Annotated in this window: 49 protein-coding genes and 2 tRNA genes (1 of these 51 cut by a window edge); 25 read left to right on the top strand and 26 right to left on the bottom strand. The window is 45.8% G+C overall.

Annotated features, from left to right (window positions below; all coding sequences use genetic code 11):
* The 11 genes from G395_RS0115780 to G395_RS0115830 form a co-directional block, all read right to left on the bottom strand.
* Positions 1-583, bottom strand: the 5' portion of a protein-coding gene (locus G395_RS0115780; RefSeq protein WP_026630941.1) for a glycosyltransferase family 2 protein. Its footprint begins 161 nt before the window's first position; the window shows 583 of its 744 coding nt (coding positions 1-583); it begins with the start codon at positions 581-583; the stop codon falls past the left edge of the window.
* Positions 584-659: 76 nt separating this feature from the next.
* Positions 660-1,778, bottom strand: a complete 1,119-nt coding sequence (locus G395_RS0115785) for an acyltransferase family protein (RefSeq protein ID WP_035361458.1) — start codon at positions 1,776-1,778, stop codon at positions 660-662.
* Positions 1,779-1,780: 2 nt separating this feature from the next.
* Complete coding sequence (locus G395_RS0115790; protein ID WP_026630943.1) at positions 1,781-3,475, bottom strand: hypothetical protein; 1,695 nt, start codon at positions 3,473-3,475, stop codon at positions 1,781-1,783.
* Positions 3,472-4,392, bottom strand: coding sequence for a transketolase family protein (locus G395_RS0115795; protein ID WP_026630944.1), 921 nt, complete (start codon positions 4,390-4,392; stop codon positions 3,472-3,474). Before G395_RS0115795 ends, G395_RS0115790 begins: the two co-directional genes overlap by 4 nt.
* Positions 4,393-4,425: 33 nt before the next feature.
* Complete coding sequence (locus G395_RS0115800) at positions 4,426-6,420, bottom strand: NAD-dependent epimerase/dehydratase family protein (RefSeq protein ID WP_026630945.1); 1,995 nt, start codon at positions 6,418-6,420, stop codon at positions 4,426-4,428.
* Positions 6,413-7,240 (bottom strand): transketolase, encoded by an 828-nt coding sequence (locus G395_RS0115805; protein WP_026630946.1) that lies wholly within the window; start codon positions 7,238-7,240, stop codon positions 6,413-6,415. Before G395_RS0115805 ends, G395_RS0115800 begins: the two co-directional genes overlap by 8 nt.
* 115 nt (positions 7,241-7,355) lie before the next feature.
* Positions 7,356-9,224: a glycosyltransferase family 39 protein gene (locus G395_RS0115810; RefSeq protein ID WP_026630947.1), complete on the bottom strand. Its 1,869-nt coding sequence runs from the start codon at positions 9,222-9,224 to the stop codon at positions 7,356-7,358.
* Between the two features lie 111 nt (positions 9,225-9,335).
* Positions 9,336-11,390, bottom strand: coding sequence for an OmpA family protein (locus G395_RS0115815; protein ID WP_035361460.1), 2,055 nt, complete (start codon positions 11,388-11,390; stop codon positions 9,336-9,338).
* Positions 11,387-12,670: an apiosidase-like domain-containing protein gene (locus G395_RS29530; protein WP_084439654.1), complete on the bottom strand. Its 1,284-nt coding sequence runs from the start codon at positions 12,668-12,670 to the stop codon at positions 11,387-11,389. Before G395_RS29530 ends, G395_RS0115815 begins: the two co-directional genes overlap by 4 nt.
* Before the next feature lie 55 nt (positions 12,671-12,725).
* The gene (gene rpe, locus G395_RS0115825) at positions 12,726-13,373 is read right to left on the bottom strand and encodes a ribulose-phosphate 3-epimerase (protein WP_026630949.1); all 648 of its coding nucleotides are present in this window, start codon (positions 13,371-13,373) and stop codon (positions 12,726-12,728) included.
* A gap of 28 nt (positions 13,374-13,401) precedes the next feature.
* Complete coding sequence (locus tag G395_RS0115830; RefSeq protein WP_026630950.1) at positions 13,402-13,923, bottom strand: Uma2 family endonuclease; 522 nt, start codon at positions 13,921-13,923, stop codon at positions 13,402-13,404.
* Between the two features lie 196 nt (positions 13,924-14,119).
* On the opposite strand from G395_RS0115830, the gene ligA reads away from it, so the two are divergent.
* The 12 genes from ligA (at position 14,120) to G395_RS0115890 (ending at position 26,213) form a co-directional block, all read left to right on the top strand.
* Positions 14,120-16,210, top strand: coding sequence for an NAD-dependent DNA ligase LigA (ligA, locus tag G395_RS0115835; RefSeq protein WP_026630951.1), 2,091 nt, complete (start codon positions 14,120-14,122; stop codon positions 16,208-16,210).
* A 62-nt stretch (positions 16,211-16,272) separates the two neighbouring features.
* Positions 16,273-17,163 (top strand): 4-hydroxy-tetrahydrodipicolinate synthase, encoded by an 891-nt coding sequence (gene dapA, locus G395_RS0115840; protein WP_026630952.1) that lies wholly within the window; start codon positions 16,273-16,275, stop codon positions 17,161-17,163.
* 7 nt (positions 17,164-17,170) lie between these two features.
* Positions 17,171-18,229, top strand: coding sequence for an aminotransferase class V-fold PLP-dependent enzyme (locus tag G395_RS0115845; protein ID WP_026630953.1), 1,059 nt, complete (start codon positions 17,171-17,173; stop codon positions 18,227-18,229).
* A gap of 72 nt (positions 18,230-18,301) precedes the next feature.
* The gene (locus G395_RS0115850; RefSeq protein ID WP_026630954.1) at positions 18,302-19,015 is read left to right on the top strand and encodes an NUDIX hydrolase; all 714 of its coding nucleotides are present in this window, start codon (positions 18,302-18,304) and stop codon (positions 19,013-19,015) included.
* An 88-nt stretch (positions 19,016-19,103) separates the two neighbouring features.
* Positions 19,104-19,673 (top strand): MarC family protein, encoded by a 570-nt coding sequence (locus G395_RS0115855; RefSeq protein ID WP_026630955.1) that lies wholly within the window; start codon positions 19,104-19,106, stop codon positions 19,671-19,673.
* Between the two features lie 41 nt (positions 19,674-19,714).
* Positions 19,715-20,179 (top strand): pyrophosphohydrolase domain-containing protein, encoded by a 465-nt coding sequence (locus G395_RS0115860; protein WP_026630956.1) that lies wholly within the window; start codon positions 19,715-19,717, stop codon positions 20,177-20,179.
* A gap of 36 nt (positions 20,180-20,215) precedes the next feature.
* Positions 20,216-21,451 (top strand): peptidase T, encoded by a 1,236-nt coding sequence (gene pepT, locus G395_RS0115865; protein WP_026630957.1) that lies wholly within the window; start codon positions 20,216-20,218, stop codon positions 21,449-21,451.
* A complete protein-coding gene (locus G395_RS0115870; RefSeq protein ID WP_026630958.1) occupies positions 21,451-22,086 on the top strand; it encodes a ribonuclease H1 domain-containing protein in 636 nt (211 codons plus the stop codon). The genes pepT and G395_RS0115870 overlap by 1 nt, the downstream gene beginning before the upstream one ends.
* A gap of 7 nt (positions 22,087-22,093) precedes the next feature.
* Positions 22,094-22,816, top strand: a complete 723-nt coding sequence (locus G395_RS0115875) for a tRNA1(Val) (adenine(37)-N6)-methyltransferase (protein WP_026630959.1) — start codon at positions 22,094-22,096, stop codon at positions 22,814-22,816.
* A gap of 60 nt (positions 22,817-22,876) precedes the next feature.
* Positions 22,877-23,845, top strand: a complete 969-nt coding sequence (locus G395_RS0115880; protein WP_026630960.1) for a glycosyltransferase family 2 protein — start codon at positions 22,877-22,879, stop codon at positions 23,843-23,845.
* 60 nt (positions 23,846-23,905) lie between these two features.
* Positions 23,906-24,517, top strand: a complete 612-nt coding sequence (locus tag G395_RS0115885) for an inorganic pyrophosphatase (RefSeq protein ID WP_255699004.1) — start codon at positions 23,906-23,908, stop codon at positions 24,515-24,517.
* 100 nt (positions 24,518-24,617) lie between these two features.
* Positions 24,618-26,213 carry a peptide chain release factor 3 gene (locus G395_RS0115890; protein WP_026630962.1) on the top strand — a complete coding sequence of 532 codons (1,596 nt, stop codon included), beginning with the start codon at positions 24,618-24,620 and terminating at the stop codon, positions 26,211-26,213.
* A gap of 72 nt (positions 26,214-26,285) precedes the next feature.
* On the opposite strand, the gene G395_RS0115895 is transcribed toward G395_RS0115890, so the two are convergent.
* From G395_RS0115895 to G395_RS0115910, 4 genes are all read right to left on the bottom strand, one after another.
* A complete protein-coding gene (locus G395_RS0115895) occupies positions 26,286-26,666 on the bottom strand; it encodes a DUF4890 domain-containing protein (protein ID WP_026630963.1) in 381 nt (126 codons plus the stop codon).
* A gap of 66 nt (positions 26,667-26,732) precedes the next feature.
* Positions 26,733-27,476, bottom strand: a complete 744-nt coding sequence (locus G395_RS0115900) for a DUF3307 domain-containing protein (protein ID WP_026630964.1) — start codon at positions 27,474-27,476, stop codon at positions 26,733-26,735.
* Entirely contained in the window at positions 27,473-28,111 is a 639-nt protein-coding gene (locus tag G395_RS0115905; RefSeq protein WP_026630965.1) for a SatD family protein, read from the bottom strand. Before G395_RS0115905 ends, G395_RS0115900 begins: the two co-directional genes overlap by 4 nt.
* Positions 28,112-28,224: 113 nt before the next feature.
* Positions 28,225-28,512, bottom strand: coding sequence for a hypothetical protein (locus G395_RS0115910; RefSeq protein WP_026630966.1), 288 nt, complete (start codon positions 28,510-28,512; stop codon positions 28,225-28,227).
* Positions 28,513-28,683: 171 nt separating this feature from the next.
* Here G395_RS0115910 and G395_RS0115915 point away from each other — a divergent pair, with 171 nt between their 5' ends.
* A complete protein-coding gene (locus G395_RS0115915) occupies positions 28,684-31,710 on the top strand; it encodes an amidohydrolase family protein (protein ID WP_026630967.1) in 3,027 nt (1,008 codons plus the stop codon).
* 33 nt (positions 31,711-31,743) lie between these two features.
* A complete protein-coding gene (locus tag G395_RS0115920) occupies positions 31,744-33,066 on the top strand; it encodes an amidohydrolase family protein (protein ID WP_026630968.1) in 1,323 nt (440 codons plus the stop codon).
* Positions 33,067-33,102: 36 nt separating this feature from the next.
* On the opposite strand, the gene G395_RS0115925 is transcribed toward G395_RS0115920, so the two are convergent.
* The 7 genes from G395_RS0115925 to G395_RS0115955 all read right to left on the bottom strand — a co-directional run bounded on the left by G395_RS0115925 (position 33,103) and on the right by G395_RS0115955 (position 44,042).
* Positions 33,103-33,942: a CvfB family protein gene (locus G395_RS0115925; RefSeq protein WP_026630969.1), complete on the bottom strand. Its 840-nt coding sequence runs from the start codon at positions 33,940-33,942 to the stop codon at positions 33,103-33,105.
* 49 nt (positions 33,943-33,991) lie between these two features.
* Positions 33,992-36,397 (bottom strand): TonB-dependent receptor domain-containing protein, encoded by a 2,406-nt coding sequence (locus tag G395_RS0115930; RefSeq protein ID WP_026630970.1) that lies wholly within the window; start codon positions 36,395-36,397, stop codon positions 33,992-33,994.
* Positions 36,398-36,575: 178 nt separating this feature from the next.
* Positions 36,576-37,904 carry a TolC family protein gene (locus G395_RS0115935; protein WP_026630971.1) on the bottom strand — a complete coding sequence of 443 codons (1,329 nt, stop codon included), beginning with the start codon at positions 37,902-37,904 and terminating at the stop codon, positions 36,576-36,578.
* Positions 37,905-37,949: 45 nt separating this feature from the next.
* Complete coding sequence (locus G395_RS0115940; protein ID WP_026630972.1) at positions 37,950-41,045, bottom strand: efflux RND transporter permease subunit; 3,096 nt, start codon at positions 41,043-41,045, stop codon at positions 37,950-37,952.
* A 38-nt stretch (positions 41,046-41,083) separates the two neighbouring features.
* Entirely contained in the window at positions 41,084-42,181 is a 1,098-nt protein-coding gene (locus G395_RS0115945) for an efflux RND transporter periplasmic adaptor subunit (protein ID WP_026630973.1), read from the bottom strand.
* A gap of 142 nt (positions 42,182-42,323) precedes the next feature.
* On the bottom strand, positions 42,324-43,571 hold the full coding sequence (locus tag G395_RS29535; RefSeq protein WP_035361465.1) for a chorismate-binding protein: 1,248 nt from the start codon (positions 43,569-43,571) through the stop codon (positions 42,324-42,326).
* Positions 43,572-43,616: 45 nt separating this feature from the next.
* Positions 43,617-44,042, bottom strand: coding sequence for a hotdog fold thioesterase (locus tag G395_RS0115955; RefSeq protein ID WP_026630974.1), 426 nt, complete (start codon positions 44,040-44,042; stop codon positions 43,617-43,619).
* A gap of 85 nt (positions 44,043-44,127) precedes the next feature.
* On the opposite strand from G395_RS0115955, the gene G395_RS0115960 reads away from it, so the two are divergent.
* The 4 genes from G395_RS0115960 to G395_RS0115975 all read left to right on the top strand — a co-directional run bounded on the left by G395_RS0115960 (position 44,128) and on the right by G395_RS0115975 (position 47,569).
* Positions 44,128-44,772, top strand: a complete 645-nt coding sequence (locus tag G395_RS0115960) for a histidine phosphatase family protein (protein WP_026630975.1) — start codon at positions 44,128-44,130, stop codon at positions 44,770-44,772.
* 104 nt (positions 44,773-44,876) lie between these two features.
* Positions 44,877-45,944, top strand: coding sequence for a sensor histidine kinase (locus G395_RS0115965; RefSeq protein WP_026630976.1), 1,068 nt, complete (start codon positions 44,877-44,879; stop codon positions 45,942-45,944).
* A 47-nt stretch (positions 45,945-45,991) separates the two neighbouring features.
* Positions 45,992-46,726, top strand: a complete 735-nt coding sequence (locus G395_RS0115970) for a LytR/AlgR family response regulator transcription factor (protein WP_026630977.1) — start codon at positions 45,992-45,994, stop codon at positions 46,724-46,726.
* A 27-nt stretch (positions 46,727-46,753) separates the two neighbouring features.
* Positions 46,754-47,569: a PdaC/RsiV family protein gene (locus tag G395_RS0115975; protein ID WP_051350195.1), complete on the top strand. Its 816-nt coding sequence runs from the start codon at positions 46,754-46,756 to the stop codon at positions 47,567-47,569.
* Here the strand turns inward: G395_RS0115975 and radC are convergent, their stop codons facing one another.
* From radC to G395_RS0115995, 4 genes are all read right to left on the bottom strand, one after another.
* Positions 47,570-48,274: a RadC family protein gene (gene radC / locus G395_RS0115980; RefSeq protein WP_026630979.1), complete on the bottom strand. Its 705-nt coding sequence runs from the start codon at positions 48,272-48,274 to the stop codon at positions 47,570-47,572.
* A gap of 58 nt (positions 48,275-48,332) precedes the next feature.
* Positions 48,333-49,868: a tetratricopeptide repeat protein gene (locus tag G395_RS0115985; RefSeq protein ID WP_084439656.1), complete on the bottom strand. Its 1,536-nt coding sequence runs from the start codon at positions 49,866-49,868 to the stop codon at positions 48,333-48,335.
* Between the two features lie 63 nt (positions 49,869-49,931).
* Positions 49,932-50,678, bottom strand: coding sequence for a zinc ribbon domain-containing protein (locus G395_RS0115990; protein WP_026630981.1), 747 nt, complete (start codon positions 50,676-50,678; stop codon positions 49,932-49,934).
* A 102-nt stretch (positions 50,679-50,780) separates the two neighbouring features.
* The gene (locus G395_RS0115995) at positions 50,781-51,881 is read right to left on the bottom strand and encodes a Nif3-like dinuclear metal center hexameric protein (RefSeq protein ID WP_026630982.1); all 1,101 of its coding nucleotides are present in this window, start codon (positions 51,879-51,881) and stop codon (positions 50,781-50,783) included.
* Positions 51,882-52,185: 304 nt separating this feature from the next.
* Here G395_RS0115995 and G395_RS0116000 point away from each other — a divergent pair.
* From G395_RS0116000 to G395_RS0116030, 7 genes are all read left to right on the top strand, one after another.
* Positions 52,186-52,262 (top strand) — tRNA-Asp (locus tag G395_RS0116000).
* A 55-nt stretch (positions 52,263-52,317) separates the two neighbouring features.
* Positions 52,318-52,391: transfer RNA gene (locus G395_RS0116005), tRNA-Asp, on the top strand.
* Between the two features lie 175 nt (positions 52,392-52,566).
* Positions 52,567-52,890, top strand: a complete 324-nt coding sequence (locus G395_RS0116010; protein WP_026630983.1) for a type II toxin-antitoxin system RelE/ParE family toxin — start codon at positions 52,567-52,569, stop codon at positions 52,888-52,890.
* A gap of 8 nt (positions 52,891-52,898) precedes the next feature.
* Positions 52,899-53,198 carry a helix-turn-helix domain-containing protein gene (locus G395_RS0116015; protein WP_026630984.1) on the top strand — a complete coding sequence of 100 codons (300 nt, stop codon included), beginning with the start codon at positions 52,899-52,901 and terminating at the stop codon, positions 53,196-53,198.
* A gap of 45 nt (positions 53,199-53,243) precedes the next feature.
* Positions 53,244-53,606 carry an iron chaperone gene (locus G395_RS0116020; RefSeq protein WP_026630985.1) on the top strand — a complete coding sequence of 121 codons (363 nt, stop codon included), beginning with the start codon at positions 53,244-53,246 and terminating at the stop codon, positions 53,604-53,606.
* Positions 53,607-53,869: 263 nt separating this feature from the next.
* The gene (locus tag G395_RS0116025; protein WP_051350212.1) at positions 53,870-56,689 is read left to right on the top strand and encodes a PVC-type heme-binding CxxCH protein; all 2,820 of its coding nucleotides are present in this window, start codon (positions 53,870-53,872) and stop codon (positions 56,687-56,689) included.
* A gap of 452 nt (positions 56,690-57,141) precedes the next feature.
* Complete coding sequence (locus G395_RS0116030; RefSeq protein ID WP_026630987.1) at positions 57,142-57,612, top strand: Lrp/AsnC ligand binding domain-containing protein; 471 nt, start codon at positions 57,142-57,144, stop codon at positions 57,610-57,612.
* The last annotated feature ends 59 nt before the right edge of the window (positions 57,613-57,671 follow it).

The raw sequence follows: 57,671 nt of genomic DNA on the forward strand, positions 1-57,671 counted from the left end.
CTGATTTTTTGGCCATCACCGACAAGAAAATATTAGGTGCGAAAGGCTCAGGATCAGGCAATTGGTTCATTAGTTTTTGCAGGAACGTTCCTTTGATCAAACGGAAAGGAATGTTGCTGTCCATGATGAATGTGCCATAAACCGTCGAGATCGTTCCACGAAGGAATTTTGTGATGAACAAACGGACGCCGGCATCGTGCCTTACTTGTCTGTAACCCAGGATAAACTGAGACTGGCTGCGCTTGTTCCAAAGCTTATCGAAGTCATCGGAAACAAACTGATCGTCACTGTCTGTCTGAAAAACATATTCCGAATTCAGTTCAAGTGCTTTGCGATAGCCGTTTACGACTGCATTGCCATGACCACCGTTTTTCTGATTGATAACTGTCAGATTGGTAACCTCTTGCTGTAATTTGTCCAAAAGCACTTTCGTATTGTCTTTCGAACCGTCATTGATTACAATCAGTGTTGTATTGTCGTTGGGAAATTTATTTTTTAAGAAATTAGTCCAATTATATACTACCTTTTCGATACAATCCTGTTCATTGTATGCGGGCATTACTATACTAAGAAGGTACGACATGCAGAAACTTATTTGGTATGGTTGCGCGAAATTAATAAATAAAGCCTGTAACCGGGCTATGGGTAATGATAAATTACTAAGCGTACCTGTCTTTCAAGGCATTAATGGGCTTCTCAAAAAAGTGCCAGGAGACAGCAGCGACAGCAATCGTTAATAAGATCACGACCAGCGCTTCAAAGGCAACCGAGCCTTTCAGCTCCGGAACATATTGATAGATTTTCCGGAAAATGCGAACGGTAGGATGCATAGGACCACTATGGAAGTGGTTATAGACGAAATTGTGATAGAGATACAAGCCGTAACTGATTTTTCCTAAGTAAATGCTCACTGGATTTTCCAGGAAAGCGGCCATGATTCCCGTATAGCCCATAACGCCCCGCCCGATCAGGAAAAAGCCGAAAATGGACGACACAGTTCTGTCCAGCACAACAAATGATACATTGAAACGGTTATCAAATGTTTTAGACCAGAATTGAAGCAAAACCCATACAGCGAATGCAAGCACTACAGGCCATGTTTTACTGAAAAGCTTCTCAAAAAAATCGTTCCTGTAAAGCTGCAACCACGCAAGTAAGCCACCTAATGCAAACGAGTCCAGGCATGCTGGCGTACTCACATATGTCACGATCCAGTCGTCCAGGGCAAAATCCGGATTTGTGTAGAAATAGTAAAAACGAAATGCGAGGCTTAGCAAGCCCATAACGCCCAAAACCGGAACCAGCTTGCCTTTTGGTATAAAAAATATAAGGAAAGGAAAGAACAAATAAACCTGCTCTTCAACGGCCAGCGACCACAAATGGTCCATAGAACCCATCCAGGTTTTATTCCAGGCCATGTAAATATTTGTCCCGTACAATGCCAGCCAGCCCAGTTTTTCTCTTACGGGAGGCACATTGAAGATATAGAGCAGGAAAATGGTCAGATAATAGACCGGAAAGATCCTTATCGTTCTGCGGATCAGGAATTTGCTCAGGTATTTCTTGAACCCGCCTTCCAGTTCATAGTTTTTCTCTTTACTTTTCAGGAGAATCCGGGAAATCAAAAAGCCGCTTAGTACAAAAAAGATGGTCACTCCCGTAGCGCCGACGGGCACCGTGTTGATTTCTACAAACAGATGTTCGATCAGCACCAGCGCGATGGCAATGAAGCGGATTCCATCAAGTTGAATAATGTGTCCCTGTGATGTGCTGCGCATAATTACCAGTTTACCTTCACCGTCTTTTTCTTAGTTTCCTTTACCCGGACTTTCTGATTTTGAAACAGAATGCCCGTTTGATCTCCCTGCTGCCTGATTAATGCAACATCATAAAGCCCTTTGTCCATTTCAGAAAAAGGAATGTTCGCTCTGAATCCCGGTGCAAAGTAATATTGTTTCAAAAAAAGCTCTTTCCGGCTTGTATTACGCGTTCTCAATGCTGGAAACAGATAATACCGCTCTTTGGAACTGAGCAAAATGTAAATGCCGCTGTCCTGCAATCTCTGGCTGGTAAAAGTATTATTTTCAATAGTCAGATTTTCTTCGCCAGCATTAAAAGTAGTGCGATCGTACAATTCCGTCAGGCCGCGTGAATTTCCGGCATAAGTCTGGCGGTCCGCCAAGGAAATGAGCGGGAGAAGCTTATTATAGAAGACAGGCGTTTTCTCGACTATATTGGCCGCAAACGAAGTGTCAGCCGGGTATTTCAGTTCTTTGTCTGTATAAGTCCAGTTAAACTGGGAAGTCGTTAACTCCTTACGCAAGTTATAAGCGTCAACCAAATGATAATGATAGCTGAAAATGTTGAATATCACGCCAAGGAAAACAATCGATGTCACATAGGGTGAGAGAAAACTTCCGCGAATCGGAATAACCACATACAAATACGCGACAATCAGCAAAAGAACCGAGTAAATCTTATAACGGCTGGTTACCAATGTATCAAACCCAAATCCTGCACGACTGTAAACCACAATTAATGCAGTGGCCAGAATGAAAAGGATAGTTCCGAGGCAAAAAAGGTCTGTTATGCGCTCAAATTTCTGGCTGTATTTATTCCGGACGATGCGGAACAGCGTAGTAGAAACAATGGAAATAGCAACCAGGAACAAAACGATCCCCATAAAAAAGCAAACCTTAATGTGGTCGGCAACCGGAAATGATTCTGCAAATGATCCCAGAAACGCCATATAACCCTTAATAAACTGGAAAATGGTCGCTTTGGATTCGGGATTGGATTCCGGTTTGGTATACCAATTGAAATAGCAGAAGATCTCAACAGCACTGACAATGAGCCACAAGGCAAAGCGTTTTCTATTGCCCGTCAGAAATAATAGCAGCGCGCCCAGCGGAAGAACCAGCAAACCGTTCCCGCTCGTCAGGATCGTGACGCCAGCAAAAATAAGGGAAATTACGAAGGGCAGTGTTTTAAAATTGATACACAAATACAACGTCCAGACTGCCAGAGTAACGACACCAAAATTCTGGATCGCAGCCATTCCCCAATACATATTTTCCCAAAATGCAAGTGTAAGCCAGAGAAAAGGAACGGGTAATATGGCAGATAAAGGCTTTTTGTTCTTTTTTAGCAATTCATACCAAAGCGGGATAACAGCCAAAAGCAACAGATTCCCGGCTGTCATCAGGTGCCGGTAATTCAATGATCCAAACAACGAATAGTCCCACCAGGAAATGAGCCTTGTTAAGGAAATCCGGTGCTCATTATGCTGTTTAAAGAGCAGCCAGATCTTCTCTTTCCAGGACGACGCCTGGGAATAATACAGGATAAATTCTTTTAAAGCGTGGTCGTCGAATTTTGGAATATTAATAGCATAATAATTCCAGACCATAAAATAAATCAGGACCGGTAGCAGCAGGATCAGGCTCAGAAAGATAGTTAAAGCCTTTTTCGTCATGCCGGAATCATTAACTGACCAATATGGGAAACGATGGAATCAGGATCCAGCCCGGATAACTTCTGGTGATATGTCTGACTTCCGTAACGGGAATTCGGATAACCTTCTGCTCTCAGGCTTTTGAAAGCACGTGGGAAGATGCCCTTCTCCAAAAGCTGGATAGAAAGCTGTTGTGCCAACCCGCCAATGCTGATGTGTTCTTCCGCCACAAGAATTGCAGGCGCTTTCCGAATGAGCGTTTCCACTTCGTCGGTAATTTGCAAAGGGAAATGCATTGCTGTAATCACATTCACTTTCGCTGTAAGGTCTTCGGAAAGTGAAAGGGCGGTCATGACATTATTAGCGATTGGTCCTAATGCAAAAACCGTAATTTCGGCCGTTTCCGGCGCATGGATTACTTTGAACGAGCCGGAAATGTAACTGTTGTCGGGAGTTGTTTTCCCTGCTCCCAAACGCAGGTAAGCGGGGCGCGCGTCAGCGACAATCTGTTGGATCATAGGTTCCACTTCATCAGCAAAAGCCGGAACCCACACATTTGCGTTCTGCTGACCGCTCAGGCAAGCCAGGTCTTCAATTGTATGATGGCTGCTTCCCATGATTCCGTAACCATAACCACCGCCGTTCCCAACCAGGAATACAGGTAAGTTGTTGAAACACACATCATTCCGAAACTGCTCCAAGCAGCGGTAAACGATAAAAGGGGCAATGCTGTAACAGAAAACTTTATAGCCTTTATGTGCAAATCCTGCTGCTACGCCGACCATATTCTGCTCAGCCACACCAGCATTTATAAATCTTTTACCCATTTTGGCCTGCAAGTTTTCCAATGCATTATAGCCAAGATCGCCAGTAATGAAGACAACGGAGTCATCCTCCACTGCCAACTGCTCCATAGCGTTTGAAAATTCTTTTCTCATTCGGTTTGTATGATGATGCTTTGACTATTGCAATTACTTCCTCAATTGCTTCACTAACGTCCGGATCTCGTCTGCGGTTTTGTATGATTTGGAGCCGCGGCGGATTCTGGTCCGGATGTATTTTGGTCGCTTTTTGGTTTCTTCAAAGATCTTGGCAATGTATTCTCCTAAGAATGAAATGCCGAGAATAGTTAATCCTCCAAAGAATACGACCAACACAATAACGGTGCTGATACCCTGCGGGGTGTCCCTGAAAAACACGAATTTCGCTAAGATTTGCCAGATAATCCCTAAAATCGAAAATCCGGTTAAGGCAAAACCCGCGTAACTCATCAATTCCAATGGTGCAAAGCTGAACGAGAAAATCGCTTTTTTCGCCCACCAGATGTTTTTTGTCCAGTTATTGGTTGAAACGCCAAACATTCTCTCTGGCCTTACATAAGGAACGCCCGTTTGCTTGAAACCAACCCAGGCGCGCAATCCACGCAAAAACTGCTCTGTTTCAGGCAAATCCACCAATTCCTTAACAACCTTGCGATCAATCATAGAAAAATCACCGGCATCGCGGGGAATGGCAATGTAGCTGAGTCCTTGAAATACTTTATAGAACGATTTATAGAAAAAGTGAATGTGTGGTTTCATTTCACGCTGAACCCGAACGCCATAAACGACGTCAAATCCTTCCATCCATTTCTCGTAAAAAGCAGGGATAATTTCCGGCGGATCTTGCAAATCACCATCCATTAAAACCACGCAATCGCCCGTTGCGATCTCCATACCGCTTAAAAATGCAGATTGAGATCCGAAATTGCGGGAGTGACTGATCCCGACAACATTAGGATCTTTATCACAAATCTGGCTAATCACTTCTTCCTGATTATCAGGCGAGTTGTCATTGACAAATATGATTTCATAGCGCACTTTCAGATCATTGAAAGTCTTCACAAGCCGCTCGTACATGAACGGAATAGCCTGCGCATCCTTATAACAAGCGATGATCGCCGTAATAATCGGGTTCAGTTTCGGGTTTTCGAAAGCAGGAATTACGCGGTCTTCGTATTTTATCTGCGCCTGCCAGTCACTGTATTTTGTTAGGCCGGTTTCCAGTGAAGTGCGGGCTTTCCAGCCAAAGTCTGTTTCAAATGCACTTGGATCGCCGAACCATTCAGCAAGGTCCCACTTTCTGTTGGACATGCTGCCCCACTGCGGCTCCTGCGTAATGTTGAATGTTCGTCTGGATGTATCAACGAGGTCGCCCATCGTTGTCTTACGTCCCGTTGCAATGTTGTAGGACTTCCCGGAAGTTTCCTTGTTAATCTTTAATGCCGCGTCCAAAAACGCTTCCACGCAGTCTTCTATGAAAACAAAATCACGGCTTATATCCGGAGATACCAGCGAAGGAAGCTGTTTTTTTCTTGCGTTCTCGATTAATTTCGGGATCAGCCGGTCCGGCTCTTCCCAATATCCGTAGATGGAGTAAAGCCTGAGATTAAGCGTTTTTAGATTAAAAACTTTGGCATAATATTCTAATAAATATGCCGCTGAAACCTTGGAGACCGCATAATGACTGTTTGGCTCAACGCGATCGGTCTCTTTTGGAGACGTGCAGTTGAACCCATATTCCGAACTGCTTCCTGCATGGATATAAACCATTTCGGTCGTACAGTTTTGCAAAATGTTAACTGTCCCGATGACATTGGTTTCATAGGTCAGGTTAACATTATTTTGCTTGCTGTAAGCGCCGTAGGCCGCCAGATTAAAAATCGTTTGCGGTTTATATTTTTCAAAAACCTCTTGAACAGAGTTATTGGAAAGGATATCGCAGTGGACAATATTTTCAAAAGGAACATTCAGCAATTTTAGCCTCCATGCTTTTGTTGCGTCGTGTGTGAGCGCATAACAGTCCTTTCGGATCTTAAAAATTTCGTTGAAAAGATTGGCTCCGATGAAGCCGCTTGCACCAAAAACAAAAACTGGCCCTTTTAAACTTTCTATTTTATCGCGGAAAACCGGCAATTGGTCAAGCATTCGTCAATTCATTAAAGTAGCGTTCCTTTACTTCCAGCGTGGCTTGCTCGTATTGGTCTTTGTTCATTGGTAAATAATGCCACTCTAATTTATTCTCCATGTAGGACACCCCTTTGCCCTTCACAGTGTTAGCGATAATCGCCTTTGGCAGCCCGTTCTTGTGCGTTTTAAGTTCGTCAATAGCTAAACTTAGCGCATTAATGTCGTGACCGTCAACCTCTATCGTTTCAAAACCGATTGCATTCCATTTCTCAACGGAGGCTGTTTCTCCCAACACTTTATCCGTTGGACCAAAACCCTGCAAACCGTTTTTATCAACAATCATAAATAGGTTATCCAGCTGATTTTGGATCGCATAATGTGCTGCTTCCCAGGTTGTTCCCTCATTTGTCTCACCATCCGAAAGCAACGCGAATGAATAAGTTTCTTCTCCTCCGACTTTCGCCGCGTGGGCGATTCCCGTTGCAATGGGGAGCCCGTGGCCCAGTGAGCCGGTTGCGAAAGGAATTCCTTTGTATTGCCTTGGGGCCGGATGGGCTGGGAGTGAGGTGCCGTCCAGGTAAAAAGTGTCCAGTTCGTCGTCTGTAATTTCGCCTGTAACATTCAGGCAGGCGTATAATGCGGCGGCGGCGTGTCCTTTGGATAAAATAAAGGTGTCTTCCTCCGATTTTTGCAGAAAAAGAACGGCGATCATCAGATCAATGCAGCTTAATGAGCAGCCGATATGACCGGCATTTGCTTTATGGTAGAGACCCAGAATTTTAAGCCGAAGTTCTCCGCTTATCTGTCTTGGGTCATTCAATATCTCTTCTGCGGTCATGCCTGTGTATATGTCGATATTAAGAAAATCTCACTAAATAAAGGTCAAATCTTCGGTTTTGAGAGTGCAATATACAAAATCTTATTTGTCGGCTTTTGATATCAGCCTACATTGCCTACTCCAATCCGTAACGCAGCCCTTTCAATTTCTTGATCACAACCGGTTCAGGATTTCCTGCTTTTTTAAGTAAAATATGTGTAGTCTGTGTCGTGTCCATCACTTGCACATATTGCGCGTCTTTGGGCAGATACAAATTCGTCACCTGCGCGTCCTGAACCGAATAGGAAAGGAATGTCCTGTCCATTTCTGATAAAATCGGATAACGGGAAGCGGGATACAGGATCGTGTCGCCTTCCTGATACAATTCCTTAATCTTTTGCGCCGCCTCATAATAAGGGTTAGGAGCCCGCGGTGTCGAGAAATAGCCATATTTCACTGACCGGTCGGCATAGAATTCTCCAAGCCGTAACGAAACAAAATACAACTGACAAGCCAAGCCAATAAAGATCAATGCCCTGAATTCCAGCTTAATGGTCTTATAATATTGCAGCAAAAGACTCAGCAATATGATCGCATAAGGAAACGAAAAACCCGAATAACGCTGCATCAATCCATATGTATGGCCGTTTTTGAACGACATAATAATTAAAAAGATGGTTGGAAACAGCGCCATAATATAGACGATCCAAAGCCGTCTCCTATGCTGCTTATCAGCCTGCATATGCACATCGGGAATAAAGGAAAGTGCAAAAATACTGACCGAAAGAATGATGAATTGCAGCTTATGATTTGAATAAAATACAGCACCGGAAATGGCCAGAATGAAAGGAATGGCCGCTTTCAGTCCGTCATGCATTTTAATATGATTCCTGAACCGATACCAAATGATCAGCAGCACGCCTATTAATATAGAAACAATTACGTTTTTTCTGCCGGCAAGGGCATCCGTCAGGCCATTTGTAAAAATAATGAGGTCTGAAAAAAGCGGCAGCGCTTTGGCGAACACATTACCAATCGTGGCAGGCAAAATAATGCCGAAAGGATTGTCCGTAGGCCGTGTTTCGGCCATTCTTTTGTAGAGAGCTGCCTGATAATTAAGCGTATGCAGCGTATAAGTTCCGCCGCCATAAATCATCCACCAGGCCACACCCGACAAAGCCGCTACGGCCGAAACCGCCATTCTCATCCAACCTTTAATATTCCTTAGAAAAAGCAAAGCATATAAGGCATGCCCCAAAAGGACCGCAATAGAAAGAAAATGGGATAGGATGCTTAATCCTGCGGTTATAATGTAACCAATGTAAAGTCGGGTTGTTTTCCCCTTTGCAGCCTCTCTTTCAATGATTTGTAAAAAGAAATATGTAGCAAGCAGGGTAAGGAAGAACATTAAAGAGTAACTGCGCGCTTGCTGGCTGTAACCGATAAAAAACGGCTCGAAAGCAACGATCGCAGCAGCAATCAGCCCTGTATTAACTCCAAAAAAGCGCCTTCCGAACAAGTATACCACACCAATGATGAGCACGCTGAAAAGCACCGAAAGGGAGCGGGCGGAGAAGTCCGAAAGGCCGAAAACCTCCATCCAATAATGCAGCAGCAGATAATAGAAAGGGCTGTTTCCAATATCGCTCCGGTTATTGGCTTCATAATAATCTTCTATTGTTTTAGGTGCCCAAAACTCCGCGGGTGTAAATGCACGCGGAGCATAATTTTCGTTGTAAGTAAATGAGCGTAAGACTCTTGGCGGCCTGAGGCTGAATTCAGGTGTTTTCCAGAACTGCGAATTCGATAATGTTAGCTTAGAAAAAACTTCCTTTTGGTTGGCACCTTCCAACACGACACCCTGGCTGATCACCATTGTGCTTCTCTCATCGAAGAAAATACTGTAACGATCCAGATTGTGAAGCCTGAGCGCAGTTCCCGCAATTAAAATGACAGCGAAAATGAGCCAGGTTTTCAGGGTTTCGTTCGTACGGTTTGAAGACATTTAAGAAAGTTGACGTGCGCTATAATTTCTGTATCGTTCTATTTTGCCCAAAATTGGGAAACAGACCGAGTTGCCGCGAAATTAAGCAAAATTCCCTTTATAGGATATTTTTTAGATTTTAAGAATTGTAAACTCCACGCGCCGGTTCTTCTGGCGGGTCTGTTCGGTGCTGTTGCTGGCGATGGGTTTGGCTGGTCCCCAGGCTTTTGTCCGGATCCTTTTGCCGTCTATTCCTTTTGATAAAAGATATTTTTTGACCTGCTGCACACGGTCTTCCGCCAGCTTTACATTTTTTTGGACTTCGCCCTGATTGTCTGTATGTCCTTCCAGCAAAATTTCCATTGCCGGATAATTAGTCATAGCCGAAACGATCCTGTCCAGCTCCGGGTAAGACGACCGGATCACTTCGGCGCTGCTCTGGGCGAACATGGTGCTGCTAAGCCTGATCTGCTGCCCCGCCTTGATCGGTTGCAGGTAAAGGTCTTTCCGGATGTTGCGTAATGTGGTGTCTTTGGACAAATCAATTTCCTCAGTGAAAGGGAAATAGCCGTTTTCTGAGGCGGTAATGCGGTAGATTTCTTTCAGCGGCAAAATAAGCCGGTACTCGCCGGTTTCCGGGTCAAATGTTGCTTTTGTAAAAACATCATTGTTTTTCTTGATCTGTGCAATGAGGTCGGAACGCACAGCCTTGTTCGTTTCTGCTTCCAGGATCGTCCCGGAAATGATGGCCACCGGATCCGGGCGTGTTTCGGGAGTAAGTCTTACCCGGAAAATATCTTCCTGGCCTGAAACCTTTTCGCTGGCGCTGAAATAGGCATAATCGCCCGTTGCAGGAACATTAAAATAAGCATCCCAAAGCGAAGTATTAATTACCGGGCCGAGGTTTTCAGGCTTCGACCAGTTGACCCAGGTGTCGTCCAGCCGGCGGGTGAGGAACAAATCACCGGCTCCGTAGCCGCTGTGTCCGTGTGAGGAAAAATATAATGTTTTATTGTCCAATGCCAAAAACGGAGTGCCTTCATAATCGGCTGTATTGATCACATTTCCTAGATGCAGCGGCTCCGACCAGCTGTCGCTCGATTGCAGAAAGGAAACATACAAGTCCTTTTTTCCTTCCGTATCGCTGCGCTCAACCGAGATGATCATCACATTACCATATGGCGAAACCGTGGTTTCCATGCTTTCGACCTGTTTGATCTTATTATTCGCCGTTATGCTTTCCCGCAGGTTGTTGATTTTGTATTCTTTGGGAAAAGTCCAGCCCGTCTTCGTCTGAAAACAGCGCGACAATCCTAACTCCATGGAGCCGTCCGGCCGATAGACATTGATAACGTAAATGGTTTTTCCATCTGCCGAAATGCTTGTTATAGCATTATCCGCAGCATTATTGATCGGCGGGCCCATATTCACCGCTGCTCCCCAGACGTTTTTTTCATTTAGTTTGGAATACCAGATGTCCTGTGTTTCAGACGTTCCCACATTACCCAGGAAATTGCCTCTCGTAAAATAAAGCGTTTTGCCATCGGGGGCAATAATAGGCGCAACTTCCTGGCCCTGACTATTGATCGCCGCTCCCATGTTTTCGCGTTTTGTTTTCAAAAGCGGCCCTTTTGCAATGTTAATGACAGCTTCAATGGGCGTAGTGTCGTCAGAAATGCCTATTGCATCAATTTGATTCGCTCCCGAAACTTTCGAAGGTTGCATCACAATCTTGATCGCATTGGCCAGTATATTTTGTTGTTTTGGAAAAACCCTGAACATTCTGCCTTTGACATTGAGCTGTGCTGCGGGCGCGTCGGAAATAAGAAACTCCTTCCCAGACTCATCATAGGCATACACCCGAGCAATGGCGCCCGGATTGAAATTTTCTGCGATAGCAACCTGTTTCAGGGAAATTGTTTTTTCAAAACCCACCTTAATCCACTCTTCATTGCGGCCATCGGGATCGGCGGGCATCCAGGCGCACGGACTGTTTCCGAAATCGGGAAGCTTATTGGGAATGCCGAGAATTTGTTTTGCGCGGAAGGCGTGCCCGTATTGCGCGGGCCTGTTTTCGGAAGAATAGCCCAGCACTTTATTAGCCCACAAAATCTGCTGACCGTATCCTTTATTGATGAAAGCTGCCGAAAGCAGCAGAAAAACGTTGAAGAGTAAGGTTTTATTCATTTTTTCGCTCCTATTAAGAGAATCCAATCCCAGCCCGGCTGTGAATCGGGTGGCTGAACAACCGCTTCCGGCGCAGCCCTAAACTCACCTCCCGACCATCTTTTTCCCGTGCGCGGACTATACCAGACGGCTCCAAAATCCGTCCCGTTGAGATAGTTGAGGTTGAGCCGGACCGGACGCGATTCGGGCAGGTATAGCATTGACATTTTCTTATTGGATAAAGAAACTATGCCTATGTCAGCCTTATCGGTAGAATCGGGAAGCAGTTCCGAGATGTTTTCGGGCTGCATATATTCCCATGGAATGCCTTTCAGGATCTTGACGAGTTCGTGAATGTACTCCGCGCCGTCTTTACCGATGTTAACTTTCCAGGTCGGGTTGAAATTTTTGATCGTGCTCATATGGCAAAAACCAGCAGCAGCGCTCATGATCGATTGGTAAGCCTGATTTCTGATCAATACAGACTGATCCGTTATTTCTTTTGGAAACTCAGAATTAGCGATTAAAAATGGCCTTAATGCAACTTCCGCTGAATTTTTTTGCCAATTAGCCAGCGCTGCATACTCAGCGGGCGTGACGGTCGAGTCCGGAATAATGAATTTAAGATCGGATCTGACTTTTGAGCTATCGTTCACACTCGAAGGCGAGCAAGTGCTGAGCGATGCTATGATCTGACCTTCGGAAACCGAACGGATTCCGTCTGCAATGGCCTCAAACTGAGCGGCTGTCTGATATTCTTCCTCACTCACAATCCAGATCACATTGCTGTATTTGGCAAAATGCTTACCCACATAAGCACCGTAATTTCTCCAAACCATTGGATTTTGCGCATCGAAAATCGCGTTCCAGCTCTTGCGGGAAACCACAATGCCCACGACAAGATTACGCTCTGTCGCTGCGGCAATAATCTTATCAAAATAGTCGAAATAGGGCTTGTTGGGTTTTGAAATATCATTGTCCTGAAACGGAAGGGTCTTATTAAAATTCCGCTGATTGGGAAGTGCGGGCAAAAGCTGAACCAGAAATGTATTGAATGACTGAGACTTGCGCGCATCCATATAATGAATAGCGTCATTATAACTTAGCTTACGCAGCATTTGCCAGGCCACATCGGCCACCATCAGGAACGGAACGCCATTATTATCGGTGATGTGGCGGCCATTCGGGCTGATTTTCAAAGGAAATTTAGCGACAGCAAGCTCCGGTCTTTGGGAGACATTGATAGCTGACAGGCCGGACGCCGCCAAAATGCTGAAAATGAAGTATCTGAGCCACTTCATAGTCTTGGTCGGGAAAAATCTTTTAACATATCGGGGTGTTTCGAAACCTTGAAAATCAGCTGGTTTTCAGGTCGGCAATGGTTTTCAGCGGATCGTCCGAACTGAATACAAAGCTTCCCGCAACCAGAATGTTCACGCCTTCTTTCACAAGCAAAGGCGCATTGTCAAGATTAACGCCGCCATCCACCTCAATCTTGAATGTGTAGCCAAATTTTTCTTTCAAAGCCTGTAATCTGGCAATTTTCTGATTCGTGTTTTGTATAAATTTCTGCCCGCCAAAACCCGGATTTACGGACATAATCAGCACCAGGGAAACATCACCCAGGGTCTCAGAAAGCACTTCCACCGGCGTATGCGGGTTCAACGCAACGCCCGGCAACGCACCCACTTCCTTAATGTGCTGGATAGTCCGGTGTAAATGCGGACAGGCTTCATAATGCACAGTCAGTATAGATGCGCCTGCTTTTGCAAATGCTTCCAGATAACGATCCGGCTGCTCTATCATTAAATGCACGTCCAATGGCTTTGTGGCATGCTTGTGAACGGCTTCACAAACGGGCATTCCAAAAGAAATATTCGGCACAAACATGCCGTCCATAATATCAACATGTATATAATCCGCCTGACTCGCGTTCAGCATTTCTACGTCCCGTTGTAAATTCGCAAAGTCAGCAGCAAGTATCGAAGGGGCAATTTCCGCCATGAATTTTAAATATTAGTCCAGGCCGAAATTAGAATATAATGTTCAACTTGAACGCCAAATCGTGAAATAATGGTGAGCTGACCACATCATTTTCGCCATACGAAGCATACATTTCGTAGCGACCATTTGTCAAAACATAAATTTCTAAAAGCCGCTTTTCAGGTTTCAAAAGCCAATATTCCTGCACGCCGTAACGCTCATAAATTTCTTTCTTAACAACCGTATCCATTTTAATGGTGCTTTTTGATACGATTTCAACCACCATATCAGGAACACCTCTTATCCAATCCTGCGCGATGTCCTCATTTTCTTTCGAAATAAAAATGAGGTCCGGCTGCAAACGGTTGTAATCTTCTTCAAAAATGACGTCCATAGGGGCGTTCCAAATCTCGCCTAGATCATGGTCCTCTACATGATCTTCCAGAATCCGTTGCAATTTACGGGACACCTTCTGATGCGGCTTTTTCGGACTAGGAGACATGATTTCCTCCCCGTTTATGATTTGAGAAAGATCCCAGTCCTGCCAAATAAGTGTTTCTGTGCTTTTCATGTGCATAGCTAGTTTTTACGAAAATTAATGAATTTTTGAAATGATTGATACGAGTTTGTGTATCAAAGAAAGACAAGTGTTTGATTTGTTTTCCATTGATACGCGGTTTCCCAAAAAAGTAACGGAGGGCTGCACTATTTGAAATCGGCGCGAACGCTTCTTAAATTTGAGCACTATCCGTTTTAGCCGCCTTACCATGAACCCAGCACAACAAATCCAGGAGCTTGTAGACCAATTGCAGCATTTGAATTACCGATATTACCAGGACAATGTGTCTGAGGTTTCGGATTTTGAATTCGATCAGTTGCTGAAACAGTTAAAGGCGCTTGAAGATCAATACCCTGAACTGCGGCAGGAAGATTCTCCAACGCTGCGGGTCGGTGGGACGATTACCAAGAATTTCAACACAGTTTACCATCGTTATCCAATGCTTTCGCTGGATAACACCTATAACGAGCAGGAACTAAGGAATTTCGATGACCGCGTGCGCCGCGGACTGGATGACGAGCCGTATGAATACATTTGCGAGCTCAAATTTGACGGGATTTCGCTGAGTTTCACTTATGAAAATGGCGTGCTCGTGCGTGGCGTGACGCGCGGCGACGGCACGCGTGGGGATGAGATCACTAATAATGTGAAGACCATCCGTTCGCTGCCATTGAGGGTAAAGGCTGAAAATGTACCGCCGGTTTTCGAGATCCGCGGAGAAGGTTTTATGCCTATTACTTCTTTCCAAAAGCTGAATGACGAAATGGATACATTGGGTGAAAATCAATATGCTAACCCTCGAAATGCAGCTTCTGGATCGTTCAAATTGCAGGATTCGGCGGAAACGGCGCGGCGCGGGCTGGATTGCTATCTCTATTCTTTTCTTACTGACACAGAATTTTTCAAAAGCCACGAAGAAAGCTTGCTGGGGCTTAAATCCTGGGGTTTTAATGTCTCGCCGGGCTGGAAAAAAGTACAGACCATTGATGAGGTTTTAGAATTTATTCATGAATGGGAGGAAAAACGGCTGACGCTTCCGCTCGCTACGGACGGCATTGTGGTGAAGATCAACTCTTTTGAACAGCAGCGCGAGCTGGGTTTCACGGCCAAAAGTCCGCGCTGGGCCATTTCATTTAAATACAAAGCTGAAAATAAACCCGCCGTCCTGCGCATGGTGACTTACCAGGTCGGGCGGACGGGAGCGGTGACTCCGGTGGCGAACCTGTGCGACATTACCGAACGCGCATTGCCTTATAGCAAGGTAAAAGGCGTTCACCTCTCGGGGACGCGTGTGAAACGGGCAACATTGCACAATGCCAATGAAGTGCTGCGGCTGGGGCTGGAAATCGGGGATACAGTTTTTGTTGAAAAAAGTGGTGAAATCATTCCGAAAATAACAGGCGTGGACATTTCACAACGCGAAAAATTCCCAACCGAACCTTTAATCTTCCCCAAACATTGTCCCGAATGCGGCTCGGAATTACAGCGCAATGAAGGCGAAGTCGCCTTTTTTTGTCCCAACGACAGCCATTGCCCGCCGCAGCTGAAAGGCCGGATCGAGCACTTCATTCACCGGAAAGCGATGAACATTGAAAGTCTTGGAGAGGGGAAAATAGAGCTCTTGTTTGACTTGGGATTGGTGCGAACGCCTGCTGATCTTTATGATCTGACTAATGAAACGCTTCTTGGCCTCGAAAAGAACATTCTCAATGAAGAAACAGGCAAGGTGAAGAAAATCAGCTTCCGTGAAAAAACGGTTGAGAATATTCTGAATGGCATCAACCTTTCCAAAACGGTTCCTTTCAAAAATGTCCTTTTTGCATTAGGAATCAGGTTTGTGGGCGCGACGGTGGCCGAAAAACTGGCCGCTTATTTCAAATCCATGAATGCGTTGCGATTGGCCACTTACGACCAGCTCATTGCCGTCCCGGAAATTGGCGGAAGGATCGCGGAGAGCATTGCTTCCTATTTCAGCGTGCCCGAAAACCAGCAATTGGTGGCACGCTTGCAGGCTGCGGGCATCCAGATGGAAAGCGATGAAAAGCCTGTTGAACTCGAAAGCGACATGCTGGAAGGCAAAACCTTTGTGATATCCGGCGTTTTCGAGAATTTTGAAAGGGACGATCTCAAATTGAAAATCGAGGTCAATGGCGGCCGGGTCCTGAGCGGCGTTTCGGGTAAGCTCAATTACTTGCTTGCAGGCGCTAATATGGGACCTGCCAAGCTCGAAAAGGCGCGTAAATTAGGCGTTACCATTCTCAGCGAGGAAGAATTTTTAGCGATGATCGAGAATAAGTGATGAAAAATGGCTCAGAAAGCTAACTTTGTGTTTTAAATTTCAACCAATTATACAAGTAAATAATGCCATTGGACCAACGTTTCAAAGGGGTAGGAGCGGCGCTGATTACACCTTTTGATGAGCAGAATGCAATTGATTACCCGGGTTTGAAAAGACTGATCGACCTGGTAACAGAAGGCGGATCGGATTACCTTGTGGTGCAGGGGACAACCGGTGAATCGCCAACGGTAAATTCCCGCGAAAAGCGTGAGATCCTGGCATTTACAATTAAAAATAACTCCAAATCGCTCCCGATCGTTTATGGATTGGGCGGCAATGACACGCAATCCGTTCTGGATTGCATTAAAGAGACTGATTTTACGGGTGTCGATGCCATTCTTTCGGTTTGTCCCTATTATAATAAACCCACGCAGGAAGGCATAATGGCGCATTTTACGGCCATTGCGGATGCTTCTCCGGTTCCTGTTCTGCTTTATAATGTTCCTGGTCGCACAGTGATCAATATGAAGCCGGATACGATCGTTGCGCTGGCTGCGCATGCCAACATTATCGGCATTAAAGACGCCGGTGGTTCGATTGAGCAGAGCATGGAACTTGCTTCCCGCGTGCCGGATGATTTCCTGTTGCTTTCTGGCGATGATAACCTTGTAACGGCCATGGTAAGCGTGGGCTGGCATGGCGTTATCTCTGTGATTGCCAATGCATTTCCAAAAGAATTTGGTGAATTAACCTGGCATGCATTGGAAGGCCGTTTCAAAGAAGCAGCCAGATTGCAGCTTGCCTTTCTTGAATTTGACACCTTGCTATACATTGAATCCAATCCGGTGGGGATTAAGAAATGCCTGGAAATCAAAGGGATATGCAGCTCTGCGGTGCGTTTGCCGTTGCTGAAAGCATCCCAGGGATTAGGTGAAAAGCTGGAAAAAGCAATGGTGCGCGAAGGTTTTATCTGATCTAAAAATGATAACCTTTTATCCGGGTCCTTCCAAAGTTTACGATGAGGTTGGCCAATATTTGCAGGAAGCATTCGAAAGTGGCGTCATCAGCGCCAATCACAGAAGCCCGGCCTTCATGCAAATGCTGGAAGACGCAATCCGTAACCTGAAAACCAAGCTGAATGTGCCCGATGATTACGAGGTTTATTTCGTTTCATCGGCGACAGAATGTTGGGAAATCATCGCCGAAAACTTCATTTCAGATGCCAGTCTGCACATTTACAATGGCGCGTTTGGTGAAAAATGGATGGAATACACCCAAAAGCTGACGGGTTCCGCCCGATCTTATTTTTTCGAAGCCAACGAAGAGCCGGATTTAAATGCAGTAACAAAGCCTGCTGCGAATGAGATCATTTGTCTGACACACAACGAAACTTCCAACGGGACCGCGCTAACTTCTGAGTTCCTGAACACATTACGCGCTCAATGTGAAAACATTATCACCATTGATGCCACGTCTTCGATGGCTGGCGTCGTGCTTCCCTGGGACAGTGCGGATGTTTGGTATGGGTCGGTTCAAAAGTGTTTTGGTCTGCCTGCGGGCATGGGCGTGATGATCATCTCGCCAAAAGCCGTGGAACGTGCCATTGCCGTTGGCAACCGGTCGCATTATAACAGCCTGCTTTTTATCCGTGATAATTTCCTGAAATTCCAGACGCCTTACACGCCGAATACAGTGGGTATATACCTGATGGGTAGGGTTATGCAGCAGGTTCTGCCTATTGAATCCGTCGCGCAGCAGACGCACACGCGCGCGCAGGATTGGTATAAATTCTTGCCTGAAAACGGTTACCAGCTTTTGGTCGATAACGAGGCCGTTCGGTCTGAAACGGTGGTTACGGTTAAGGATTCGAAAGGACGCATTGTGGCGATCAAAAAGGCGGCCTTGGAGGCCGGAATTGTGCTTGGGAATGGGTACGGCAAGGATAAGGAGGTCAGTTTTCGGATTGCCAATTTTCCAGCGATCACCGATAACGAGATCCGGACATTGAAGGATTTTCTGGTTTCCTTCTCTTCAAAATAGCGAATGAGTAGTAATAGGGGCGATTTGCTTTATTAACTAAATATTAATTACTCACCCCCGCAGTATCAAGTTGTGCGATTAGATATATTAAAACAATATCAGGCCCAAACCAAATGTCTGGTCGCTCTGGACTCCATTATTTTCGGTTTTGACGGCGAAGAATTAAAGTTACTATTGGTTAAAAGAGGCATCGAGGACGAGCATCACACGTGGTCCTTAATGGGCGGCTGGGTGCAGCCCGACGAAAGCCTCGAAGGCGCATCTTCCCGCATTCTATTTGAGCTTACCAACCTCACAGACATTTACTTAGAGCAGCTTCACACATTCGGAAGCCCGCAGCGCGACCCGGTTGAACGGACCGTTTCGGTCGCTTATTTTGCATTGATTAATGTGGAGGATTACGATCATAAGCTTTCCAAAAACTTCGAAGCACAATGGTTCCCGATCCAGGAACTGCCCAAATTGCTTTTTGACCACGGTTCCATGGTTGAAATGGCCATTCAGCATTTGCGTTACAAGGCTTCGCAGCACCCGATCGGTTTTGAGCTGCTTCCTGAAAAATTCACCATTCCACAGTTGCAAAAGCTTTACGAAGCGATTTTTGGGGCAGAATTGGATAAGCGAAACTTCTCGCGCAAGCTGCTTTCTACCAATTTGTTAGTCAAGCTGGACGAGAAACAAAAGGGCTTTTCCAAAAAAGGTGCTTTCTTCTATAAAATTGACGAGGAAAAGTATAAAAAGCAGTTCAACACATTTCTCAATTTTCTTCCCGGAAGCGCTTCCTAGGGCCTAAATTTTGGTTCGAATAGCATTAAGGGTTGTGTAAGCAGTGGGTTTTAAGCAACTTTGCGGACAGATCACCCGGCACAGCCTCATGTTTAATTTCAAGGAAATCGTTTCCGTAACACTCATCCTTTTCTCGGTCATCGATATCCTGGGTTCGTTGCCCGTGATCGTGGATTTCCGCCGGAAGCTGGGCAAGATTGAATCCGAAAAAGCCACATTGGCAGCCGGATTTATCATGGTTCTTTTCCTGTTTTTAGGGGAGCGGTTGCTGAGTTTGTTTGGCGTGGATGTGGCCTCATTTGCCATTGCGGGCGCTATTATCCTCTTTTTGTTGGGGATGGAAATGATTTTAGGGAGAAACATTTTCAAGCACGATAACCTCGATGTGAGCGTTGCTTCCATTGTGCCCATTGCGTTTCCGCTCATTGCCGGCGCCGCCACCATGACCACATTGCTTTCCCTGCGTTCGGCTTATCAGACGGAGAATATTCTGGTCGGCATTATGCTCAATCTTTTCTTTGTTTATCTGGTTTTGAAATCTTCTAACTGGCTCGAAAAAAAACTCGGACAAGGCGGGACAGACATTCTCAGGAAAGTTTTCGGGATCATCCTGCTGGCAATCGCGATCAAGCTTTTTAAAACCAATCTGGTGATTTAAAGCACATTTATATATGACATTTTTAATTAATACAAAAAGACATGCAACAATTGGACAGCCTTAACCAGGTCGCTGAATTTCATAAAACATTTAAACATCCCATTCTCGAAACGCCAACCATTCCATCCGAAGAGCGGAGCCGGTTGCGTGTGGCGTTGCTGGCGGAAGAATTGAAAGAGCTGGAAGTGGCTATCCTGGAAAAGGACATTGTGGAAATCGCGGATGCGCTTTGTGACCTGCAATATGTATTGTCGGGGGCAGTTCTGGAATTTGGTTTAGGGGAAAAATTCAGGGCTTTGTTTGATGAAGTCCAGCGTTCGAATATGTCGAAAGCATGCCTTAGCATTGAGGAAGCCGAAGCGACGGTGGCACATTATGAAGCCAAAGGCACGGATTGCTATTACAAAGAAGACAATGGTAAATATCTGGTTTACAGGAAAGCAGATGACAAAACATTGAAAAATATCAATTATTCGCCTGCCGATCTGACTTCCATCCTGAACTGATCGCGCAGGAATTCCTAAACATTAAATGCTGCTTTTATGACATCCGTGCTGGAACGTTTTCTTCGGTATGTGCAAATTGACACACAGTCGGACCCGAATTCCGAGAGTTTTCCGAGCACTGCCAAACAGCGTGATCTGAGCAATCAGCTTGTCGTTGAATTACAGGAACTTGGAATTGAAGATGCGCATTTGGACGAGCATGGTTACGTCTACGCGACCATTCCTTCCAATTCCGAAAAAACGGACATTCCGGTCATTTGTTTTTGCTCGCATGTGGACACATCCCCGGACGTGTCAGGCGCGCATGTAAAGCCCATCGTGCATCACAACTGGGATGGCGCTGACATTGTTTTGCCGGACGATCCAACGCAGGTTTTAAGAATGAGTGAACTGCACGATCTCGATCAACAAATTGGTAATGATATCGTTACAGCCAGCGGAACCACGCTTCTTGGCGCGGATAACAAAGTAGGTGTTGCTGAAATCATGGCTGCGGCCGAATATTTGGTCACACATCCTGAGATCAAGCACGGTAACATTCGCATTTTGTTCACGCCGGATGAAGAAGTCGGTCGCGGAACGGAGCATGTGAACATTGCGAAATTAGGCGCGGACTTTGGCTACACCGTTGACGGCGAGGCCGTAGGCACATTGGAAAACGAAACATTCTCCGCCGACGGCGTCAAAATAACGATTCACGGCGTGAGCACGCACCCGGGATACGCATTAGGCAAGCTCGAAAACGCATTGAAAATCGCCGGAGAAATTCTCGCTGCTTTGCCCAAAGACACATTATCCCCAGAAACCACCGAAGGAAAAGAAGGATTCATACATCCAACCCAAATTGAAGGAATTCAGGAAAAAGTAACATTAGGCTTCATCATCCGCGATTTTACAGTTGAAGGTCTACATGAAAAGGAGGCGAAATTGAAGGAAATTGCTGACAATGTGCTAGCCGGTTACCCGCATTCCAGCATGGAATTCAAAGTAACCGAGCAATATCGGAATATGAAGGAAATCCTGGACCAGCATCCCGAAGTTTTGGAAAATGCATTGCTAGCGATGCGAAAAGCTGGTTTAAATCCGATCCAGCGCAGCATTAGGGGAGGCACTGACGGTTCCAGATTATCATTCATGGGTTTGCCTTGCCCCAACATTTTCGCCGGAGAACACGCTTTCCATTCAAAACTCGAATGGGTTTCGGTCCAGGACATGGAAAAAGCAGTAGAAGTGATCGTAAACATTGCCCAGATCTGGGAAGAAAAAGCTTAATGGCGAAGAAAACAAAATACTACGTCGTCTGGCAGGGCAGGAAAACGGGCGTCTTTACGGATTGGAAAGAGTGTGAAGCACAGATTAAGGGTTTCGAAGACGCGCGTTATAAGTCTTTTGAATCCATACAAGAGGCGGAAGCGGCCATTCAGCGTAATTATTGGGAATTTGTAGCCAAAAAGGAAAACAAACCCGCGATCACCAAAGAAGCTCCTGCGAGCATTGGAAAACCTATAAAAAACAGCATTGCCGTGGATGCAGCCTGGAATACGGCTTCGGGCGACATGGAATATCAGGGCATTTATTACCAGACCGGCGAACGGATTTTCTTGCAGGGACCATTCAAAGACGCGACAAATAACATTGGTGAGTTTCTGGCGATCGTGCACGCATTGGCTTATTTGCAGAAAAAGGAAAGCGATCTGCCCATTTACAGCGATTCCAGAACGGCCATTGCCTGGATTAAAAAGAAGCATGCGAATACTAAACTGGCACTAACGCCGAGGAATAAACCTGTTTTTGAAATGCTGCAACGCGCCGAAAGATGGCTTGCGGCCAACAAATTTTCGAATAAAATCCTGAAATGGGAAACCGAATACTGGGGCGAAAACCCGGCTGACTTTGGCAGAAAATAGAACGTTTATGGCAAAAAATTCCTCTTTTCGCTTCAAGAATTTTACGGTGCAGCAAGACAAATGCGCCATGAAAGTGTGCACGGACGCCTGCGTGCTGGGCGCTTGGGCCGATGTCGATGACGCCGATTACATTCTGGACATTGGAGCGGGAACGGGTTTGCTTTCGCTAATGGTGGCGCAAAGAAATTCCTATGGCATTATTGACGCGGTGGAAATTGACGCAGAGGCTTTTTACCAAGCCGGAGAAAATGTTGAAAACAGCCCTTACCACGATCGGATCAGGCTTTTTCACTCTGCCGTTCAGGAATTTACTTCGGAACATAAATATGATGTGATCGTCACCAATCCGCCGTTTTTCCAGTCGGACCTGCTTTCTCCGTTAGATAAGAAGAACATTGCTCACCACGCTAAATCGCTGGATTTTGCCGAATTACTGACGGCTATCGACACGCTTTTGTCGGAAAACGGGAAGTTCAACATTCTTTTCCCTGTTGATGAAGGCAAACAGTTTTTGACAAAAGCATTGGAATCCGGCTGGGTTTTGACCAGAAAACTTACATTGTTTCACCAGGAAGGCAAGAAAGCATTTCGCCATCTGATGACCTTTCAGCGAACAGAACCGGTTCATAGTAAGGACATTAACAAAGAACTTTACATATATGAGCCCGACGGGACAACTTATAATCAGCCGTTCAAGGATTTGCTCAGAGATTTTTATATGATATTTTGATCGGGAAAAACACGAACTTTGCCCGGTGATCCCGGTTTTGGGCTTTGCTATTATACATTCATGACTCTATCAGCTATCCAGATTTCCGTTGTCGTTCCGCTTTACAATGAGGAAGAATCATTGCCTGAACTCAGTGAATGGATTGCGCGGGTGATGAATGAAAATGGCTTTTCCTATGAAGTGATTTTTGTCGACGATGGCAGTAAAGACCGCTCCTGGGACGTTATTTCAAACATTTCACAAGAGAATCCGAACATTCGCGGATTGCGTTTTGTAAGGAATTATGGCAAAACGGCCGCATTGCAAACTGCTTTTCAGGCGGCAAAAGGCGAGGTGATCATTACCATGGACGCCGACCTGCAAGACAGCCCGGACGAAATCCCGGAGCTTTACAAAATGATCAAAGAGGACCGCTATGACCTGGTTTCGGGCTGGAAAAAGAAGCGTTACGACCCGATTACCAAGACTGTTCCTACCAAAATATTCAATGCGGCCACCCGCAGCATTTCCGGCGTTTCGCTGCACGATTTCAATTGCGGCCTGAAAGCTTACCGCAAGGAAGTGGTCAAAAACATTACGATTTACGGGGAAATGCATCGTTACATTCCGGTGATCGCCAAGTGGAATGGCTTCGGCAAGATAGGGGAGAAAGTGGTGCAGCATCGTCCCAGAAAATACGGCACGACGAAATTCGGACTGGAACGTTTCATTTTTGGCTTTCTGGATTTGCTTTCGATTGCCTTTGTGAATAAGTTTGGGCGAAGACCCATGCATTTGTTTGGCAGTCTGGGAACACTCATGTTTTTTCTGGGAAGCATTATAGCTTTCTGGCTTTTAGGCAAAAAGATTTACAACATTTACCATTTGCAGCCCTATCGGAATGTCACCGATAATCCGTTGTTTTTTCTCGCCCTGGTTGCGATTATGGTAGGTTCACAGTTATTTCTTGCGGGCTTTCTCGGGGAATTATTTGTAAAACAATCTGTATCAAAAACAGGAGATTATAACATTGCAGATAAGGTCGGTTAACCCCACAATCAACGTTATAAAAAATTTATCCATTTAAAAAGTATTACTATTACACAAATAATGATCGCTAACGTACACAAAGCACATCCCTGGCATGGAATCCCGATGGGGGATAATGCACCGAACCTCGTAACTGCCTTTATTGAGATTGTTCCTACCGACACAGTTAAATACGAAATTGATAAAGCAACGGGCTATTTGATGATCGACCGCCCGCAAAAATATTCCAACATTGTTCCGGCACTTTACGGTTTTATCCCTAAAACGTACTGCTCAGAGAAGATCGCAGCGCTTGCCCGCGAGCGTTCGGGAAGAGACGTGACCGAGGGCGATGGTGACCCGCTGGACGTTTTGGTTCTTTGCGAAAAGATCATCTCGCACGGTGATATTCTTTGCACGGCGAAGCCTATCGGCGGAATCCGTCTGATCGATGGCGGTGAAGCGGATGATAAGATCATTGCGGTTTTGAAAGGTGACGAAGTGTACGGCGGTTTTTCCGACCTGAGCGAACTTCCCGAAGGAATTGTGGAGCGTTTGAAACATTACTTCCTGACTTACAAGAATTTGCCAGGTGAGAAAGCGCACATTGAGATTACGAATGTTTACGGCAGAGAAGAAGCACACGAGGTGATCATGACTTCTGTGGAAGATTACAAGCATTCCTTTTACTGAGATCCGGTCTGAACACCGATCGTTTCTTAACAAGATAATTTAGAGCCGTCCCGGTTAGGGGCGGCTTTTGTTTATTCTTATCTTTGTGCAAATTTTAGATATGAGTAATTTAGAAGAAATCAAGAAGCGGCGCACGTTCGCAATTATCAGTCACCCAGATGCTGGTAAAACCACACTTACCGAAAAGTTGCTGCTTTTTGGAGGTGCGATCCAGACGGCGGGCGCGGTAAAATCCAATAAAATCAAAAAGACCGCTACTTCCGATTTCATGGAAATTGAGAAGCAAAGGGGAATTTCGGTCGCTACTTCGGTAATGACCTTTGAATATAAAGACTTGCTGATCAACATTCTGGACACGCCCGGTCACAAGGACTTTGCAGAAGACACCTATCGCACATTAACCGCCGTGGATAGCGTTATCCTGGTGATTGACTGCGTAAAAGGCGTGGAGGAACAGACGGAAAGGCTCATGGAAGTGTGCCGGATGCGCAACACGCCCGTGATCGTTTTCATCAATAAGCTCGATAGGGAAGGCCAGAATCCGTTTGAATTGCTGGATGAACTGGAAACGAAACTCAGCATCCGTGTTCGTCCTTTGACGTGGCCGATCAATATGGGGGCCAATTTCAAAGGCGTTTACAGCTTGTACGAGCAAATGCTTTATTTCTTCAAAATCAATAAAACCAAGATAGAGAACGACGTTGCGAAAGTGAGTCTGGAAGATGAAGGTTTGGTGGATCTGCTGGGAGAAAGAGATGCGTTGCAGCTAACGGAAGATGTGGAGCTTGTGGAAGGCGTTTATGACGTGTTTTCGGAAGAAGCTTATCAAAAAGGCCAGTTAGCGCCTGTTTTCTTTGGCAGTGCAATCAATAATTTTGGTATAAAAGAATTGCTGGATACATTCTGCGAGATTTCCCCCATTCCGCAGCCACGTCCGACGGATGTGCGCGAAGTTTCGCCTATGGAGCCGAAATTCACTGGTTTTGTTTTCAAAATTCACGCAAACCTAGACCCGCGTCACCGTGACAGAATTGCGTTTTTAAGGATTTGTTCAGGGAAATTTGAACGTGGTAAATTCTATAAACACGTCAGAATGGGTAAAGATGTTCGTTTTTCTTCTCCTTTTACATTCATGGCTTCGGCGAAAAGTGTAATGGACGAAGGTTTTCCTGGTGACGTGGTAGGACTTTATGATACAGGAAGTTTCAAAATCGGGGATACATTGACGGAAGGCGAAAATCTTCAATTTTCAGGGATTCCGAGCTTCTCGCCGGAGATCTTTAAGGAGCTGATCAATCTGGATCCGATGAAGTCCAAGCAATTGGAAAAAGGCATTCAACAGCTTACGGATGAGGGTGTTGCGCAGCTTTTCACATTGGATTTAGGAAACCGGAAAGTGGTAGGAACGGTTGGAGAACTGCAATTTGATGTAATCCAATATCGTCTCGAACATGAATATGGCGCAAAATGCCGCTGGGTGCCCATGAACATTTCCCGCGCCTGCTGGCTTACCGCTGATGAAAAGCCTGCTATGGACCAGTTCATCCGCCTCAAAGGAAACCAGATCGCTTACGACAAAGACAGAAACCCCGTGTTCCTGGCCGAATCCGAATGGATGATCCGCATGAACCGCGAAAACAACCCAGCCATCCATTTTCACTTCACTTCGGAATTTAAGACGGAAATGGCAATTTAAGTTGTAATGTTATAAATAGAAAAGGGTTGGATATCGTACGATACCAACCCTTTTTATTTGATAAAAGAGAGCTTAATTTTCGCGCGGTCCTCTGCTGCTGCCACCGCCCCGACGATCGGCGCCACCCCGGCGATCTTCCAGCATGGTTTTGTATTTTTCTTGTTGCTCCACTGTCAGTATTTTCGCGACTTCGTTGTTGTAGGTTTCCATAGAAGCGCGCATTTGCTCGCGGTCAGCGGTTTGGGCATCCCTTAACTCCTTCATTTTCTGCGTTCTCGCCAGCGTCAGGTTGTAGACCTGCTTTTGCTGATCTTCGGAAAGGTTCAGTTTTTCGGTCATTTGTTTGGTCTGATTTTCTGCGCGTTTTTCAGGCGTCATATCAGAATCCTGGCGTTGGGCGAAGGCTGCAATGCTAAAAAGAGCCATTAGCATGGCCAACATTGTCTTTTTCATGGTTATCAAGTTTAGATACCCAGGTTAGAGCAATTTGTTGCAGCAAGGTTTAATTGTGTTGGATTTTTAATACAATGTTTTTACCACCAGCGCCACTGCGATCGCACAAGTGTAGCTCATTAATGTCCCCACCAGCACATATTCCGACTTCTTGCTAATGTAAGCCGCCGAAATTTCCCCACTCGCAGATTTATCATTATAACGCAGCAGTGACTTCGCTGCGATCAGAAAACCAATCGCCGAAAACTGGCTTACCAGCACAAAAACAAAGATCAGCAACCGCTCCGACATCCCGATCCAGCGACCGGCATTGGCCAGGTTATCATCCGCATTAGGCGCCAATGCAGCCAGTTCTTCGCGCCAGGGTTTAGTAAGGATGCCCACGAAAAATGAAGTGGGGGAAAGGGATAGCAATGCTCCCGAAAGAATAGCCAGCGTTTTCGGAGAGTCGAGCCAGGTTTTGAAAAATTCCAGCCCGAAGTGCAAATTGCTCGTGATGAGCAATGCAGTAAGGGCAATGCTGATGACATGCGCAACCTGATCGGCGACAAACCAGGTCAATGTTCCTTTTTTGTCAAATGAAATTTTAACAATATCAATAATACCATGAATGACACCTAATGCAAGCGCCGGAACTGGATTGGACCAGTCGCCTAACAAAACATAGGAAACGATGACAATGAGCCCGATGTGCAGATAAAAATACTTGGAGCGAAATGATTTTTCCCGTTTTGAAACGACCCATTTGGTGGGCTGCCAGTAGAAATCAACCAGAATGTGGGCGAGCAGCAGTTGCAAAAATGCGATCATGATTTTGTTTTTGTGTATAGTGATAAATGTTTGGGAAAGGTAGCCAGAAAATTTTCAATTGCCCACCATTTTGCCGAGGCAACGCGCTGGCTGGCCGCAGGCTGACTGATTCCGAACTGCTCTGCAATCTGGTTAATGTTTTTCTTCAAGAGCAGCGCTACGATCACTTCGCTCTGGGAAGTGGTCCAGTTCTCAATCAGCGTTTCCAGCAGGTCCAATGTAGCATTCAGCGGCTCGGAAGGCATGGGTAATGCAATCCCGATCCGCGCTTTTTGCTTCCTGATGTTATCTGCCAAATGTCCCGATAAGCGAAATGCTTCACCATCAGAAGTGCCCGCACGATCGGTAAGCTGCTCCGTTTTTCCAATGCCGATAGCAATGCGCATGTCCGTGTTTTTGGCGTGCGTACGCATGGAAGCACGTGCCAGAATGGCTGCATACATGGCTTCGTTGGTGTTTTTCAAAACGCCCTGGAAGCTGTCCCCGCGATAGATTTCGGGTTTGAGCGCCCAGTCGAAAGCCGGATTTTCACGCAGCAAATGGATCATTTCCGTAAGCCATTCCGTTGTCTTTTCCCGTTCAAAGAACGTGGAATTGACCATATCAGCGGTGATTACAGCATAATGCTTCTTCATGAATATAAGCTTTTATCCTTATAATGAGTAAATATAAGGTAAAAGCCTTATATCAGGCAAATATAAGCTAAAAACCTTATATTGATCAAATATAAGGTAAAAGCCTTATATTTTTAGAGCATAGCATGGACCAAAGCTTCCCATTCTTCTTGCAGCGATCCTTTAAATACAGGCTTTCCAGCGCGTTTGTACCAATATCCGGCATTCCAGGTATCGCCTTCCACGCGGTGCAGATACGCATGCAAATGATCATAAACGGGTGTTCCTTCTTTGCTTTGGGCAATGTTGTGGGCTGCTTCCCAGTCATCTTTTGCTGCATACCAAAGCGCTTTAAGCGGCTCTGAGACCGTTTCTGATGGTGAATCCTGGGAAAGGGAATCTTTGAATTCTTGATAGTCCATATTTTTGAAAAGCTATATAATCATTTGAAAACAGAGCGACAAGATGCAAAAAATAGGCAACATAACAATTCCCCGCGGCAATTGTAACTTCCAGTGAAAATGCCCTTTAAGCCCTGATTTGTCAATTTAACTTGTATATTGTAGTTCCGAACTGCAATTAAATCCCAACCTATGTTTAAACAATTATCAGCCCTGCTGACCTGTCTTACGATCGGCGTGATCGCGCATGCGCAGGAGACTTTCCCCCAAAACGGAGCCTATGACGACCGGCCGGGGCGCTATGCTTTTACAAACGCAAACATTGTTGTCGATTCCAAAACTACAATCCTGAAAGGGACCATGCTCATTGAAAACGGGATCATCCGTGAAGTGGGCAAGCAGGTAAAAATTCCTGCGGGCACCGTGGTGATGGATTTGAAAGAAAAATATATTTATCCTTCCCTCATTGACCTGGATTCGGATTATGGAATGCCGGAAGTGAAGCGCGAACGGACAGGCGGAGGCAGGCAAACGCCGCAACTGGAATCCAATAAAAAAGGCGCATTTGGCTGGAACCAGGCTATTCAGCCTGAAAATGACGCGAGCTTAATGTTTACTCCCGACGCTAAAAAAGCCGAGGAGCTTCGCAAAATCGGTTTCGGGACCGTGCTTGTTCACCCACATGACGGGATTGTGCGCGGAAACGGCGCAGTAGTAACATTGACCGACGAGGCTGCCAACAAAGCATTGTTGAAAAGAAAAGCGTCGGCCCATTATTCATTCAGCAAAGGCACTTCTTCGCAGACTTACCCGTCGTCTACTATGGGCGTAGTGGCGCTGCTAAGGCAGAATTATTACGATGCCGACTGGTACGCCAAAACAGAAAAGGCGAAGGAAACCAACCTTTCGCTGGAAGCATTTAATCAGATCAAAACCCTTCCTTCCTTTTTTGAAACCAATGACAAATACAGCATTCTGCGTGCGGATAGGGTCGGTGATGAGTTTGGAATACAATACATTATCAAAGGCGGCGGCGATGAATATCAGCGCATTAAAGAAATAAAAGCCACGAAAGCCACATTGATCTTGCCCCTTCAATTTCCGGATGCTTATGACGTTGCCGATCCCTGGGACGCGGATCTGGTGAGCGTGGCGCAGCTGAAACATTGGGAAATGGCGCCCAAGAATGCATCCGAAGTTGCGAAGGCCGAAATCCCGTTTGCATTCACCGTTTCGGGCTTGAAAAACAAGGGCGATTTTTGGAAAAATATAAAAACAGCCATTGAATACGGCCTGCCGAAAGAAAAGGCATTGGAAGCATTAACTACTATTCCTGCAAGCCTGATCAAGGCGGAAGGGCAGGTAGGGAGCCTGAAAAGCGGGTTGCTGGCCAACTTCATCATCACTTCCGGCGACCTGTTTGGGAAGGATAATGTGATTTATGAAAACTGGATACAGGGAAAGCAATTTGTGCTGTCGGCCATGAATGCGCCGGATGTGCGCGGGACTTATGCGCTCTCGGTGAACAACCAGCCTGTGGGCAAATTGCAGATCATGGGTGCATTGGATAAGCCTGATTATAAGATCATTGTCCAGGATTCCGTGAAAGTAACGCCTAAGGTTATCTTGTCGGACAAGTTGCTGACGATGACTTACCAGGCCGATAAAAATGCAGGAACGACGCGCCTGACGGGCTGGATGGCCGGAACAAATCTTTCCGGGGAAGGCGTTCTGCCGAATGGGAATGTTGTCCCCTGGTCGGCTGCATTAACCGAGAAATATCAGCCTGTGGCAAGCAAAGATTCCACCATTGCCAAAGTGAAGGAAACCGGGCCGGTTTATTATCCTTTTGTTGGCTTTGGAAATGAAACATTGCCTGTGGCGGAAACGGTTTTGATGAAAAACGCGACGATCTGGACCAACGAGAAAGAAGGCATTTTACAGAATGCAGACGTCCTTGTTCAGAATGGTAAGATTGCGGAAGTAGGCAAAGCATTGTCGGCGCCTTCGGGGACAAAAACCATTGACGGAACGGGTAAGCATTTGACCAGCGGCATTATCGACGAGCATTCGCACATTGCGCTTTTCACGATTAATGAAGGCGGACAAACCAGCTCAGCCGAGGTGAGAATGAGCGACGTGATCAACCCGGATGACGTGAACATTTATCGCCAACTGGCGGGTGGCGTAACAACTTCTCATCTGCTGCATGGATCTGCAAACTCAATTGGCGGACAAAGTGCCTTAATCAAGCTGAAATGGGGCGCGAGTCAATCTGAAATGCTGATTCCGGAGGTGAAAACGATCAAGTTTGCTTTGGGAGAAAATGTGAAGCAGTCCAACTGGGGCGACATTGTTCGCACGCGTTTCCCGCAAACCAGAATGGGCGTGGAGCAGGTGTTTTTTGATCATTTTTTGAGGGCAAAAGATTACGCGGCCCAATGGAAATCCTACAATGCCGGTTCGAAAAAACAAGCTGCAAATGCACCAAGACGCGATATTGAACTGGATGCATTGGCCGAAATCCTGGCGAGCGAACGTTTCATTACTTGCCATTCCTACGTGCAGTCCGAGATTAATATGCTCATGCATGTAGCTGATTCCCTGAATTTTAAGATCAACACATTTACCCACATTCTGGAAGGTTACAAGCTGGCCGACAAGATGGCGAAACGTGGCATAGGCGGCTCCACATTCGGGGACTGGTGGGCTTATAAAATGGAAGTAAAAGAGGCGATTCCATATAATGCAGCATTAATGTATCATGAAGGCGTAACCGTGGCGATCAACTCCGACGATGCTGAAATGGCGCGCAGACTGAACCAGGAAGCGGCTAAAACGGTGGAATATGGTGGTGTGCCTGAAGAAGAAGCCTGGAAAATGGTGACGCTGAACCCTGCGAAATTGCTGCATGTGGACAATCGCCTGGGAAGTGTGAAACCTGGAAAAGATGCTGATCTGGTGCTCTGGAATGCGCATCCGCTTTCTATTTACGCAAGACCTGAGTTTACGATGGTGGAAGGCGCTGTTTATTTTGACAGGAAAAAAGATGAAGAAAAGCAGAAAACAATGGCTTTGGAACGTGAGCGGCTGATCCAGAAAATGCTGGGCGACAAAGCCGAAGGAAAACCGACGCAAAAACCACAAGCTACGCAGCCCAAAATGTGGCATTGTGAGGACATTGTGGGCGTTCACACCGAGCACGAAACAGGACATTAATTTTCTTAATCATCAGGATTTCAACTCATTATCATGATAAAACATAACATTAAGCGCCGGATGACAGGCTTGCTGCTGGGCATTGCCGCATGCGTCACCACCGGGAATGCGCAAAACCCGGCTCCGGCATTCAAACAAACAAAAATGATCCTCGTTACCGGCGCAACCATTCACGTGGGCAACGGGCAAGTGATTGAAAATGGCTCCATCGCCTTTGATAATGGCATTATTACGGCAGTGGGCACCACGGGATCTGTTTCTGGTGCCAATGGCGCCGAGGTGATCGATGCCAAGGGAAAGCACATTTATCCAGGCATTATTTCACTCAACACGACCGTTGGTTTGCAGGAAATTGCTTCGGTAAGGGCGACTTTGGATTATAACGAAGTCGGCCAAATCAACCCGCACGTTCGCGCGCTGGTGGCTTACAACACCGATTCCGAAGTGATCCCGACCTTGCGCGGCAATGGTATTCTGCTTTCTCAGGCCGTGCCGCAGGGCGGCGTGATTTCGGGTTCGTCCTCTGTTTTTTACAGCGATGGCTGGAACTGGGAGGATGCGGTTTTGGTCAAGGACGATGGCATCTGGCTGAGCTGGCCGCCATTTTTGTCGAGCAGTTTTAATTATGAAGATTTCACGGTTTCGGTTAAGAGAAATGACAAGCGCACTGAGGCCATTAATGTCTTCCGTTCCACATTTGCAGATGCGAGAGCTTATGCGGAAACGCAGTCGCCCGGTTCTGTGAACCTGCGCCTGGCTGCGATGAAGCCGCTTTTTGATGGCTCGGCCAATTTGTACATTCGTGCAGAGTATGGGAAGGACATTATTGAAGCGGTAAATTTTGCGAAGGAAAATGGGGTCAAAAAAATCGTGATCGTGGGCGGCGATGAGTCTTACAAAGTCGCTGCCTTCCTGAAAGAAAACCAGATTCCCGTGGTTCTGAACCCTACGCACCGCCTGCCCGGCCGTGTGGACGAACAGGTTTATCTGCCTTACGAGCTGCCCGGCATGTTGCACAAAGCAGGCGTAAAAGTGGCGATCACGTATGCGGACGAATGGTGGCGGACGCGTAACCTGGCTTTTCTGGCGGGGACGTCGTCAGGATTTGGCAATGTGACGCCAGAGGAAGCATTGCAATTTGTTACCAAAAATGCTGCTGAAATCATCGGCGCTGACAAGCTGGTAGGAACATTGGAAAAAGGTAAACAGGCTTCGTTCCTCGTGACGGCCGGGGATATGCTGGATATGCGCGGCAATGTGATCCAGATGGCCTTTATTAAGGGCGGGAAAGTGAACCTGGATGATAAACAGAAGCGGCTTTACGAAAAGTATAAAGTCAAATATGGGAAGAAATGACATAAAAAATGCCGGTCACAAGCCGGCATTTTTGTTTTAATCTTCTACAACCAGCCTAATGCCGTCATCACCGATCTTGATCAGGCCTTGTCTGTAAAGCCCGCCGATCGCCTTTTTGAAGACTTTCTTACTGATCTGTAATTTCTTGTAAATATCCTCCGGCGAGCTGTTATCTGATAAATTCAGGAAACCGTTCGCTTTTTTCAGTTGGTCCAAAATAGCCTGTGCAGTCGGTTCCACCACTTCATAACCCGTTTTTTGCAGGCTGAGGTCCAGCTTGTTTTCTTCCCTTATTTTTTTGACATAACCCCTTAAAGAATCCCCAACATTGATTTCGCGGAAAATTTCATTCGCGTAGATCAAACCTTTGTGATATTGATTCACAATGGCATTGTAACCCAAATCTGATTTTGAAAAAATCAGCAGATCCACTTCATCGCCTTCGGCAACTGTAAGTCTTTCGTTTTCGAGAAAACGGTCGATCTTGGTGGACGCAATCAGGCGCGAAGATTTTTGGTCGAGATAAAGGAAAACGACGTGCCATTCTCCGAGCTGCATCGGCGTGCTTTGTTCGCGGAACGGCACGAAAAGGTCTTTAATTAAACCCCAATCCATGAAAGCGCCGTGCTCTGTAACATCCGTTACTTCCAGAAAAGCAAATTGATTACGGATGATTTTCGGCGTTTCCGTGGTCGCTACGGGCCGGTCTTCGGAATCCAGGTAAACGAACACCTTAATGGTGTCGCCGATCTGCATTTCGTCTGTTAAATATTGATTTGGCAAAAGGACTTCTTCGCCTTCGACATCACTCAGGAACATGCCGACGCTGGTTAAGCGCTCAATGGTGAGGTGATTGTATTTTCCTATAAAAAGCATTCGCTATTGTACAAAAGTTTGCGCAAATGTACGGTTTTCAACCGTAGGATTAGTCTTCTTCACCTTCGCTGCCTTTGTTATCCATTCTTTCCTTTTCTTTGGAGCGGTTGAGGCGGTAGGCAAATGTTACCAAAAACTGCCTCGCACGCCACTGGAATTCCGAACGGGAATAGTAACCGGCATTCTCGACAATGCTGCGTCTTTTCTGAGAGTTGAGCAAATCACGCACGCTGGCAGTAATGGTTCCTCTCCCTTTGAGAATATCTCTGGAAAGCCCAAGGTCGATAAAATAGATGGCCAAATCGCGTCCCTGCGTTGTTTTCCGTGGTGCGCGGTAATTGAATGAGGACTGAAAATCAACAGATTTAAACAATGTAACCCTTGACGAAAACCGGCTTGTCCAGGAATAAGTGTCGCTTTTTAAAGCCTTATCCTGGTAAAAACCTTCATTAATGGCCCTGAAAATATTCGCGTTTCCTGTCAGTTTCCACCAGGGCGCCGGGTCATAAGTGAGGTTAAATTCAAATCCATAGGAATCGCCGGTGGAAAGATTGATAGGTGTAATGGTGGTAAAACCCGTAGAATCAACGGAAGTAATGTTCTCTACAACGCCAAGCCTGTGACGATAGTAAATGCTGGATAGCAATGAGCCCTTCGGCATATTCAGCAAATGTCCGGCTTCAAACGAATGCGTGAATTCCGGATTCAGCAATGGGTTACCGGCGCGGAAAACGCGGGAATCGCTGAAATTAGAGAAGGGTAGGAGGTCGCGGAAATTGGGGCGGCTGAGGCGGTAACTGTAACTCAGCTGAACAGTTTGCGCATCCGCAACTTTGTACGACGTATGAATGCTTGGAAAAAGATTAAAATAGCCACGGTGATTGCGCTCATTCGTCTTTTTAAGCTCCGTAGTAATGTCCGAATATTCTCCCCTTAACCCCGCTTGAACAAACACTTTACCAAACTGATTGCTGGCCATGACATAACCTGCATGGATTTTTTCGTCGTAAGCAAACCGGTTATCATACTGGTCCAGAATGATCCAATCCATCTGCTCGTCCTGCTGATGCACCGAAAAATCATTGTCCAGCAACCGGATGGACGTTTTTAGTCCAGCTTCTATTTTTCCATCTTTCCCAATAGGTTGAATGTAGTCGAGCTGGGCAAGGAATGTCTTTTCATCTTCGGTATTAAATGCACGCTGCATAATGCCGGTGGGATCGAGATTTGAAAACTCCCGGTAACGCGCGGATTCCGTTTCGTCACTAATGATGTATTTGGAATTGAATGTCAGGCTTTGTCCTTTTTTGTCAAATTTCTTTTCATAATTCAATGCTGCCTCAATGTTCGTTCTTGGCTCGGCTTCTCTTTCCGTACGCGTAACGGTTTGTGTCAGCACATTGTTAAAATCATAATCCATGTAATCCAGCTGTGACCTGTTGTTATTCATGGACTTACGGTAAGAAACCGTCGCTGTAACCGTGTTAAAATTGTTCAGAAAATAATCCAGACCAACCATAAAGTTGTTGGAAGTTCCCGAGCGCGTGCGAGCCGAACGTTGCTCGTAGACAAAACTCGTATCCGAGCTGTTATATTCTTGCCGGGAATTGCCGCGACCAGGACCTTCGCGATACATTAAGCCGTAATTAGCAATCAGATTCACCTTTTTACGTCTATAATTAAGATTGAAAGAGCCGCCGAAATTAGAGGGATAACCGGCAGTCGCCGTGAACGAACCATTCAATCCGTAACGGATATTTTTCTTCATCACAATGTTCAGAATCCCAACTTCGCCTTCTGCATCATAACGCGATGAAGGATTGGTAATGATCTCAATGCTTTCGATCAGGTCGCCGGGAATCTGCCGCAATGCTTCCGCCGGATTTAAGCCGATCATTCCGGATTGCTTTCCATCGATCAGAATCCGGACGTTACCGCTTCCCCTTAATGCTACATTTCCTTCCACATCAACAGTTACTGAAGGCATATTATTTAAGATATCCGATGCATTGCTTCCAATATTGCTCAGGTCTTTTCCAACATTAAAAACACGTTTATCGAGCTGCAATTCCATCTGGCTTTTTTCCCCGCGCACGAGCACTTCTTCCAAGACTTTTGAATTCGATTGAAGTGAAATTATTCCAAGGTCCAGGTTCTGGCTGGCCACATTCACGTTGGGGACAATCTTCTCATCCAAAGTGAGATACGTGATTTTGAGAAAATAATTTCCCGGTGCAGCAGGAAATTCGAAAAGGCCTTTGTCGTCAGAAGCAATGCCGCCTGTCAGGCTCGAATCCTTCGCAGAATAGAGTGCGACATTGGCAAACAAAACCGGATTCTTATCCCCATCCTCCAATTTGCCTTTAATTAAGAAAGTCTCCGCTGGCTCTTCCTGTGCAAAACCTTGCAGGTTGATCAAAAGCAATAGCAAAAACGGGAGCCGGAAATTTCTCATGACGTTAAGTTGAAGGAAGTAAGTCTGTTAGATGGGCGAAACCGTGAAAGGTTTAATCTCTTTTTAATCTCGATAAACAAAAAGGAGAAAAACCTATGCCACCAACGCTTCTTCCTGCGCAAAAAGAAAGGGCTGACTATTTGATAGCCAGCCCTTTAATCAAAATGAGATTCGAATGCTATTGCAAGGTGTTACTAAGCCTTTTCAGCTCGATTTCGGCCGCTTTGGCTGCATAATTCAGGTTGATCATCCGGTAACCCGCATCTTCGAAACTCCGCTGGGCCTCACGCACATCAATGATTGTTGCCTGGATCAGTTCAAAACGTTGTAATGTAAGATCCAAGAGCTGTTTTGCCAGGTTAAAGTTGCGTTTTTGTGTTTCAAGTTGTTCGAGCGAGGTCAGGAAAGTCTGATACATTTTCACTGCACCTGCATTGTAATCGCGCACAATAGAACTTCGTTGCAACTTGGCGCTTTCCGTGTTAATCTCCGCAACCTGCTGCTGTCTTTTAAACGCCGAACCGTTGTAAATCGGGATAGCGAGCGTGAGGCCTGCATTAGGGCCTGCGACCCTGTTCAGCAAGGTAAAACCGGCCGCAGTTTGGTTTCTGGAAAAGTTGTAAGCCGTGTTGAACCGCACGGTCGGGTATCTTAATGCAGCCGTTTCGCGGACGATCAGCTCGTTAATGCGGATTTGATGATCCGCTGCTTTCACGTCTGCATTCGCCGCAATCCGGTCCAGAATGGCGTCAAGTTTAAGCGTATTATCAACCATAATTGTATCCTTAATGCTTACCGCCGATTTCGGATCGAGCGTCAGGATGCGAAGCAGTTCGGTTTTGGCGACCTGGGCCACATTCAGCTGGTCCAGAAATGTCTGGTTTAATGTATTTAAATCGATTTCGGCTTGAAAAAGATCTGCATTATTGGCCATTCCGGCTTCTTTACGCACTTTCAGGATTTCAAGTCGTTTTTCGGAAGCTTGGATCGAAGTTCGCACCGTATTCAGGTAACTCAATTGGCGCACGACATCATAATAACTCGTCATTACCAATGCTATTGTGTTCTGGATCTGAGAGTTAAGCAGCTCCGCGCTCTGATATTGCAGCTCGGCCAGACGTTTTTTTGTGGAAACAACCCTTTTACCATTGTATAATAAAATACCAGCATTCAAGCTGGCCTGTGTGTTGTTACCCGCTGCTGCATTCCTATTGATCTCAGTTCCGTCCGTTAACTTTTGATTGACCTGTGTGATCTGTTCTGTATTGGAAGCCTGAGCTGTCACCAGCGGTAAGCCTCCGGCAACGCCATAATTGTTGAGCAGCGTGTTGGCTTCCACATTGTTTTTGGCAATTTCTATCTCGTAATTATTTTTTAAAGCCGTCGCGATCGCATCTTCCAGCGTGATCGTAAGGCTGTCGGCCTGCATTGAAAACGCGCTGCTGCTGACCAGCAGAAGCATTAGCAAAAGGTTTTTCTTACATTTCAAAATCAGGAGCGGGTTCATGCAAAGACAATAGTTGATTTATAAATATTTCAGGAAAAATGGCTGTTAATGCTGAACAGCCAGCTCTTCTGCCATTTTCTGTTCTTCGGTCATTTTGTGGTTTTTCGGTGAGATGAACGTGTAAACCGCCGGGATCACAAACAATGTCAGGATCAGCGAGAACATTAACCCTCCCACGATAACCACACCCAGCGGAACGCGGCTCGTAGCAGCTGCACCCAGGCTAAGCGCAATCGGCAATGCTCCGAAAGCCGTGGCAAGGCTCGTCATAAGAATTGGTCGTAAACGCTGCGTGGCCGATTCCACGGCGGCAGCCATTCTTCCCATTCCCTGTTCCCGTTTCTGGTTGGCAAACTCCACGATCAGGATCCCGTTTTTGGTTACCAAACCAATGAGCATGATCATCCCGATCTGAGAGAAGATATTGATCGTGAGACCAAAGAGATATAAACTCAGCAATGCACCCGCTAACGCAAGCGGCACCGTGATCATGATGATAAATGGATCTGTAAAGCTTTCAAACTGTCCTGCAAGCACCAGATAAACAAGCAGTAATGCTAATCCAAATGCGAAACTGGTGTTTGACGAGCTTTCTTCAAAGTCACGCGATGAGCCTGTCAGGGACGTTTGGAATGATTCGTCCAGCAGTTTTGCGGCAATCCTGCGCATAGCGGCCACACCGTCGCCGATGGTTTTTCCTTCAACTAATGATGCAGAAACCGTTGCGCTTTTGTAACGATTATAGTGATAAATCGTAGGCGGACCGCTTTCTTCCTTCATCTGGACAACGGCTGTCAACGGAATATTTTCGCCCCGGTTATTCCGCACGTAAAGTTTGGAAATATCGGCAGGTTTGTTCCGCTCCGAACGTTCTACTTGACCGATTACCTGATATTGCTGGCCGTTCATGATGAAATAGGCAAGCCTTCTTCCACTAAATGCAGACTGGATCGCACCGGCAACGTCTGTTGTCGACAATCCAAGATCTCTTGCCTTCAAGCGGTCAATAGTAAGCCGGATCTCAGGTTTATTGAATTTCAGGTTGACATCCACATTCTGGAATGTTGGATCTTGCCGCGCTTCTTCCAGGAATTTGGGTAATACTTCAAAAATCTTGTTAAAATCAAGGTTTTGTAATACAAACTGAACCGGTAAGCCGCCTCGTGAGCCCTGACCAACGGCAATGGTTTGTTCCTGTGTTGCGAAAATCCGCGCGTCATTGAAACGCGCCAGCTTCTTGTTGATTTCCTGGGCCAGGTCGTTCTGGCTTTTCTTACGCTCGCCAGCCGGAACAAGGCCAATCCGCGCCGTGCCGCTGTTTACACCGCCACCGCCAAAGCCTGGCGTTGCAGAGAATGTGAATGCTTTTTCGGGAATCGAATCGTTCAAAAAGTTGGATAGCTGATCGGAAACGCCCTGCATCTGGTCAAAACTGGTTCCTTCCGGCGCCGAGAGGTTGAAACGGATGCTGTTCCTATCTTCCATTGGTGCCAGCTCACTTTGTAAGTTGGTGTAGGTAAAATAAATAAGCACACCGCAGGCGGCCACCAGAACCCAGGCAAGCCAGCGTGCCTTCATAAAGCTGCGCAATGACCGGTTATAACCATCTTCCATACCTGTAAAGAATGGCTCAGTCTTATTGTAGAACCAACCATGGCCTGCACTTTTACGATTTAAAAACACATTCAAAACCGGGGTAATCGTAAGCGAAACGAATGCTGAGATCAAAACCGCGGAAGCAACGACGATACCAAATTCCCGGAACAGACTCCCGACAAAACCTTCGAGGAAAATAACGGGTAGGAACACAACGGCAAGCGTAAGCGACGTAGAAATTACAGCAAAGAAAATCTCGCGGCTTCCTTCCAATGCAGCCTGCCTTATCGGAAGGCCGCTTTCGAGCTTTCGAAAGATGTTTTCCGTGACCACAATTCCATCATCCACCACAAGTCCTGTTGCCAGTACAATGCCTAAAAGGGTCAATATATTAATTGAAAACCCGAACAAATACATGATAAAGAACGTCGCAACCAGCGATATCGGAATATCGATCAATGGGCGGACAGCAACGATGAAACTCCTGAAAAAGAATAGGATAACGATCACCACGAGTGAAAATGCGATCAGCAGGGTTTCCTCAACTTCCAAGATAGACTGACGGACCAGTCGCGTGTTATCCAGGAGAACATTGAATGTAATGTCCGATTTATTTGATTTCTGGATCTCTGCAAGCCTTTTGTTGAACTCATCTGAAATCTCAACGTAATTGGCTCCGGGTTGGGGAATTACAGCCAGACCAACAGCGTACATACCATTGTATTTCCAGCTTTGTTCCTCATTCTCAGGGCCAAGCTCTACTTTCGCGACATTAGCAAGGCGCACAATCCCAGCGCTGTCATTTCTGATAACGAGGTCGCTGAATTCTTTTTCGCTGGTAAGCCGGCCCATTGTCCTGATTGTCAGCTCGGTGTTGGCTCCGTAAATCTTTCCTGCCGGTAACTCGACGTTTTCAGAGCTTAATGTTGTCGAAATATCGTTGAAAGAAATGCCATAAGCGCTCATTTTATCCGGATCAAGCCAGATGCGCATGGCATAACGCTTTTGCCCGAAAATATTAATTGCACTTACGCCGTCAATGGTTTGAAGACTTTGCTGCAATACGTTTTCTGCATATTCACTCAATTCCAATAAACCCTTGGATGGACTCTGAACGGCAAGAAGCAGGATGAAATCACTGTTTGCATCCGCCTTGCTTACCACCGGCGGGGCATCCACATCTTGCGGAAGGTTTCGCTGCGCCTGGCTTACTTTGTCGCGAACATCATTGGCAGCGCCTTCAAGATCCGATTCCAGGTTGAATTCAACAGTAATGTTACTCGACCCGATCTGGCTGGATGAGCTGATACTTTTGATACCGGGAATACCATTGATGCTTTTTTCAAGCGGCTCAGTGATCTGGCTTTCAATGATATCGGCGTTTGCACCGGTGTAACTCGTGCGGACGTTCACAACCGGCGGATCAATGGCCGGGTAGTCGCGGAGTGAGAGAAAGTTATAGCCTACCACACCGAAGAGGATGATGAGCAGGTTCATAACTACGGCCAAAACGGGCCGTTTTAATGATAATTCAGAAATGTTCATAGGTCAGGTTCAAGGAAATAGTTGTTCTACCGCCGTAATTACTTCACAGCATTCAAGCTTTTTACGCTTCTCACTTTCACTGGGGCATCAGGACGGGCAAATAACACGCCCGAAACAACTACGGTATCCCCAACGCTCAGGCCACTGGTCACTTCAACTACTTCTTCACGTCTGTCACCAGTCTGGATTTCTACAAAAACCGCTTTGCCGCCCTTCACGGTGACCGCCTTTTTACCCATCGCTTCCGGGATAATGCAGTTGGTTGGGATCAGGATACTGGATTTATTCGTACTCGCATTCAAATATACTTTCGCGAACGAACCCGGGCTTGTAGAGCCGGAATTCAGCACAGCTCTTACGGTAATATTCCTGGTTGACTGATTAACCTGCGGTTCCAGGGCGATAATCCGTGCGCTTTCTCTTTTTCCGGAATTCTGGTCCAGAAGCACTTCTACATTGGCACCTTTCCTTACATATTTTTGGTAGGTTTCGGGAATTGTAAAATCAATCCGCAGGTTGGCCAGCTGCTGCATGGTAGCAAGGACATTCGTTGGTGTTACAAATGATCCTTCACTTACTTTTCTTAAACCTATAACACCCGTAAATGGCGCACGAACAATGGTTTTGTCGATCAAAGCCTGCGTGTAAGCCATATCCGCCTTAAATGTACTGACTTGATTCACAGCCAGATCGTAATCGGCCTGGTTGATGCCGTTTACGGCCACAAGCTGTTTTAATCGCTTTTCAGTAGTTTCTGCAAGTTCGAGCTGCACTTTTGTACGGTTCAGCTGCGCCTGTAAATCTGCATTATTAATCCTGGCGATCACCGTTCCTTTGGAAACTGTTTGTCCCTCAGGAACATTGAGATATGTGAGCAGTCCGCTTACTTCCGGTCTTAGCTCGGCAAATTCATTAGCAACAATTGTTCCGTTAACTTCGACCTTATCGCTTACTTTTTCAGTTTTGGCAATGATGACGTCAACGATCGTAGGTCCGCCGCCACCCTTCGCCTGAAAAGTGTCCTTTTTTTCTTTGCATGAAAATGTGAAGAGAAGCGTACCCGAGAGGATTACAGAGGAGAGGGTTTTATTCAGATTCGGTATTTTCGAAAATACAGACTTTGTGTTTGGATTCATAAAATAATAATTCCAGAGCTTTGGTTTAGGGGGCGTTGTTGTGAATAATATCGAAATTCGGGTCTTTCCCAAAATTATATATTAATCTAAAACCTATTGGACTTTTTTCTACTATAAAAGTTTAATAGCAGAAAATATATTTTTAGAATTCCTGAGCAATTACTTTCAGAAGTGTATCACATTTCATCTCCGTTTCTTCCCATTCGCGCTCAGGAATGGAATCTTCGGTGATTCCGGCACCCGCAAAAAGTGTTGCTGTTCCGTCTTTAAACCTCACTGTCCGCAGGTTTACAAAAAGATTTGTATCGCCGCCCACTTGTGCCGGCCCGATAAAGCCACTGTAAAATGAGCGATTATAGCCTTCGATCTCGGTAAGGAATTGCAGGCTGGGAAGTTTCGGTACGCCGCAAACCGCAGAGGTCGGATGCAGGAGTTTAAGCATGACAGACGCGAGCTCAGGAAAGTTCAGCGTAGTGGTATCCACTTCAAAATCAGTCCTTAAATGATATAAATTACCAGCCAGAACTGTTTTAGGGCCGGTTTCCGTGTATTCCCGGAGGCGGATTTTTTTGAAACATTCTACAATATAACGGCTGACCAGCGCATGTTCCTCAATCTCCTTCTCGCCCCAGCGAATATCAAACTTCGGAATAAGCTCACCAGCCTCATTTCGCGCGTTTTGCGTTCCCGCGAGGGACATTGTCCTGAAAGTGCCATTCGAATCCTGGCGTACCAATGCCTCCGGGCTCGCCCCAAGCCATAACTCGTTCTGATGGGGCAGGTTAACCAGTGAAACAAATGCATGCGGATATACTTTTGCCAGCTTGCTGAATGCTTTGGCGGGCTGAAAGTTTTCGGAATAGGCTAAGTCCTTTGTCCGGGATAAAACTACTTTTTTAAACTGCCCTTGCCGGATGGCAGATACGGCCAGCTCAACGGTCCTTTTGAAACGGTCGCGGGCATTCAGATCCGGTAATTCGTTGATGGCAATAGCATTGTGATAGGCATGCGGATTCGCATCTTTGGCAATTTCAGTGGCCAGTGTTACCAGCTTTATCACATCCGGATGTTCCTCGCTGACGTTATTTTCAATGTCTTTTATATTAATATCGTCAGAAAAAGTCAGAATAATGTCGCCTTCCAGAAACAGCACTTCCTGATCCGTTTCCCAATGAAAGTTGCTTACGACGAAGCCGGGTGAGAGTTTTTCAAGCTCAGGCTGACATTTTCGGATTCCGTCCCGAACCGAAATCAGCAGCTGAATTTCATTCCTGTGCGGTAATCTCCATAATGCCGACGGAAATCCCAATTGCCTGGATGCTGTCCAAAGCTCCTCAACCTGTAATCCCTCAAATATGGAAAGTCGTGTGTCGGTTTGTACTGAAAGCATTTAGTCTTTAATCTAATCGTTAGGTTATTTTCCTGCAAAATAATGTCAGCGGTCTGCATTCACAATAGCAACCGTCAGGCGGCTGATGCATACCAACTTTCTTTCTTCATTGGTGATTTGAATGTCCCAAATGTGCGTCGTCCTGCCCAGGTGGATCGGCCGCACTGTTCCATACACGAAACCCGCCCTGGCAGACCGGATATGGTTTGCATTGATCTCCAGACCCACCGCATGTTGTTTTTCAGGGTCGGGCAGACAAAGAAATGATGCAATGCTGCCCAATGTCTCTGCCAGAACAACAGATGCACCGCCATGTAAAATTCCAAATGGCTGATGCGTACGCTTGTCCACTGGCATTCTTGCAGTTATATAATCATTCCCTATCTCTGTGAACTCAATTCCAAGATGGTTGGAAATTGTATTCTGACTAAAAGAATGAAGTGCATCTAACGTAATGGATCTGGTGAACATATCTAAAAATTGTATAAATTTGTATCTGCTGTAAAGGTTAAAAACAAGGTATTTGCAAAATTAATATTTAAATAATCCTATTATTTTGAAAAGAAAGTCTATCTACCTCATTCGTCACGGTGAAACAGATTTTAACCGCAGGGGAGTGGTTCAGGGAAGCGGTGTTGATTCCTTGCTGAATGAATGGGGCGAAGCCCAGGCTGCCGCGTTTTTTAATGCTTATCAACATGTTCCTTTTGACAAAATTTACACCTCTGATTTAAAACGAACACATCAAACTGTACGTGGGTTCATCAGGCTAGGTATCCCCCATGAAAGTTACGCAGGGCTGAACGAGATCTCCTGGGGAAACCGCGAAGGCCGTGAACCGAACACGGGTGATAACAACTATTACCGTGAGTTGGTTACCGCCTGGAAAAACGGTCAAGTTGATCTTGCGGCGGAGGAAGGAGAAAGTCCTTTGCAGGTGCGCGAGCGCCAGATCCCGGTGATCGATACCATTCTATCCCGCCCGCACGAAAGAAATATCCTGATTGCCATGCACGGCCGCGCCATGCGGGTGCTGCTGACCACGCTTTTTAATCAGCCTCTTGTTAATATGGATGACTACGAGCATAGTAACCTGTGTTTGTATAAAATCAACTATTCCTACGACACAGGTAAGTTTGAGCTGGAAGTGGCAAACAACATTACCCACCTGTTGTCCCTCGAAATACCTCAAACTTTGTAAAAACCGTTTGTGTACATTCGTTTCCTTTGGTGTATTTATGAACTGATGTGCAGTTCACACGGATACATTTGCCAAAGTTCAAACAGCACAACAGAAAAACCTTTATGTCCAAAAAACGTACTTATTGGACGTTACAAATTCTCGGCTGGACTTTACTGATCATGTTCGAGTATGTGCCTTATGCGCTCGAATTTGGTTTTGAGGCTGGCGTATTTTACACGGCATTAGCAAATATTCTTCTTGGCATTTGTCTCACACATGTTTACAGGCTTGTAATCCAAAAGTGGAACTGGTCCTCATTGCCGCTTCCCAGGCTTGCATTACGCGTAATCGGTTCAGTTTTATTGTTGGGGTTGATTATGACGCTGGTCAATCAGCCGATGGACCGGAAAGTGCTTGAACAGAATTTACTGAATCAGCCGCTCGTTTTCTGGGGTTACTATGCCAATTGGTGCAAAAACCTTCTTGCCTGGATCCTGTCTTACACGGTTTATCATTATATAGAACAAACCAGGCTTGCCGGATATGAGAAGATCATGCTGAAAATGTCGATGCGGGAAGCAGAGGCGAAGGTTTTACGTTCACAGCTAAACCCGCACTTCACATTCAACGCATTGAACAGCATTCGGGCACTGGTGTATGAAGATCCTAAAAAAGCACAGCTCAGTATTACGCAGTTATCTAATATATTGCGAAATTCATTACTTGCCGACAGACGCAAAACGGTTGATTTACAAGAAGAGCTGAGAACTGTTGAAGATTATCTGGAACTTGAAAAGGTCCGCTATGAAGATCGTTTACGTTACTCCATAGCAACAGATCCGCAGGCTATTTACTGGCAAGTTCCGCCCATGATGCTGCAAACTTTGGTTGAAAACGGCATTAAACATGGCGTTTCGAAGGAAATGGGTGGCGGATTTATCGATGTAAAATCGGAAATTGCAAACGAGCTGCTGATTATTACTATTCTCAACTCGGGAAATCTAGGTAACACGGATTCGGGAGGCGTTGGTTTAAAGAACACGGCCGAGCGGCTGTCTATTTTATATGGTAAGGGCGCAGCCTTCCGCATTTTTCAGGAGAAACAAGACGTGGTTTGCTCCGAAGTAAGGATTCCTATGTTGTCGGAAGGCGTGATGATGGTGGGTGAGGAGACAGGGAAACGCAACTGACAGCTTACATCAATTATAAACTTCATTTAATTCCTAACTGACCTGTTATGAGGACTCTTATTGTCGACGACGAACGCCTTGCAAGAAACGAATTGAAAAGATTGCTGGAACCTTATACCAAGATTGACATTGTAGGCGAAGCGGCCAATGCGGAAGAGGCTTTGGTGATGATTGAAGAATTACAGCCGGAACTGTTGTTCCTTGACATTCAGATGCCGGGCAAAAATGGTTTCGAATTGCTTTCATCCATTGAAGGGAAAACCCCGGAAGTGATCTTTACAACGGCTTATGACGAATATGCAATCAAAGCATTTGAGTTCAATGCATTGGATTATTTGTTAAAACCAATTGATTCGGAGCGTTTAAAAGATACGATCCATCGCATTGAAGAAAATCAGGCGCAGCCGGAGGCACCTGCCCAGGCGCATGAACGTGCAGAAAAAGTGCTTGGCGAAAATGATCAGGTGTTTGTTAAAGACGGGGAGAAATGCTGGTTTGTGAAATTAGGCAAGATCCGCCTTTTTGAATCCATGGGCAATTACGTTCGCCTGCATTTTGATGATCAAAAACCTCTGGTCTTGAAATCGCTGAACAATCTGGAAGAGCGGCTGGAACCCAACACTTACTTTCGCGCCAATCGCAAGCACATTATAAACCTGCACTGGATCGAAAAAATAGAACCCTGGTTTAGCGGCGGACTGCTTGTTACGCTGCAAGGCGGCGACAAAATCGAGATCTCGCGCCGTCAGGCCATACGGTTTAAGGAGCTGATGAGTTTATAATTGCTTTTTTCATTTATCAACAACATAATGCGTTTCATTAACATTGGTGTTTTCCTGTTGGCTGTGTCGTTTTTTACAGCCTGCAATCGTTCCGCCGAGCGGGAAAATGCGGAAGACGGTCAGCAGAAATTCGTAGGCAGCAAAATAAGCTCACAGTTTGGAGGTTGTGATACGGTTGATAACAAAGGCATTTCCATCAAACTCAATTTATGGGAGCCATCCGATTCCAGCGAGGCTGCAAAGGCAATCCGGACGACATTAACACAGAAATCTCTTCAAAGAATCAACTCTTATGGAGATTCGGCCAGCATTGCAGCAAACCCGGAAGCAGGAAAAAGCATTAAAAGCGCCTTTGAAGTTTTTGAGAAAAATTACAACGACTTCAAAAAAAACTTCCCCGATGCTCCCGGTTGCTGGGAAGTGGAGCTGAAAGGTGACACCGTTTTTTCGACATCGAAAGTGCTGTTTTACCAGCTCGATCATTACGCTTTCACAGGAGGCGCTCATCCCAATACCTTTCGTTCCTATCATGCTTTTGATACAAAAACAGGAGCTGAAATTGAGATGAAAGACTTCATTTCCGATTCAACCCAACTGCTGAGTCTGGTTGACAAAGCATTTAGAAAGACGGAAAAGTTAAGCGAGGAAACCGATCTGGAAGAGGCCGGTTATTTTCTGCTTAATCATAAGTTCGTGCTGCCTGTTGCCTATGTTTTCACGCCAGCTGGTATTTTGTTTTATTACAATCCATACGAAATTGCCGCATATGCACGCGGGGCCATTCATTTTACAATTCCTTATGCCGAGCTGAATGGGGTGATTGACCGCGATAAGGTTTTCTGATCACATTTCACCCGCATCCATAAAGCTGTAATAGCCATTATCAGTAAAGATCATATGATCCAGAACGGGCATGTCGAGCAATCGGCCTGCCTCTTTTATTTGTGATGTAAGTGCGGTGTCAGCTTTGCTCGGCACAAGCTGGCCCGACGGATGATTATGAACCAAAATGACCGAGCTGGCCAGGTTGTCTACTGCCAGCTTGAAAATTACTTTAACGTCCACGGAGGTGCTCGAAACGCCGCCAACACTGATTTGAACGCACCGCGTCACCTGGTTCGCCCGGTTTAGAAGGATTATCCAGAATTCTTCATTTGGCTTGTCCAACAAATACTGCTTCATTTCCTCATACACACATTTCGAGCTCGTGATTTTCCGTTTTTGCTTGCCTATGAGGTCATTTCGCCTGCGGCCGAGTTCCAGCGCCGCCAGCACTGTGATCGCCTTCGCTTCGCCAATCCCGGGATGCTTTTTTAAATCATTGACCGTAACTTTTGCAAGTTCGTTAATGTTATCGCCGCAAGTTTGCATGATGATTTTTGCGAGGTCCACAGCGGACATGCTAGGTGTTCCGGATCCGATAAGGATGGCGATCAGTTCTGCATCGGATAGCGCTGTCCTGCCTTTGTGCACGAATTTTTCACGCGGGCGGTCTTCCTCAGACCAGCTTAAAATTTTCAGAGGGTTTTTGAATCCGTTTTTTGACATAAAGGAAATAGATGACTTTTCCTTTTAGACGTGGCTACGGGAGAATGGTCACAAAGAATTATTGGCCTAGCGTAGTGAGCGCGGCGCGGGCCTTATTGTCAATGCTGTTTTTGTATTCGTGTTTCTTGAATGCCATTGCTTTCTTGAAGTGAGCAATTGCGTTGGGCTTGTCGTTTTTTTCTAAGAAAATATAGCCCAGCTGCAGCGCAGAGGCTGCTCCAAAGCCAGCGGCCTCCTGTTGTGCAATGGTAAGCGCCCTGTTGTAATACGGAATTGCAGATGCAGCCTGACCCGATTTTTGAAGAATCCTTCCTTTCCTGTAATTAAATTCCGCTTTCTCTTCGGTCGATATGAATGATTTTTCGGTAACTGTTTCTATGAGCGCTGAGGCAGTTTTCAGATAGCCTCCATCCGTTGCGTATCGCGCTTTGTAGAGGACTTTCTGGCGTGGACTTATTGTTCCGGACAGGAATTCTGCCGCAATCCGTTCCGCAAGTTGATCGGCTTCGATGATTGCACTGCCGGCTGCTTTTACTTTTTTGATATAAACATTCGCTTGCTGGTCCTCATCATTAAGCCAATGCGACATGAACAGTTTAAGATGACCGTCTTTAATGTAGTTGAAGCCGTTATACCGCTTCAAAAACAATGTATAATGCTCGCTGGCTTGCTTATAGTTGCCCTTTTGAAGGTTGATTTCACCTTTTAGATATTCCAAAAAAGGGAAGGAAATGTAGGGATCTCCGGAAGGAGCGTCGGCAAGGAACTGTGTTGCTTCATCGGTCTTACCCTCCTTCATCAGGACAGTTGTTGCAAAGAAATGGATTAGCAGGTTATCCGGCTGCTGCTTGGGCCACTGTCGCAGGCGCGTTTGCTGAGCAGGGGAGAGTTGCAATGTGTAGGCGTGCAATAGTAAGTCAATCAGCTCCGCTTCCTGTTTGAAAAAAGGCACCTCTTTCTCAACAATGCGCAACTCGCTGATCCCATTTTGTATGTTGCCTTTTAAGCCCAGAATTTTGGCTACCCATCCATAGTTTTCAGGAATAGAGCCGATCAGGACATGCAGAAGCCCTAGGGATTTTAATGTTGGTAAAAAGTCTGGGAAGCGCTTTTTGTTTTCTTCCAAGAGCTTATAAGCCTTAATGATTTCCCATGACCCGCTGACTTCATTTCCAAATTTAAGTTTGGCAAATGCCCAATGCAGGCGGATCTCGGCTTGCAGAAAACGTTTGTAAGGAGAATTATCCGGCAGATTTCCAATGGCCTGCAAACGGGGATTTTCCAGCTGAGATAATTCCCTATAAGCCTTTTTGTCTTCGGAAATCAGTAAATAATGCAAGTCAGCATAATTGTCCAGATAAGGAATAAATGGGTTGGTTTTTTCCGTGCTTCGTTCCGCATTGATCAATGCCCGGGCAGATGGTAAACGCAGTTTTTGAATGTCAAAATAAGCCTTTTGAAGCTTTGGCGTAAAGATAACGTCATACTGTAAGTCTTCGGCTTGTACGGAAATAGCGCATGCCAGCAGCAAAGCCAGCACTGCTTGCCCCAGGAATGCAGTTACGGAAATATGCCGGTTACTTTTCCAATTCATCTTTTAAGCACATAAAAAAAGGTTGTCCGGGTAAGACAACCTCTTAATCTTTTATATGGAATGTTATCTGCGCTGATGAACAGGCTCAACACTTTCAACGTCTGCAAGGATACGTCCGCAATGTTCGCAAACAATCAGTTTTTTGCGTTCACGGATATCAGCCTGGCGTTGTGGGGGAACGATGCTGAAACATCCTCCGCAAGCACCGCGTGACACATGCACGACGGCCAGACCATTCATTGAGTTATCACGGATTTTCTGGTAAGATTTCAGTAAGCGATCTTCAATTTTCTTGACGTGCTTTTCTCTTTCCGCAGTCAGCCCTTTTTCCTCCGCTTCGCTTTCACTTGTAATCACATTCAACTCGCCTTTTTTCGCTTTTAGATCTTCGTTTCTTTCGTTTAAAACGGACTCCGCACGATTTGCGTCATCTTCGATCAGGCGGATACGGGCTTTGGCTTCGTTGATTTTCTTATCAGCCAATTGCATATCAAGCTCTTGCAATTCAATTTCTTTGGTGATCGCATCATACTCACGGTTGTTGCGAACATTCATTTGCTGATCCTTGTATTTTTTGATCAGTTTTTCACCTTCTTTCTGAGCGTTCTTGAAATTATCGATCTCAGAGTTCAGGTTGGCGATTTCACTTCTAAACTTGCCTAAACGTGTTTCAAAGCCAATGATTTCATCTTCCAGATCCCGGACTTCCTCAGGAAGATCACCACGCGTTTTTAGTATTTCGTCAAGGCTTGAATCAATTTCCTGCAATTTCAGGAGAGCGTCTAATTTTTGTGCGATTGTGTTTTCCATGTATGTCTTTAATGGACTTGTTTCAATGCGTAATAAGTGAAGGTAGTCAGCCGTATATTTTACAACAGGAAATCAGATATATAAGTTGATGAAATCACTTTCTTAAACAAAATATCGTACCGGATTGGTATTGACTTCTGACAAACAGAGTGCAAAATTAGGGAATTTTCCCGATAAATAGTTATACAGTAAATTTTTCGTAAACACTTCGCTCTCGTAATGTCCGACATCGCAGATCATAATGCTGTTTTCTGCATCGAAAAATTCGTGGTACTTGTAGTCGGCGGTTACAAAGATATCTGCACCGGCCCCAATTGCATTAGGTAACAGAAAGCTCCCGGCCCCTCCGCAAACAGCAATACGCTGGACCGCATTTTTCACCGGTCTGGTATGCTTGATCACATGCAAATTCATTTTCTCTTTCAGTAAACGCAAAAATGCTTCCGTTTCGATCGGCTCCGGCAGCTCTCCAATAGCACCTGCGCCCACCTCCTGGTTTTCGTTTTCCAGCGAGGAGAGATAGTAGGCCACTTCCTCATAAGGATGCGCGTGTCGCAGTGCGCGCAGGATCGCGGATTCCAGGTGGGAAGGGAAAATGAGCTCAGCCCTATGTTCCCTCACTTCCTCCTGCTCGCCATTTTTACCAATGACCGGATTAGCCGCAGCATTCGGCCTGAATGTTCCCGTTCCTTCTGTTTTGAAACTGCAATTGGAGTAATTGCCAATGTTCCCGGCGCCCGCATCGTGAAGCGCATCAAGAATGGATTGCGTGTTTTCGACTGGCGAGAAAAATGTCAGTTTCGACAAAATCTGCCTTTTCGGAGAGAGAACACGGATATTTTCGAGTCCGAGCAAGTTTGCAATTTGCCAGTTTACGCCGTTGGTAACGTGGTCGAGGTTGGTGTGGATTGCATAAATGGCAATATCGTTTTTGATGGCTTTCAGCACAGTCCGTTCTACATAATTTTTGCCGTTCAGTTTTTTCAGTCCTTTAAAAACAATGGGATGATGCGCTATAATCAGGTTGCAATTCCGGACGATTGCCTCGGCAACCACTTCCTCAGTCACATCCAGCGTCAGCAATACGCCGGAGACCTCAACCTGGCCCGATCCTACGATTAATCCGGCATTATCATAACTTTCCTGATAGGCCAGTGGAGCAAGTTGTTCGAGAACCTGAGTGATTTCTTTTATAAATGTCATTTTTGTGTGGGATACAACTGTTTCACTTTCAGATTCTTCATTAATCTGACACTAATATTTTGCAAATAAATAACTAAATTGGCGTCGTAAGTATTGCAATGGAAAATAATAATACTAGTTTTGCACCACGTTTTACAGGAAAGTGCTGTAAAAGTATTCTGGTTTGGTAGTTCAGTTGGTTAGAATACATGCCCGGCCTACGTTAGGTGGCACGCATGGGGTGGGCCGCACAGGCTCGCGGACTTCCGCAGCCCGGTTCGAGTCCCGTCCGGAGCACTAGATTTTTGAAAGTTTGTAATATTCTGGTTTGGTAGTTCAGTTGGTTAGAATACATGCCTGTCACGCATGGGGTCGCGGGTTCGAGTCCCGTCCAGACCGCCAGAGGAGTTAAAGTGTTCTCCGTAAGGATGGCAAAAAGTGAAGTTCTTTATTTAATGGTTTGGTAGTTCAGTTGGTTAGAATACATGCCTGTCACGCATGGGGTCGCGGGTTCGAGTCCCGTCCAGACCGCAGAAAGCTCAGAGAAATCTGGGCTTTTTTCGTTTTTAAGCGTTTCAATTTTCATATTGCGAATGCACGACTCCGCATTAACTAACTCCGAAAAATAAATTGGCCACTCAGTATCACGAAAAAGTTGCCGCCGCAAATAATAATGTGCACTTTGGGGCAACTTTTTGTATATTCGATGAAGAAACCACACAGACACCGCACTATTATATTTTATGAGGACCATTTTCAGACGTTTTTCTCCCGGCAGCGTGAGAAAGTCAGAGAAAAGATCATCTGGACTTTGAGCCTGCTGGAAGAGCTTCCCCGAATTCCAGAAACGTATCTGGAGCACATTGCAGAAACGGAAGGACTTTATGAAATCCGGGTGCAGTATGGGAGCGATATCTTTCGCATTTTTTGCTTTTTTGACGAAGGAAAACTGGTTGTGCTCGCCAATGGTTTTCAGAAGAAGACCCAGAAGACGCCAAAGAAAGAAATAGCATTAGCGCTCAGAAATTAAATCAGATTATGAAAACGAAAAAAGTAACAACATTAGATCAATTTAAGGATCAGCATTATGGCTTGGTGGGAAGCGCAGAAAGAGATGCGCTGGAAGCCGGATATGAGCATTTTAAGATTGGAGCCATGCTTCACGATGCGCGATTGCAGAAGGGGCTGACGCAGGAGGAATTGGCGACTAAGGTCGGAACGACAAGGTCTTATATTTCTAAAATCGAAAATGATATTAAAGAAGTCAGGATCTCAACGCTACAAAGAATTGTTGAACTAGGTTTGGGTGGGCATTTGGAATTATCTATTAAATTGTAATAAGTTTAAACGCAAAGCACTTATGCTTCCTAACTAATGCCCGACATGCAGTCCTCAAAACCAAAAACCATCGATGAATACATTGCTAACTTCCCTACCGGGGTGCAGGATGCTTTGCGGCAGATTCGGGGGGTGGTGCGCGAGGCTGCTCCGGAGGCGGAGGAGACGATTGCTTATGATATGCCTACATTTAACTTGAATGGGACTTATTTGATTTATTTTGCGGCGTGGAAAAAGCATATTGCGTTGTATCCTGTTTCTGCGGCATTAGCGGAATCATTGAAAGCGGATCTTGAAGGTTATAAAGGCACGAAAGGTTCGGTACATTTCCCGATTGATAAACCGATGCCGTTAGAACTCATTGCTAAAATTGTCGCCTGGCGATTGGAAGAAAACAGCAAGTCCTGACACTTTTAGCGCTCCTCTATTGACGGCTTATCCTAATAAGTATAACATTGCCGTCACGTCCTTTTTTAAAAACTCCTCTATTCGCGTTCCGATTATCGCAAAGTTTAATGTGGTGTAAATTCACTGCACTGAGCCATATCTATTGCTTTTTCTAATTTTAAATGGATTATTTTTAGCTCTATATTTCAATTCCTATGTCCACACTTACAAAATCATTGTTGCTATCATTTATTATTGGCTTGACGGCATTGCAAACACCGCTCATGGCGCAAAAGCCGAAAGCTTCACCAGCCAAGGCTGGTGAAACCAAAGCGGATACCGGGAAATATGATCGGGAATATGCATTAGAGGCGACCATGCTGGGCTACTTCGCTCCGGATGGTGCGCGAAACCCGACATTGAAGGCTAATAAGGGTGATAAGGTGCGCATTAGAATCACCAATGGTGAACTGATGACGCATGACATATCGCTGGAAAAGCTGGGAATTAAAAGCAAGGTGATCCTAGAAAAAGGATCCAGTACGAGCATCAACTTCGTGGCGAAGGAAAGTGACACTTATTTCTGTTCCGTGCCAGGGCACCGCGCGGCGGGAATGGTGGGGAATTTCGAAGTGGTAGAAGGAAATGTGAACGGGATGACGGTTGCCGGACAGTTGCCTTTGAAGGACGGCCAGCCGCTGAATCTGAATTTTGAAACGGGCACATTGAAAGACTGGATGGCAAAGGGCGACGCTTTTACGAATCCGTTACTCAGCGAGGACCCCTCGCCGGTGCATGAAAAAGATATGAAAATCGGTTTTGACGGCAAATATTTCCTGAGCAGCGGCGGCAATAAGAATTACAAAGCGACAGGAACCTTAACCTCAGCGCCATTTAAAGTAACACAACCTTTTGCGGCATTTAAAGTTTCGGGCGGCGCATTGCTGGATACACGCGTGGAGCTGGTACTGGCCGGGGCAGACAGCATTATTTATCACATCACCGGACAAGGGCGCGCCACTTTACAGCCTGCAGTTGTTGATCTGCAAAAATACTTAGACAAAGAGATCTTCATCAGAATCATTGATAATGAAACGGGTATCTCGCAAATCCCTTACATCGCAGACGATAAATGGGCGCATATTAATTTTGATGAATTCCTATTCTACCCAAGCCGTCCCGAATTCCCTAATGAGCTCAAACAGAAAGATATTATTATCCTCCCGCCCCTGGATCCGGTCCTGAATGCAGGACTTTCGGGCGAAAAAGCGGCTGCTGCCATGACGCCGCCGAAAGGTTTCAAAGTCACATTGGCCGCATCTGAGCCGGAAGTGGTGAAGCCCATTGCTTTTACAATCGATGCAAAAGGCCGGTTATGGGTGGCGGAAGGGCATACTTATCCCGTTCGTGCGCCGGAAGGGCAGGGTAGGGACCGCATTTTAATCCTGGAAGACACGAATGGTGATGGCACATTGGATAGTAAAAAAGTTTTTGCGGAAAACCTCAATTTAATTAGTGGGATAGAAGTGGGCATGGGCGGCGTTTGGCTGGGCTCGGCTCCTAATATGCTCTTTATTCCAATTGACCCTAAAACGGACAAACCGGCTGGCCCCGAGCAAATTTTGCTGGACGGTTGGGGCCTGGACGATACGCACGAAGTTTTGAACAGCTTCCGATGGGGACCTGACGGCTGGCTTTACGGGACGCACGGGGTTTTTACGAATTCGGTGGTTGGCAAGCCGGGAACACCAGCGGCAGACAGGGCAAAAATCAATGGCGGTGTATGGCGTTACCATCCCACATTGCAGAAATTCGAGGTTTTTGCAGAAGGTTCGAGCAATCCATGGGGCATTGATTTTAATGATTTCGGGCATCCGTTTATTACGGTGTGCGTGATCCCGCATATGTATCACGTCATCCAAGGCGCGCGTTACCAGCGTCAGGCGGGCAAGCACTTTAATCCATATACTTACGACGATATCAAGACCATCGGCGACCACGTCCACTGGCTGGGTGAACGCGGTCCGCATGCGGGCAATTTCCGTTCGGCTGCTGCTGGCGGCGGGCACGCGCATGCCGGGGCGATGATTTATCTTGGAAATAGCTGGCCGAAGGAATATCGCAATGAGATTTTTATGAACAACATCAATGGATCCCGCCTGAATGTGGACCATTTTGAGAAAAAAGGGTCAGGTTATGTAGCGCAGCACCGGCCGGATTTTCTGGCAATGAACGATTCCTGGTCGCAATGGCTGAATTTCAAATATGATGCAAGTGGCTCGGTTTGGGCGATTGACTGGTACGACAAAAACCAATGTCACAGTCCAAACCCGGATGTGCATGACAAAACGATGGGTAGAATTTTCAAAATCACGCATGAAAACGACAAATGGGTGAAAGTGGACCTGACGAAGGCATCGGATATGGAATTGGTTAATTATCAGCTTAATGATAACGATTACTACGTAAGACAGGCGCGCACACTTTTGCAGGAACGGGGTCCCAATAAGAAAGTGCACAAAGCATTAAAGGAGATGTTAGCCAAGAACCCGGACGTAACCCGCAAGCTGCGTGCATTGTGGACGCTGCATGTGACCAAAGGTCTTGAAGACAAAGATCTCATAGAGTTGCTGGGCAACGAAAACGAATACATCAGAAGCTGGTCTGTGCAGTTGCTTACAGAAGACAAACAAGTCTCGCCCGAAACATTAAAGAAATTCACAGAAATGGCCCAGAATGACCAATCTGCCATGGTAAGGCTTTATCTGGCGTCAGGAATGCTCCGGCTTGATCCCGCTCAACGGTGGGATGTGGTGGATGCATTGATGCAGAAAGAAGAGGATAAAGATGACCATAACCTGCCGCTCATGGTCTGGTATGCTGCTGAACCGCTGGCGGCAATGGATATGAAAAGGGCACTGCAAATGGCTGAGAAGGCGAAACTGCCTAAAATTCTGCCGTATACCATCCAACGCGTAGCTGCCATCGGGACAGACGATTCGAAAAAGGTTTTGAAGGAACTGAATGACAAGTTAGGAAAAGTGCATTCGCATGAAAATCATGAGAGCCAAATGCTGATTGGTAAGGTGCTTGATGAGAAATAGATGTAAAAAAAACACGCAGGTTTCAAAATGAACCCGCGTGTCAAATTACACTTCATCAACAAACTAAAAACCAAATAAAACTAATACGAAAAAATTCGCTTGTCAAGTTTTTTTTGCTGTAGGAGGGGGATTCGAACCACCCACGGTGCGGTTAGCTACGGTACAAATACTGTTGGTGGTCCACCCCAGTCGACTTGCGTCGGCATTATGCCGCGTTTATCCCTTATTCACCACCCCCGAGACAGGAGGGCATGGCTGCCAATTTCATCACCCTACAATGTGACATTTCTCATTGCAAGAAGCATTTATTAAACATGCCTCATACTTTGGTTCTGCAAAACTAAAACTTCTAGACTAAAATATAAAATATTTTCATTTAAAATTGTTAAAATTTACAATTGTTTCATAATTTGGATAGGATTATTATGAAAAATTCAAACATTGAATGTTAAATGCAGAAATATTCAGATATAGACAGCACGGATTTGCGCATACTTTCTCTGCTTATTGAAAACGCGGCACTGCCCTATACGGAAATTGGAAAAAGGGTATTTGTATCGGGCGGTACCGTACACGTTCGCATGAAAAAGCTCGAACAGATGGGTATTGTAAAGGGCTCACAGCTCGTCATCGACCCTGCCAAACTGGGTTGGGACATCAGTGCATTTTTAGGAATTTACCTGGATAAGAGCTCGCTCTACGAACAAGTGGCGACCGAGCTCGAAGGCATTCCGGAGGTTGTGAACATTCATTATACGACAGGCATTTACAGTATATTCTTAAAGATCGTATGCCGTGATACAGGGCACTTGCGTGAAATCCTCCACGACAAGATCCAAAAGGTAAACGGCATCCAGCGAACAGAAACCTTTATTTCCCTCGAAGAGCGCATCAACCGCTCCATTCCGCTGGCCGAGAGTTAAAATTTGAGATAATCATTTGCAGAGCAAAATAAATCTGATAATTTTGTATTGTATATATA

The organism is Dyadobacter alkalitolerans DSM 23607, assembly GCF_000428845.1.
Taxonomy (GTDB): Bacteria; Bacteroidota; Bacteroidia; order Cytophagales; family Spirosomataceae; genus Dyadobacter; species Dyadobacter alkalitolerans.

What these genes read in the sequence shown, in the direction of transcription:
- G395_RS0115785 (WP_035361458.1), bottom strand. Translation starts at nt 1,778, where the DNA reads ATGCGCAGCACATCACAGGGACACATTATTCAACTTGATGGAATCCGC.
- G395_RS0115790 (WP_026630943.1), bottom strand. Translation starts at nt 3,475, where the DNA reads ATGACGAAAAAGGCTTTAACTATCTTTCTGAGCCTGATCCTGCTGCTA.
- G395_RS0115795 (WP_026630944.1), bottom strand. Translation starts at nt 4,392, where the DNA reads ATGAGAAAAGAATTTTCAAACGCTATGGAGCAGTTGGCAGTGGAGGAT.
- G395_RS0115800 (WP_026630945.1), bottom strand. Translation starts at nt 6,420, where the DNA reads ATGCTTGACCAATTGCCGGTTTTCCGCGATAAAATAGAAAGTTTAAAA.
- G395_RS0115805 (WP_026630946.1), bottom strand. Translation starts at nt 7,240, where the DNA reads ATGACCGCAGAAGAGATATTGAATGACCCAAGACAGATAAGCGGAGAA.
- G395_RS0115810 (WP_026630947.1), bottom strand. Translation starts at nt 9,224, where the DNA reads ATGTCTTCAAACCGTACGAACGAAACCCTGAAAACCTGGCTCATTTTC.
- G395_RS0115815 (WP_035361460.1), bottom strand. Translation starts at nt 11,390, where the DNA reads ATGAATAAAACCTTACTCTTCAACGTTTTTCTGCTGCTTTCGGCAGCT.
- G395_RS29530 (WP_084439654.1), bottom strand. Translation starts at nt 12,670, where the DNA reads ATGAAGTGGCTCAGATACTTCATTTTCAGCATTTTGGCGGCGTCCGGC.
- rpe (WP_026630949.1), bottom strand. Translation starts at nt 13,373, where the DNA reads ATGGCGGAAATTGCCCCTTCGATACTTGCTGCTGACTTTGCGAATTTA.
- G395_RS0115830 (WP_026630950.1), bottom strand. Translation starts at nt 13,923, where the DNA reads ATGAAAAGCACAGAAACACTTATTTGGCAGGACTGGGATCTTTCTCAA.
- ligA (WP_026630951.1), top strand. Translation starts at nt 14,120, where the DNA reads ATGAACCCAGCACAACAAATCCAGGAGCTTGTAGACCAATTGCAGCAT.
- dapA (WP_026630952.1), top strand. Translation starts at nt 16,273, where the DNA reads ATGCCATTGGACCAACGTTTCAAAGGGGTAGGAGCGGCGCTGATTACA.
- G395_RS0115845 (WP_026630953.1), top strand. Translation starts at nt 17,171, where the DNA reads ATGATAACCTTTTATCCGGGTCCTTCCAAAGTTTACGATGAGGTTGGC.
- G395_RS0115855 (WP_026630955.1), top strand. Translation starts at nt 19,104, where the DNA reads ATGTTTAATTTCAAGGAAATCGTTTCCGTAACACTCATCCTTTTCTCG.
- G395_RS0115860 (WP_026630956.1), top strand. Translation starts at nt 19,715, where the DNA reads ATGCAACAATTGGACAGCCTTAACCAGGTCGCTGAATTTCATAAAACA.
- pepT (WP_026630957.1), top strand. Translation starts at nt 20,216, where the DNA reads ATGACATCCGTGCTGGAACGTTTTCTTCGGTATGTGCAAATTGACACA.
- G395_RS0115870 (WP_026630958.1), top strand. Translation starts at nt 21,451, where the DNA reads ATGGCGAAGAAAACAAAATACTACGTCGTCTGGCAGGGCAGGAAAACG.
- G395_RS0115875 (WP_026630959.1), top strand. Translation starts at nt 22,094, where the DNA reads ATGGCAAAAAATTCCTCTTTTCGCTTCAAGAATTTTACGGTGCAGCAA.
- G395_RS0115880 (WP_026630960.1), top strand. Translation starts at nt 22,877, where the DNA reads ATGACTCTATCAGCTATCCAGATTTCCGTTGTCGTTCCGCTTTACAAT.
- G395_RS0115885 (WP_255699004.1), top strand. Translation starts at nt 23,906, where the DNA reads ATGATCGCTAACGTACACAAAGCACATCCCTGGCATGGAATCCCGATG.
- G395_RS0115890 (WP_026630962.1), top strand. Translation starts at nt 24,618, where the DNA reads ATGAGTAATTTAGAAGAAATCAAGAAGCGGCGCACGTTCGCAATTATC.
- G395_RS0115895 (WP_026630963.1), bottom strand. Translation starts at nt 26,666, where the DNA reads ATGAAAAAGACAATGTTGGCCATGCTAATGGCTCTTTTTAGCATTGCA.
- G395_RS0115900 (WP_026630964.1), bottom strand. Translation starts at nt 27,476, where the DNA reads ATGATCGCATTTTTGCAACTGCTGCTCGCCCACATTCTGGTTGATTTC.
- G395_RS0115905 (WP_026630965.1), bottom strand. Translation starts at nt 28,111, where the DNA reads ATGAAGAAGCATTATGCTGTAATCACCGCTGATATGGTCAATTCCACG.
- G395_RS0115910 (WP_026630966.1), bottom strand. Translation starts at nt 28,512, where the DNA reads ATGGACTATCAAGAATTCAAAGATTCCCTTTCCCAGGATTCACCATCA.
- G395_RS0115915 (WP_026630967.1), top strand. Translation starts at nt 28,684, where the DNA reads ATGTTTAAACAATTATCAGCCCTGCTGACCTGTCTTACGATCGGCGTG.
- G395_RS0115920 (WP_026630968.1), top strand. Translation starts at nt 31,744, where the DNA reads ATGATAAAACATAACATTAAGCGCCGGATGACAGGCTTGCTGCTGGGC.
- G395_RS0115925 (WP_026630969.1), bottom strand. Translation starts at nt 33,942, where the DNA reads ATGCTTTTTATAGGAAAATACAATCACCTCACCATTGAGCGCTTAACC.
- G395_RS0115930 (WP_026630970.1), bottom strand. Translation starts at nt 36,397, where the DNA reads ATGAGAAATTTCCGGCTCCCGTTTTTGCTATTGCTTTTGATCAACCTG.
- G395_RS0115935 (WP_026630971.1), bottom strand. Translation starts at nt 37,904, where the DNA reads ATGAACCCGCTCCTGATTTTGAAATGTAAGAAAAACCTTTTGCTAATG.
- G395_RS0115940 (WP_026630972.1), bottom strand. Translation starts at nt 41,045, where the DNA reads ATGAACATTTCTGAATTATCATTAAAACGGCCCGTTTTGGCCGTAGTT.
- G395_RS0115945 (WP_026630973.1), bottom strand. Translation starts at nt 42,181, where the DNA reads ATGAATCCAAACACAAAGTCTGTATTTTCGAAAATACCGAATCTGAAT.
- G395_RS29535 (WP_035361465.1), bottom strand. Translation starts at nt 43,571, where the DNA reads ATGCTTTCAGTACAAACCGACACACGACTTTCCATATTTGAGGGATTA.
- G395_RS0115955 (WP_026630974.1), bottom strand. Translation starts at nt 44,042, where the DNA reads ATGTTCACCAGATCCATTACGTTAGATGCACTTCATTCTTTTAGTCAG.
- G395_RS0115965 (WP_026630976.1), top strand. Translation starts at nt 44,877, where the DNA reads ATGTCCAAAAAACGTACTTATTGGACGTTACAAATTCTCGGCTGGACT.
- G395_RS0115970 (WP_026630977.1), top strand. Translation starts at nt 45,992, where the DNA reads ATGAGGACTCTTATTGTCGACGACGAACGCCTTGCAAGAAACGAATTG.
- G395_RS0115975 (WP_051350195.1), top strand. Translation starts at nt 46,754, where the DNA reads ATGCGTTTCATTAACATTGGTGTTTTCCTGTTGGCTGTGTCGTTTTTT.
- radC (WP_026630979.1), bottom strand. Translation starts at nt 48,274, where the DNA reads ATGTCAAAAAACGGATTCAAAAACCCTCTGAAAATTTTAAGCTGGTCT.
- G395_RS0115985 (WP_084439656.1), bottom strand. Translation starts at nt 49,868, where the DNA reads ATGAATTGGAAAAGTAACCGGCATATTTCCGTAACTGCATTCCTGGGG.
- G395_RS0115990 (WP_026630981.1), bottom strand. Translation starts at nt 50,678, where the DNA reads ATGGAAAACACAATCGCACAAAAATTAGACGCTCTCCTGAAATTGCAG.
- G395_RS0115995 (WP_026630982.1), bottom strand. Translation starts at nt 51,881, where the DNA reads ATGACATTTATAAAAGAAATCACTCAGGTTCTCGAACAACTTGCTCCA.
- G395_RS0116010 (WP_026630983.1), top strand. Translation starts at nt 52,567, where the DNA reads ATGAAGAAACCACACAGACACCGCACTATTATATTTTATGAGGACCAT.
- G395_RS0116015 (WP_026630984.1), top strand. Translation starts at nt 52,899, where the DNA reads ATGAAAACGAAAAAAGTAACAACATTAGATCAATTTAAGGATCAGCAT.
- G395_RS0116020 (WP_026630985.1), top strand. Translation starts at nt 53,244, where the DNA reads ATGCAGTCCTCAAAACCAAAAACCATCGATGAATACATTGCTAACTTC.
- G395_RS0116025 (WP_051350212.1), top strand. Translation starts at nt 53,870, where the DNA reads ATGGCGCAAAAGCCGAAAGCTTCACCAGCCAAGGCTGGTGAAACCAAA.
- G395_RS0116030 (WP_026630987.1), top strand. Translation starts at nt 57,142, where the DNA reads ATGCAGAAATATTCAGATATAGACAGCACGGATTTGCGCATACTTTCT.